Annotated in this window: 43 protein-coding genes and 4 pseudogenes; 21 read left to right on the top strand and 26 right to left on the bottom strand. The window is 72.0% G+C overall.

The window, feature by feature from the left end; genetic code table 11:
• Window positions 1-29: 29 nt before the first annotated feature.
• Window positions 30-863: an SDR family NAD(P)-dependent oxidoreductase gene (locus SMA5143A_RS16205; RefSeq protein ID WP_181361881.1), complete on the bottom strand. Its 834-nt coding sequence runs from the start codon at window positions 861-863 to the stop codon at window positions 30-32.
• 277 nt (window positions 864-1,140) lie between these two features.
• Between SMA5143A_RS16205 and SMA5143A_RS16210 the strand changes: the two genes are divergently transcribed.
• Together SMA5143A_RS16210 and SMA5143A_RS16215 are read left to right on the top strand one after the other, a co-directional pair.
• Window positions 1,141-1,560: an ATP-binding protein gene (locus tag SMA5143A_RS16210; protein ID WP_107463625.1), complete on the top strand. Its 420-nt coding sequence runs from the start codon at window positions 1,141-1,143 to the stop codon at window positions 1,558-1,560.
• On the top strand, window positions 1,557-2,108 hold the full coding sequence (locus SMA5143A_RS16215) for a DUF6624 domain-containing protein (RefSeq protein WP_107463626.1): 552 nt from the start codon (window positions 1,557-1,559) through the stop codon (window positions 2,106-2,108). Before SMA5143A_RS16210 ends, SMA5143A_RS16215 begins: the two co-directional genes overlap by 4 nt.
• 48 nt (window positions 2,109-2,156) lie before the next feature.
• On the opposite strand, the gene SMA5143A_RS16220 is transcribed toward SMA5143A_RS16215, so the two are convergent.
• Both SMA5143A_RS16220 and SMA5143A_RS16225 read right to left on the bottom strand, forming a co-directional pair.
• On the bottom strand, window positions 2,157-3,377 hold the full coding sequence (locus tag SMA5143A_RS16220) for an FAD-dependent monooxygenase (protein ID WP_107463627.1): 1,221 nt from the start codon (window positions 3,375-3,377) through the stop codon (window positions 2,157-2,159).
• The gene (locus SMA5143A_RS16225; RefSeq protein WP_107463628.1) at window positions 3,377-4,771 is read right to left on the bottom strand and encodes an MFS transporter; all 1,395 of its coding nucleotides are present in this window, start codon (window positions 4,769-4,771) and stop codon (window positions 3,377-3,379) included. The genes SMA5143A_RS16220 and SMA5143A_RS16225 overlap by 1 nt, the downstream gene beginning before the upstream one ends.
• 101 nt (window positions 4,772-4,872) lie before the next feature.
• Between SMA5143A_RS16225 and SMA5143A_RS16230 the strand changes: the two genes are divergently transcribed.
• The 3 genes from SMA5143A_RS16230 (at window position 4,873) to SMA5143A_RS16240 (ending at window position 6,641) form a co-directional block, all read left to right on the top strand.
• Complete coding sequence (locus SMA5143A_RS16230) at window positions 4,873-5,505, top strand: TetR/AcrR family transcriptional regulator (RefSeq protein WP_107463629.1); 633 nt, start codon at window positions 4,873-4,875, stop codon at window positions 5,503-5,505.
• 114 nt (window positions 5,506-5,619) lie between these two features.
• A complete protein-coding gene (locus SMA5143A_RS16235) occupies window positions 5,620-6,054 on the top strand; it encodes a VOC family protein (RefSeq protein ID WP_107463630.1) in 435 nt (144 codons plus the stop codon).
• Between the two features lie 53 nt (window positions 6,055-6,107).
• Window positions 6,108-6,641, top strand: coding sequence for a GNAT family N-acetyltransferase (locus SMA5143A_RS16240; RefSeq protein ID WP_107463631.1), 534 nt, complete (start codon window positions 6,108-6,110; stop codon window positions 6,639-6,641).
• Between the two features lie 51 nt (window positions 6,642-6,692).
• Here SMA5143A_RS16240 and mraY read toward each other — a convergent pair whose 3' ends face one another.
• Entirely contained in the window at window positions 6,693-7,760 is a 1,068-nt protein-coding gene (mraY, locus tag SMA5143A_RS16245; RefSeq protein ID WP_107463632.1) for a phospho-N-acetylmuramoyl-pentapeptide-transferase, read from the bottom strand.
• A gap of 312 nt (window positions 7,761-8,072) precedes the next feature.
• On the opposite strand from mraY, the gene SMA5143A_RS16250 reads away from it, so the two are divergent.
• The gene (locus SMA5143A_RS16250) at window positions 8,073-8,573 is read left to right on the top strand and encodes a hypothetical protein (RefSeq protein WP_107463633.1); all 501 of its coding nucleotides are present in this window, start codon (window positions 8,073-8,075) and stop codon (window positions 8,571-8,573) included.
• Between the two features lie 131 nt (window positions 8,574-8,704).
• On the opposite strand, the gene SMA5143A_RS16255 is transcribed toward SMA5143A_RS16250, so the two are convergent.
• From SMA5143A_RS16255 to SMA5143A_RS16265, 3 genes are all read right to left on the bottom strand, one after another.
• On the bottom strand, window positions 8,705-9,673 hold the full coding sequence (locus SMA5143A_RS16255; protein WP_107463634.1) for an aldo/keto reductase: 969 nt from the start codon (window positions 9,671-9,673) through the stop codon (window positions 8,705-8,707).
• Between the two features lie 52 nt (window positions 9,674-9,725).
• Entirely contained in the window at window positions 9,726-11,042 is a 1,317-nt protein-coding gene (locus SMA5143A_RS16260; protein ID WP_181361886.1) for an MFS transporter, read from the bottom strand.
• Window positions 11,043-11,196: 154 nt separating this feature from the next.
• Window positions 11,197-11,802, bottom strand: coding sequence for a LysE/ArgO family amino acid transporter (locus tag SMA5143A_RS16265; RefSeq protein WP_375136495.1), 606 nt, complete (start codon window positions 11,800-11,802; stop codon window positions 11,197-11,199).
• 78 nt (window positions 11,803-11,880) lie between these two features.
• Here SMA5143A_RS16265 and SMA5143A_RS16270 point away from each other — a divergent pair, with 78 nt between their 5' ends.
• Window positions 11,881-12,792, top strand: a complete 912-nt coding sequence (locus tag SMA5143A_RS16270) for a LysR family transcriptional regulator ArgP (protein WP_107463637.1) — start codon at window positions 11,881-11,883, stop codon at window positions 12,790-12,792.
• A gap of 42 nt (window positions 12,793-12,834) precedes the next feature.
• Here SMA5143A_RS16270 and SMA5143A_RS16275 read toward each other — a convergent pair whose 3' ends face one another.
• On the bottom strand, window positions 12,835-13,506 hold the full coding sequence (locus SMA5143A_RS16275; RefSeq protein ID WP_107463638.1) for an NUDIX domain-containing protein: 672 nt from the start codon (window positions 13,504-13,506) through the stop codon (window positions 12,835-12,837).
• 101 nt (window positions 13,507-13,607) lie between these two features.
• On the opposite strand from SMA5143A_RS16275, the gene SMA5143A_RS16280 reads away from it, so the two are divergent.
• Window positions 13,608-14,282 carry an AIM24 family protein gene (locus SMA5143A_RS16280; RefSeq protein WP_107463639.1) on the top strand — a complete coding sequence of 225 codons (675 nt, stop codon included), beginning with the start codon at window positions 13,608-13,610 and terminating at the stop codon, window positions 14,280-14,282.
• Between the two features lie 81 nt (window positions 14,283-14,363).
• Complete coding sequence (locus SMA5143A_RS16285) at window positions 14,364-14,990, top strand: alpha-ketoglutarate-dependent dioxygenase AlkB (RefSeq protein WP_107463640.1); 627 nt, start codon at window positions 14,364-14,366, stop codon at window positions 14,988-14,990.
• Window positions 14,991-15,130: 140 nt separating this feature from the next.
• Here the strand turns inward: SMA5143A_RS16285 and SMA5143A_RS16290 are convergent, their stop codons facing one another.
• On the bottom strand, window positions 15,131-16,342 hold the full coding sequence (locus SMA5143A_RS16290; RefSeq protein ID WP_181361882.1) for an FAD-dependent monooxygenase: 1,212 nt from the start codon (window positions 16,340-16,342) through the stop codon (window positions 15,131-15,133).
• Between the two features lie 338 nt (window positions 16,343-16,680).
• On the opposite strand from SMA5143A_RS16290, the gene melC1 reads away from it, so the two are divergent.
• Entirely contained in the window at window positions 16,681-17,049 is a 369-nt protein-coding gene (gene melC1 / locus SMA5143A_RS16295) for an apotyrosinase chaperone MelC1 (protein ID WP_107463642.1), read from the top strand.
• A 52-nt stretch (window positions 17,050-17,101) separates the two neighbouring features.
• Window positions 17,102-17,929, top strand: coding sequence for a tyrosinase MelC2 (gene melC2 / locus SMA5143A_RS16300; protein WP_107463643.1), 828 nt, complete (start codon window positions 17,102-17,104; stop codon window positions 17,927-17,929).
• Window positions 17,930-17,933: 4 nt separating this feature from the next.
• Here the strand turns inward: melC2 and SMA5143A_RS16305 are convergent, their stop codons facing one another.
• Window positions 17,934-18,656, bottom strand: a complete 723-nt coding sequence (locus SMA5143A_RS16305; RefSeq protein ID WP_107463644.1) for a ribonuclease H family protein — start codon at window positions 18,654-18,656, stop codon at window positions 17,934-17,936.
• A gap of 64 nt (window positions 18,657-18,720) precedes the next feature.
• The gene (locus tag SMA5143A_RS16310) at window positions 18,721-19,527 is read right to left on the bottom strand and encodes a VOC family protein (protein ID WP_107463645.1); all 807 of its coding nucleotides are present in this window, start codon (window positions 19,525-19,527) and stop codon (window positions 18,721-18,723) included.
• 206 nt (window positions 19,528-19,733) lie between these two features.
• On the opposite strand from SMA5143A_RS16310, the gene SMA5143A_RS16315 reads away from it, so the two are divergent.
• From SMA5143A_RS16315 to SMA5143A_RS16325, 3 genes are all read left to right on the top strand, one after another.
• Window positions 19,734-20,171: a hypothetical protein gene (locus tag SMA5143A_RS16315; RefSeq protein WP_107463646.1), complete on the top strand. Its 438-nt coding sequence runs from the start codon at window positions 19,734-19,736 to the stop codon at window positions 20,169-20,171.
• Between the two features lie 188 nt (window positions 20,172-20,359).
• Window positions 20,360-21,034, top strand: a complete 675-nt coding sequence (locus tag SMA5143A_RS16320; RefSeq protein ID WP_107463647.1) for a DUF3105 domain-containing protein — start codon at window positions 20,360-20,362, stop codon at window positions 21,032-21,034.
• Between the two features lie 121 nt (window positions 21,035-21,155).
• Window positions 21,156-22,076 (top strand): hypothetical protein, encoded by a 921-nt coding sequence (locus tag SMA5143A_RS16325; protein ID WP_107463648.1) that lies wholly within the window; start codon window positions 21,156-21,158, stop codon window positions 22,074-22,076.
• Between the two features lie 62 nt (window positions 22,077-22,138).
• Here the strand turns inward: SMA5143A_RS16325 and SMA5143A_RS16330 are convergent, their stop codons facing one another.
• Both SMA5143A_RS16330 and SMA5143A_RS16335 read right to left on the bottom strand, forming a co-directional pair.
• A complete protein-coding gene (locus SMA5143A_RS16330) occupies window positions 22,139-23,143 on the bottom strand; it encodes a TerC family protein (protein ID WP_107463649.1) in 1,005 nt (334 codons plus the stop codon).
• Between the two features lie 166 nt (window positions 23,144-23,309).
• Window positions 23,310-23,792 carry a VOC family protein gene (locus SMA5143A_RS16335; protein ID WP_107463650.1) on the bottom strand — a complete coding sequence of 161 codons (483 nt, stop codon included), beginning with the start codon at window positions 23,790-23,792 and terminating at the stop codon, window positions 23,310-23,312.
• A gap of 221 nt (window positions 23,793-24,013) precedes the next feature.
• Here SMA5143A_RS16335 and SMA5143A_RS16340 point away from each other — a divergent pair, with 221 nt between their 5' ends.
• A complete protein-coding gene (locus tag SMA5143A_RS16340; RefSeq protein WP_107463651.1) occupies window positions 24,014-24,670 on the top strand; it encodes an ATP-dependent Clp protease proteolytic subunit in 657 nt (218 codons plus the stop codon).
• Window positions 24,670-25,266 carry a ClpP family protease gene (locus tag SMA5143A_RS16345; RefSeq protein ID WP_107463652.1) on the top strand — a complete coding sequence of 199 codons (597 nt, stop codon included), beginning with the start codon at window positions 24,670-24,672 and terminating at the stop codon, window positions 25,264-25,266. Before SMA5143A_RS16340 ends, SMA5143A_RS16345 begins: the two co-directional genes overlap by 1 nt.
• A 71-nt stretch (window positions 25,267-25,337) precedes the next feature.
• Here SMA5143A_RS16345 and SMA5143A_RS16350 read toward each other — a convergent pair whose 3' ends face one another.
• On the bottom strand, window positions 25,338-25,838 hold the full coding sequence (locus tag SMA5143A_RS16350) for a helix-turn-helix domain-containing protein (RefSeq protein WP_107463653.1): 501 nt from the start codon (window positions 25,836-25,838) through the stop codon (window positions 25,338-25,340).
• A 249-nt stretch (window positions 25,839-26,087) separates the two neighbouring features.
• On the opposite strand from SMA5143A_RS16350, the gene SMA5143A_RS16355 reads away from it, so the two are divergent.
• Window positions 26,088-27,557 (top strand): FG-GAP-like repeat-containing protein, encoded by a 1,470-nt coding sequence (locus SMA5143A_RS16355; protein ID WP_107463654.1) that lies wholly within the window; start codon window positions 26,088-26,090, stop codon window positions 27,555-27,557.
• A gap of 60 nt (window positions 27,558-27,617) precedes the next feature.
• Here the strand turns inward: SMA5143A_RS16355 and SMA5143A_RS16360 are convergent, their stop codons facing one another.
• The gene (locus tag SMA5143A_RS16360) at window positions 27,618-28,976 is read right to left on the bottom strand and encodes a DUF6777 domain-containing protein (RefSeq protein WP_181361883.1); all 1,359 of its coding nucleotides are present in this window, start codon (window positions 28,974-28,976) and stop codon (window positions 27,618-27,620) included.
• 161 nt (window positions 28,977-29,137) lie between these two features.
• On the opposite strand from SMA5143A_RS16360, the gene SMA5143A_RS16365 reads away from it, so the two are divergent.
• Complete coding sequence (locus tag SMA5143A_RS16365; RefSeq protein WP_107463655.1) at window positions 29,138-30,412, top strand: streptophobe family protein; 1,275 nt, start codon at window positions 29,138-29,140, stop codon at window positions 30,410-30,412.
• A gap of 65 nt (window positions 30,413-30,477) precedes the next feature.
• Here the strand turns inward: SMA5143A_RS16365 and SMA5143A_RS16370 are convergent, their stop codons facing one another.
• The 5 genes and pseudogenes from SMA5143A_RS16370 to SMA5143A_RS45000 form a co-directional block, all read right to left on the bottom strand.
• Window positions 30,478-31,773: an MFS transporter gene (locus SMA5143A_RS16370; RefSeq protein WP_107463656.1), complete on the bottom strand. Its 1,296-nt coding sequence runs from the start codon at window positions 31,771-31,773 to the stop codon at window positions 30,478-30,480.
• Entirely contained in the window at window positions 31,770-32,906 is a 1,137-nt protein-coding gene (locus tag SMA5143A_RS16375) for a PLP-dependent cysteine synthase family protein (protein ID WP_181361884.1), read from the bottom strand. Before SMA5143A_RS16375 ends, SMA5143A_RS16370 begins: the two co-directional genes overlap by 4 nt.
• Window positions 32,907-33,045: 139 nt before the next feature.
• On the bottom strand, window positions 33,046-33,492 hold the full coding sequence (locus SMA5143A_RS16380; RefSeq protein ID WP_146193912.1) for a hypothetical protein: 447 nt from the start codon (window positions 33,490-33,492) through the stop codon (window positions 33,046-33,048).
• 352 nt (window positions 33,493-33,844) lie between these two features.
• Window positions 33,845-34,330 carry a hypothetical protein gene (locus SMA5143A_RS43020; protein WP_181361885.1) on the bottom strand — a complete coding sequence of 162 codons (486 nt, stop codon included), beginning with the start codon at window positions 34,328-34,330 and terminating at the stop codon, window positions 33,845-33,847.
• Window positions 34,331-34,649: 319 nt separating this feature from the next.
• A pseudogene (locus SMA5143A_RS45000) lies at window positions 34,650-34,970 on the bottom strand (MFS transporter); the annotation flags it as partial.
• Between the two features lie 96 nt (window positions 34,971-35,066).
• Between SMA5143A_RS45000 and SMA5143A_RS16395 the strand changes: the two are divergent.
• Window positions 35,067-35,234 (top strand): annotated as a pseudogene (locus SMA5143A_RS16395) (MarR family transcriptional regulator); the annotation flags it as partial.
• A 54-nt stretch (window positions 35,235-35,288) separates the two neighbouring features.
• Complete coding sequence (locus SMA5143A_RS16400; protein WP_107463659.1) at window positions 35,289-35,738, top strand: RpiB/LacA/LacB family sugar-phosphate isomerase; 450 nt, start codon at window positions 35,289-35,291, stop codon at window positions 35,736-35,738.
• Here the strand turns inward: SMA5143A_RS16400 and SMA5143A_RS16405 are convergent.
• From SMA5143A_RS16405 to mgrA, 5 genes and pseudogenes are all read right to left on the bottom strand, one after another.
• Complete coding sequence (locus SMA5143A_RS16405) at window positions 35,725-36,714, bottom strand: serine/threonine-protein kinase (RefSeq protein WP_107463660.1); 990 nt, start codon at window positions 36,712-36,714, stop codon at window positions 35,725-35,727. The two genes, SMA5143A_RS16400 and SMA5143A_RS16405, sit on opposite strands and share 14 nt — an antisense overlap.
• 214 nt (window positions 36,715-36,928) lie before the next feature.
• Window positions 36,929-37,564: pseudogene (locus tag SMA5143A_RS16410) on the bottom strand (hypothetical protein); the annotation flags it as partial.
• 5 nt (window positions 37,565-37,569) lie between these two features.
• Window positions 37,570-39,894 carry an FHA domain-containing protein gene (locus SMA5143A_RS16415; protein ID WP_107463661.1) on the bottom strand — a complete coding sequence of 775 codons (2,325 nt, stop codon included), beginning with the start codon at window positions 39,892-39,894 and terminating at the stop codon, window positions 37,570-37,572.
• Between the two features lie 129 nt (window positions 39,895-40,023).
• Complete coding sequence (locus tag SMA5143A_RS16420) at window positions 40,024-40,434, bottom strand: hypothetical protein (protein WP_099970133.1); 411 nt, start codon at window positions 40,432-40,434, stop codon at window positions 40,024-40,026.
• A 584-nt stretch (window positions 40,435-41,018) separates the two neighbouring features.
• Window positions 41,019-42,017: an L-glyceraldehyde 3-phosphate reductase gene (gene mgrA / locus SMA5143A_RS16425; protein WP_107463662.1), complete on the bottom strand. Its 999-nt coding sequence runs from the start codon at window positions 42,015-42,017 to the stop codon at window positions 41,019-41,021.
• Between the two features lie 127 nt (window positions 42,018-42,144).
• Here mgrA and SMA5143A_RS16430 point away from each other — a divergent pair, with 127 nt between their 5' ends.
• Entirely contained in the window at window positions 42,145-43,038 is an 894-nt protein-coding gene (locus SMA5143A_RS16430) for a LysR family transcriptional regulator (protein ID WP_107463663.1), read from the top strand.
• Window positions 43,039-43,095: 57 nt separating this feature from the next.
• Here SMA5143A_RS16430 and SMA5143A_RS16435 read toward each other — a convergent pair.
• Window positions 43,096-43,836, bottom strand: a pseudogene (locus SMA5143A_RS16435) (transcriptional regulator); the annotation flags it as partial.

Below are 43,836 nucleotides of genomic sequence, written 5' to 3' on the forward strand. Positions count from 1 at the left end.
GGCAGACGACGCTACTTTCGCAACGCGCCCTAGTAGCCGTCCGGTGAGGGCGCGTTCTGGGCGCGGTCCACGGGCAGGTGGGCGCCGGAGACACCGCTCGCCCAGTCCGACAGCAGGAAGATGACCGTACGGGCCACCTCGTGCGGGGTGACGGGCCTGCCGCCCGGCAGCTCCGCGCCCACGAACCGGTCGTACGCTCCCGGGTCCTCCCTGCGCAGCCGGTCCCAGCGGCGGCCGGGGATCAGCATGGAACCCGGTGACACCGCGTTGACCCGGATGGCGTCGGGGCCCAGCTCACGGGCGAGGGAGGCGGCCAGATGGATCTGGGCGCTCTTGGCCGCCCCGTACTGCGCGGGCCGTCCCGGTTTCCAGCCGGAGATCGAGCTGATGAGCACGACCGAGCCGCCGCCCGCGGCCCTCAGATGCGGCAGCGCGGCACGTACGAGGCGTACCGTGTGCCCGACGTTCAGGTCCCAGGTCGCCGCCCAGTCGGCGGCGCCCGCCTCCTCGAAACCGCCGCCATGCGAACCGCCGACGCAGGCCACGACGCCATCGAGGGTGCCGAAACGTTTCGCCGAGGCGGTGACGAAGTCCTCCAGTCTGCCCGGCTCGGTCACGTCCAGGTCCTCGGTGAGCAGACGGACCCGTTCCTCGCCCGGCAGGGACGCGTCCAGCGCCGCCAGGCCCGCCTTCCCCCGTGCGCAGGTCGCCACCCGGGCACCCTCGGCCAGCAGCAGCCGTACGATGCCCTCCCCCAGGCCGCGGCTGCCGCCGGTGACCACGACCCGCTTGCCCCGCATGCCGGGCCACCCCGCACGGACGGACCGCTCCGCGTGGCACGGTCCCTCGTCGACGTTCCTCATGGTGGCGAAGATATACAGCCCGCGTCACTACCCGCCCGCACCTGCACAACCCTTCCACCACCTGGTGTTTCGTGTGTCCGGTGCTGTTGTCTTCGACAACAGCACCGGCGGTCCGCCAGCGGCCGCCCCGAGCATCGAGGAGGACCCCGATGACGGCCGTCCGTGTCCGCGCACCCCGCCGACGGACCCCTGCCGCACCGGCACACGACCCCGGCTGGAGCGTCCGTGACGTCCCGTCCGGCGGGGCTCCCGCAGGGGCGGACGCGGTGATGCTGCCTTGATCTCGCTCAAGAGGTCCCGGCTCGTCCGTCTCGCGGTGCCCGCGCGCCCCTCGTGCGCCGCCGGGGTGCGGCGTACGGTGGCCGCGCATCTCGCACGCTGGGACCTGTCCTCGATCGCCGACGACGCCGTGCTCGCCACGGACGAACTGTTCGCGAACGCGGTCCGGCACGCGAGCGCCGGGCCCGCCGACACCATCGCCGTCACCCTCGAATACTCCGATCGCGCGTTACGGGTGACGCTCGCCGACCCCTCGCCCGCACAGCCCCGGCCCAGAGCGGTGGACGGCACCGCCGAGTCGGGGCGCGGGCTCGCCATCGTCGCCGCGCTGGCCGACGACTGGGGCACCGATCCACCGGACGCGGACGACGTGGGCAAGCGCGTGTGGTTCTCGCTCGCCGTGCGGGAGCCGACATGAGAGACGCAACGGCCAGGAAAGGCACCCCCCTCGTCGCCGTCCCCCCGCAGCGGGTCCTGGCCGCCGAGTTGGTCCGCAGGGCCGAGGACGAGCGGCGACTGGCGAACGAGGCCCGGTCCGCCCCGACCGTCCGGGCCCCTACCCGTATCACCGAGTGCCGGGCCGGGAACGCGGACGCCCTCCACGCGATCGTCGCCCGCCATGGCTGGCCCACCGCCGCCCTCGTCGGCGAGCCGGCCTCGACGGCCGCCCTGATGATCCTGCTGCACTCCCCCGACCTGGGCTTCCAGCTCACCTGCCGTGACCTGATCGCCGAAGCCGTCGCGGACGGCCGCTGCCCGGCCGTGCACCACGCCTATATCGCCGACCACTGCGCGGTCGAGCTGAGCCAGCCGCAGTTCTACGGCACCCGCATCGATCCCGGCACGCTGTTCCCGTACCCGATCCGCCACCCGGAGACGGTCGACGAACGCCGCCGCGACGTGGGGCTCGGCCCTCTGGCGGACCATCTGCGGGCGGTGCGGTTGGGGGCGAGCGGGGCGGGGTAGCGCAGTCCTGCGGATCGGCCGGTGTCCGTCCGCGCCCCTATCGGACGTTCACGTCACGCTCGTCCTCGCGGGCAGGGTGAGGGCCGAGTGGGCGGGTCGCCCTCCCCCGGAGGGTTCCGCGGCGAGTGCGCGCAGCATGTCGTTGCGCCGTGCCAACGCCTCGGCCGTGGTCGGGAAGAGGGTGGCGTCGCCCTCGCCGATCTGGTTCTGGTTGACGGCCACGAAGTCTCGGGTGGTCTGTTCGTAAGCGGTGAAGCTCGCGGCGTGGTCCCGGCCGGACAGGGAAGCGGCGAGCATGTACGCGCCGACCAGTGCGAGGCTGGTGCCCTGCCCGGTGAGGAACGAGGGCGCGTACGCGGCGTCGCCCACCAGCGCGACCCTGCCGCTGGTCCAGCTGGGCATACGGATCTGGCCGACCCCGTCGAAGTACAGGTCGTCCGCGGCGCGCAGGGCGGTGAGGAGGTCCGGGACCCGCCATCCCGCGTCGGCGAAGACCCGGGCGACCAGGTCCCGTTGGGCCCGCGCGTCCCGGAACAGGTCGAAGGGCGGTTCCGGGCGGGCGAAGGCCAGCAGGGCGTGCACCTCGCGGGCGTCGCCCGCGGCGTAGAGCGCGGCCGCCCGGCCCGGGGTGTTCCACAGTACGGTCTCGTGGGAGAGCCCGAAGGTGTCGCGCAGGGTGAACCCGGCGAAGCAGTACCCGAGGTAGTGGTGGAACCGTTCCTCGGGGCCGAACAGGAGCGCGCGGGTACGGGAGTGCAGACCGTCCGCGCCGAACACCAAGTCGAAGGTACGCCCGCTGCCGCGGCGGAAGGTGACGTCGACCCCGTCGCCGGTCTGGACGAGGGTGTCGATGGCGTCCTCGTACAGGAACTCCACGTCGTCCCGGACCACCGCGTGGAGCACGTCGGTCAGGTCGCCGCGCGGCACCTCCAGATCCCGTCCCGCGACCCCTCCGGTGAGCGTGTGCGGGTCGACGCAGGCCACCTCGCTGCCGTCCCCGTCGAGGAAGGTCAGGCGGCGCAGGTCGACGTGCGCGTCCCGCAGCCGCGGCAGGACTCCCATCCTCCGGACGACCTCGACGGCGGTGCCGCGTACGTCGACGGGGTAGCCGCCGCGACGGGGTGTGGCCGCCTTCTCGACCAAGGTGACATGTGAGCCCTGGCGGCTCAGCCAGTACGCGAGGGTGAGCCCGGCGACGCCGGCCCCGGAGACGAGGACGTGGCGGGGCGGCGTGGAGCGGGTCCTTCGCAACCGATCGGCGGGGGGCATCACTTGACTCCTTCGTTCATGGTGCGGGTGAGCAGGAGGGACAGCGCGGTCACGGCGCCCGCGACGACGAAGCCGGTGGCGAAGGCCGATTCGGCGGGGACGTGCGACCCGGCGGGGGTCCCGGCCGTGAGGAGCGCACCGCTGAGCTGCACACCGACGGCGAAGCCGATCACCCGGGTCACGAGGACCAGGCCGGTGGCGATGCCGGTGTCGCCGTGTTCGACGGAGGTGGCGGTGCCGGTCACCAGCGCCGTGACGCACAGGCCGTTGGCCAGCGCGATCAACGCCTTGCCGAGGACGAGGTGCCAGATCGCGGTGTGCACGGCCGCCAGGGTGATCAGGGCGGCGGCCATCAGGACGATCCCGGTGGTGACCACGGGGCGGGTGCCGAAACGCCGCGTCCCGATCCCGCCGAGCGGCCCGGCGAGGGACGCGGCCAGGGCGCCGGGCAGCAGGAAGAACCCGGTCTCGGTGGCGCCGGCCCCGAAGCCGTACGCGTCGGCGGGCACCGCGAACAACTGTGGGACCAGGTAGACGGCGGCCGACGTACCGACGCAGATCACGAACGTCAGCACGCACGACTTCCACACCTCGGGCCGTGCCAGCATGCGCAGGTCGACCATCGGTGCGGCCGCACGACGCTCGACGGCCGTCCATCCGGTCGCGAGGGCGGCCAGCACCACGACGAGGGCGCCGACCATGAGGGGTTGGGAGCCGATGTCGGGTGCCGTCGCGAGGACGAGCATGAGCGTGACCAGAGTCCCGCTGAGGAGGACCAGGCCGGGCCAGTCGATGGGGGCGCCGCCCGAACGAGCCGGCGGATCACGCGGTATGAGCCCGTTCACCAGGACCGTGGCGCCGATGACCGCGATCGTCGGCAGCGCGAACATCCAGTGGCGCGACAGCCCTTCCGCGACGGGACCGGCCGACAGCGTTCCGGCCATCCCGCCCGCGACGAACAGTCCGCTGACCGTCCCCATGGCCACCTTCGACCCGCCCGCGGGGAGATGGTCGCGCACCAGGATGAACGACAGGGGCAGCGCGCCCACCATCGCGCCTTGCAGCACCTGACCGAGCAGCAGCACCGGCAGGTTGGGGGCGAGGGCGGACACCAGGCCACCGACGGACACCACCGCCATCAGCCGGACCAGGACCCGTTTACCGCCGTGGCGGTCACCCCACGTGCCGGCGACCGGGGTGACGAGCGCGCCGGTGATCAGCAGCACGATGCTGAGCAAGGCCCCCTCGGCGGGGCTCATCGCGAGTTCGCGTTGCAGGAGCGGGAGCGTCGGCGTCACCACCGACTCCAGGGCACCGGCGGCGACCGCCAGTGCGCCGAGGGCACCCACAGCGGCCCTCCCGATACGGGCCGGGGGAGCGAGAGTCGCGGTCATGGACGTCCTTTCCGTCGAAGCCGGGCGGCGAGGGAACGGTCGTACGTGTGCAGCTCACAACTACACTACACCGTGCAGTGTAGAACCGTTAGGATGTGGTCATGCCGACCACGAAGACCCTGCGTGAGGGGTCCACGCCCAAGCGGGCGGCCATCCTCACGGCCGCCCGGGAACTGTTCCTCGCCGACGGCTTCGACCGGTCGAGCGTCGACGCCGTCGCCGCCCGGGCCGGGGTCTCCAAGCGGACGGTGTACGACTACTTCGGCGACAAGCGGACGCTGCTCCAGGCGGTCGTCGACGCCGTCGGCCAGTCGCTGATCACCACGATCCGCGGCACCCTCGACGAGACCCTCACCGACCGCACCGGGGACGCCGACCTCGAGGACGCCCTGGTCGCGTTCTCGATGCGCATCGCGACCGATATGCTCGGCTCGGCGGAGTACGCGACGCTGCAACGCCTGGTCCGGGCGGAGTCCGGCCATCTGCCGCACCCCGGCTACAACTCCATGGCCGACACTCCCGACGAGGCGCTCGCCGAGCGGTTCGCCGCCTTCGGCGCGGCCGGGCTGCTCGACGTCCCCGATCCCCGCCTCGCGGCCGACCAGTTCATCGCGCTGACCTTCGGTGTCGCGCTGGACCGGCTCGGTTCCGCGAACGCGGCGCAGGACGACCGCGTCCGGCCGCTGGTGGTGGAGGGGGTCCGGACGTTCCTGCGGGCCTACCGCCCCAGGTAGACGGAGGTCCGGCGTGGCCGAGCGGTGGGCTGCGGCGTCGGCGCGCGCCCCTTCCGGTCGCATCCCCGCCGAATTCCCTTCGCGCGTCCGCGCGGCAGGCGTTATGGTGCGCCGATGTCCTCGATCAAGAAGTTCCAAGTCACCTTCGACTGCGCCGATCCCGAGCGTCTCGCCCGCTTCTGGTGCGAGGTGCTGGGGTACGTCGTACCGCCGCCGCCGGAGGGATTCGCGACCTGGGACGCGTACGATCGCTCGCTGCCGCCCGAGCGACAGGGCGAGGGGTTCGCGTGCGGCGATCCCACGGGTGTGGGCCCCCGTCTGTACTTCCAGCGCGTCCCCGAGGGCAAGGTCGTCAAGAACCGGGTGCATCTGGACGTGCGGATCGGCACCGGGCTCGTGGGCGACGAACGCCTGGCCGCCCTGGAAGCCGAGTGCACGCGGCTGGTCGCGCTCGGCGCGGTCCGCGAGCGTCTGCTGCGGGCCGACGGGGTCTACGAGTCGTGCATCGTCATGCGGGACATCGAGGGCAACGAGTTCTGTCTCGACTGAGCCCCGCCGAAAATCGCTCGCTGCACGGCCCGGGATCCCCTTAGGTTGGCCCGATGTCCGAACTGCTAACCGAACGACTCCTGTTGCGCGCGTGGCGGGAGTCCGATCTCGCCCCCTGGGCGGCCATGAACGCCGATCCCGAGGTGCGCGCGCACTTTCCGCAGCTGCTCACGAGAGGGCAGAGCGACGCGTCCGTCGCCCGGTTCCAGGCCGATCTCGACCGGCGGGGCTGGGGATGGTGGGCCGTGGAGGTGCGCGCCACCGGGGAGTTCATCGGGTTCACCGGGCTGGATCCGGTGGAGGACGGCATGCCGTTCACCGGCGTGGAGGCGGGCTGGCGCCTCACGCGTACTGCGTGGGGGCACGGCTATGCCACGGAGGCGGCCCGTGCCGCTGTGGACTTCGGCTTCCGGCGTCTCGACCTCGACGAGATCCTCGCGGTGACGGTGGCGACCAACCTTCGCTCGCAAGCGGTGATGCGCCGCATCGGCATGACCCATGACCCGGCCGACGACTTCGACGACCCGAGCGTGCCGGAGGGCCCGCTGCGCAGGGGCGTGGTCTACCGGCTGGGGCGGGCAGCGTAACCGCCGGGCAGTCGACGCAACTCGCCGCACCCCGGCCGATCAGCCGGTCGATCAGCCGGCCGCCCAGCCCGTGTAGAAGAGGCCGAGGCCGACGATCACGCAGATGCCCTGGATGGTCCAGAAGCGGACGACCACCAGGACCTCGGACCAGCCCTTGAGTTCGAAGTGGTGTTGCAGCGGGGCCATCCGGAAGACCCGTCGGCCGGTCAGCTTGAACGAACCGACCTGGATGATCACGGACAGGGTGATCAGGACGAAGAGTCCGCCGAGCACCACGAGCAGCAGCTCGGTGCGGGAGCAGATGGCGAGGCCCGCGAGCGCGCCGCCGAGGGCGAGCGACCCAGTGTCACCCATGAAGATCTTGGCCGGTGAGGTGTTCCACCACAGGAACCCGAAGCAGGCGCCCATCAGCGCGGCGGCGACGACGGCCAGGTCGAGCGGATCGCGGACCTCTATGCAGGAGGCTGGGTTGGTGAGTTCCATGGCGTTGGCGCAGGAGTTCTGGAACTGCCACAGACCGATGAAGGTGTAGCCGCCGAAGACCATGACGGACGCGCCGGTCGCCAGTCCGTCCAGTCCGTCGGTGAGGTTCACGCCGTTCGACATGGCGAGGATCATGAACAGTGCCCAGACGACGAACAGGACCGGCCCGATGGTCCAGCCGAAGTCCGTGACGAAGGACAGCTTGAGCGAGGCGGGCGTCTGGCCCCGCTCGTCCGCGAACCGGATGGCCAGCACGGCGAAGACGATGCCGACGATCAACTGACCGGCCATCTTCGCCCCGGCCCGCAGCCCCAGGGAACGCCGCTTTACGATCTTGATGTAGTCGTCAAGGAAGCCGACGACGCCCATGCCCGCCATCAGGAACAGCACCAGGACACCGGGGTAGGTGGGGCTCTCTCCCGTGAGGATCTTGGTCAGGGCGTAGGCGACCATGGTGGCCAGGATGAAGGCGATGCCGCCCATGGTCGGGGTGCCGCGCTTGCTGGCGTGCTCGCGGGGGCCGTCGTCGCGGATGTACTGGCCGTATCCCTTGCGGGCCAGCAGCTTGATCAGCAGGGGTGTGCCGATGAGCGTCAGGAACAGGCCTATGGCCCCGGCGTACAGGATCTGGTTCATGGGTCGGCGGTCTCCCCCTCGGCCTCACTCTGGTCGGCGACGGCCTCGTCGGACTCGCGGGCTGTCACGGACGACACCCTATGTCGACGCTCGATCTTGGCCCGACGGCGGGTAGTTGACCACGAGGGCCTGGCCCTCGCAGGCCGTCGCCACGGGCGGCGCCGAGGGTCGACGACCGCAGACCGGGTCGGCCGACGGACCGTTGTGACCCGCCGTCCGCCTGCGCGTCCCACGGCGACGCGCGTGATCCGCCGTCAGCGCACGGCGGAATCGGCTTGGGGCGCCGGTCGTGAAGCTGAGAGACTGCACGCCATGGCCTCGCTCACTCCCGCACGCGCCCTGCTGATGCTGACCACCGGGCTGACCTGTCTGCTCATGGCGGGCGGCGCCCTCATCGGCGCACTGCTCGGCGGTGGCCTCGTCGCGCTGGGCGCGGCGGTGTGCGCGGGTCTCGTGGGCATGGTGGGGGCGCTCATCGTGCGGCGGCGGACAATGGCGCACTTCGCCATGGCACAGCGTCAGGCGGGGCAGCGGGGATACGCCGAGGGGATCGCGCACGGGGTGCTCATCCATGTGACCGCGTACGAGGCCGCGGTCTTCCCCCGAACCGGGCCGTTCGGGGTCACCGCCGAGGAGCGTGAGGCCCGGCGCACGATCGCCTACCGGATGGCCGCCCTGGACGAGGTGCCGCAGCGGGTGCGGCTGGCCGCTGCGGACGCCCTCGCCCTGCTGGACAAGACCGACCGGGAAGGCGCCGAGGAGGCGCTGACCCGGCTCGCCACGACCGTGCGCCAGGAGTACACCCGCCCCTGACCCGCGCTCGGGGCGGGCGCCCGCACACCGGTCCCCGACATGCGCGCGCCGCCCCCGGCGTCCGCGCACCGGTCCCGGCCCGTCCGGCGCGCGGACCCCGCACCTGCGTCTCGCCCAGGGGTGGGTGGGGCTCAGTGGCCGCTGATCGCGCGGGGCGTGTAGGGCCGCTCCAGTTCCTCGATCTCCTTCTCGGTGAGGATGATGTCGAGGGCGGACACCGCGTCGTCGAGGTGGTGGGGCTTGGTGGCGCCGACGACGGGGGCCGTGACGGTGGGCCGGCTCAGCAGCCAGGCGAGGGCGATTCGGGCACGGGGGACGCCGCGCTCGCCGGCGATGCGGGTGACCGCGTCGACGATCTCACGGTCACCCTCCTGGTAGAGGGTCCGGCCGAAGTCGTCGGCCTCGGTGCGTTCGGTGACGGTGCCCCAGTCGCGGGTGAGACGGCCGCGGGCGAGCGGGCTCCAGGGCAGCGTGGCCACGCTCTGGTCCTCGCACAGCGGCAGCATCTCCCGCTCCTCCTCGCGGTAGAGGAGGTTGTAGTGGTTCTGCATCGACACGAACCGGGTCCAGCCGTTCGTCCGGGCCGTGTACTGCATCTTCGAGAACTGCCACGCGTACATGGAACTCGCGCCGATGTAGCGGGCCTTGCCCGCCTTCACCACGTCGTGCAGGGCCTCCATCGTCTCCTCGACCGGGGTGTTCGGGTCGAAGCGGTGGATCTGGTAGAGGTCCACGTAGTCGGTGCCGAGGCGGCTCAGGCTGTTGTCGATCTCCGTCATGATCGCCTTGCGGGACAGGCCCCAGGCGTTGGGGCCCTGGTGCATGGCGCCGTTGACCTTGGTGGCGATCACGATCTCGTCGCGCCGCGCGAACTCGGCGAGGGCGGTGCCGACGATCTCCTCGCTGGTGCCGTCGGAGTAGATGTTCGCCGTGTCGAAGAAGTTCAGCCCGGCGTCCAGCGCCCGGCGGATCAGCGGGCGGGACGCCTCCTCGTCCAGCGTCCACTCGTGCGTGCCTCGATCGGGGAGCCCGAAACTCATGCATCCCACGCAGATCCGGGACACGTCCAGACCCGTCGAACCGAGCTTCACGTACTCCATCGTCCGTACTCCTGCCTGTGGGGTGTGCGCCTGAGGGGCAGCGTACGCAGGATCAGGGTCGCTCCTCCCCCGATATTCGGTAGCGCCGCAGGGCCGGGGTGACCGTCGCGAGGAGCAGGACGGCGGCGACGACCAGCAGGCCGCCGCCCGCCACGGCCGTACGGGCGCCGAAGGCCGAACCGGCGGTGCCGTGCAGGACGTCGGCGAGGCGGGGGCCGCCGGCCACGACCACGGTGAAGACGCCCTGCATGCGGCCGCGCATCTCGTCGGTGGCGGCGGACAGCAGGATGGCGCCGCGGAACACCATGGACACCATGTCCGCGACACCGGCGGCGACGAGGAACGCCACGGCGACCCACAGGCTGGTGCTCAGCCCGAACCCGGTGATGGCCGCGCCCCAGGCCAGGACGGCGAGGATGACCATCAGACCGTGCCGGGAGGAACGGGAGAAGGTGCCGGAGGTCAGCCCGCCGAGGACGGCCCCGATCGGGATGGCGGCGAACAGCAGACCGAGGGCCAGACCTTCGCCGTAGGGGGCGTAGGTGGTGTCGGCGAGCTGCGGGAACAGGGCGCGGGGCATACCGAGGACCATCGCGATGATGTCGGCGAGGAACGACAGCAGCAGCACCTTGTGCAGGGCGATGTAGCGGAAACCGGCGGCGACCTCACGCCAGCCGGCGCGCCGCGTGGTGGAGGAGTCCAGGGGCGGCAGTGCGGGCAGCTTGTAAACCGCCCACAGGGTGACGCACAGGGCGAGGGCGTCGATCAGATACAGCTCGGCCAGGCCGATCACCGGGATGAGGGCGCCGGCGAGCAGCGGGCCCGCCACCAGACCGAGTTGCATCACGGTCGAGCCGAGGGCGCCCGCGGCGGCCAGTTCACCGGCGGGGACGAGACGGGCGATGGAGGCGTTGCGGGCGGGTGAGTTGAGGCCGAAGAACGCCTGCTGGACGGCGAGGAGCACCATCAGCACCCACACCGACGCGAGGCCGGTGACGGCCTGGACCCAGAACAGCACCGACGTGACGGCGATCCCGGTGTTGGTGACCAGGAGCAGGGTGCGGCGGTCCACGCTGTCGGCGACGGCGCCGCCCCACAGCGCGAAGATCACCATGGGGAGGAGTCCGGCGAGGCTCGCGTAGCCGACCCAGGCCGAGGAGCCGGTGATGTCGTAGATCTGCTTGGGCACGGCGACGGCGGTCAGCTGGCTGCCGACGGCCGTGACGACGGTGGAGGACCACAGACGCCGGTAGGCGGGGCGGCGCAGCGGGCGGGTGTCCATCGCGAAGCGGCGCCAGCCGCCGCGGGGCGCGGCCCCGGAGTCGCCCTCCGGGGCGGTGTCGTCGCCGGTGCTCTTGGTGGTGTCCACGCGCATCCCGTTGCTCGATACATCTTTTGATACGGGGCACCACTATCGCGGAGATCACCACCGTCGGGACAGCCGGTTTCGCCGCCGTCTCACATGCTGTCGTCGCGGCCCCGCCCGCCGGTCCCGCCCGCGCCGGTGCGCTCCGCTCCCCCGCTCACGCCCCGACGATCAGCATGCCGCCGAGGACGAGCATGGTGACGGCGACCAGGCCGTCGAGGGCGCGCCATGCCTCGGGGCGGGACAGGTAGCGGCTGAGCAGGCGGGCGCCGAACCCGAGGGCGGCGAACCAGCACAGGCTCGCCAGGGCCGCGCCGATGCCGAAGGTCCAGCGCAGGGGGCCGCGGTCGGCGGCGATGGAGCCGACCAGGAAGACGGTGTCGAGGTAGACGTGCGGGTTCAGCCAGGTCAGCGCCAGACAGGTGAGGACGGCCCGGCGTACCGAGCCGGCCGTTCCGCTGCCGGCCCGCAGCGCCTCCCCGGCGGGCCTGAGGGCGCGTCGTGCGGCGAGGACGCCGTACACGAGGAGGAAACCGCCGCCGACGAGGGCGACCACGGTGAGGACGGCCGGCCAGGCGACGACCACGGCGCCGACCCCGGCGACGCCGAGCGCGATCAGCGCCGCGTCGGACAGGGCACAGATCGCCACGACCGGGAGCACCGCGTCCCGGTGCAGCCCTTGGCGCAGGACGAAGGCGTTCTGGGCGCCGATGGCGACGATGAGGGAGAGGCCGGTGCCGAAGCCGGCGCTGAGGGCGGTCATTTCGCTGATCACGGGGTCGACGCTAGGAAACCCCGAGCCATTCGTACAGCTAAAGATTCTTACCTATCATTAGCATCCATGATGTCCCAGCTTCCGCTCGATCTCGTCCGGACCCTGCTGGCCGTGGTGGACGAGGGCACGTTCGACGCCGCGGCGGGCGCGCTGCATGTGACGCCGTCGGCGGTCAGCCAGCGGGTCAAGGCCCTGGAGCAGCGGGTGGGCCGGGTCCTGCTGATCCGGGAGAAGCCGGTGCGGCCCACCGAGTCGGGCGAGGTGATCGTGCGGTTCGCCCGCCAGCTGTCCCGGCTGGAGCACGACGCGCACACCGCGCTCGGCATGACGGGCGCCGGGGAGGCGACCCGGGTGTCGATCGCGGTGAACGCGGACTCGCTGGCCACCTGGTTCCTGCCCGCCCTGACCCGGGTGCCGGAGGAGCTGCGGCCCTGTTACGAGTTGCTGCGCGAGGACGAGCAGCACACGGCCCGGCTGCTGCGCGAGGGGCTGGTGATGGCCGCGGTCACCTCGGCGCCGGACGCCGTGGCCGGCTGTTCCGTGCGGGCCCTCGGGCGGATGCGGTATCTGCCCGTCGCGGCTCCTGCCTTCGCCCGGCGGTGGTTCGGCGTCGGATCCCAGGTGCCGCTGGAGGAGGCGATCGTCGACGCGCCGGTGGTGTTCTTCGACCGGCGGGACGAGTTCCAGGACGCCTTCGTACGGCGGCTGACCGGGGGCCGCCCGGCCTCGGCGCGACGGCACTACGTGCCGACGTCGGAGGGTTTCGTCGACGCGGTGGTCGGCGGGATGGGCTGGGGCATGGTGCCCGCCACCCAGGCGGAGCCGCTGCTCGCGGCGGGACGACTGGTCGGCCTCGCCCCCGAGCGGGCCATGGACGCCCCGCTGTTCTGGCAGCAGTGGAAGCTGGACTCCCCGGCGCTGACCGCGGTCGCCGAGGCGGTCGCCGCCGAGGCCGCCGAGGCGCTGGAGGGCGCCTGACGGCCACGGCGCCCATGTACGAGGCCAGCGCGTCGAGGGGGATCACGTCCTGAACGGGCCCTCCAGCGCCGCCCATTGCAGCAGCATGATGGTCTTGGCGTCGGCGATCTCCCCGCTGCGGATCATCTCCAGGGCGCGCCGGAAGGGCAGTTCGACGAGTTCGATGTCCTCGCCCTCCTCGTCGAGGCCGCCGCCCTCGTGGGTGCGGGTCGAGGGGCTGTACGGGGCGGCGAAGAAGCCGATCCGCTCGGTGACGGAGCCGGGGCTCATATAGACGTCGAAGACGTGCTGGATGTCGCCGATCGTGTGCCCCGTCTCCTCGACGACCTCACGGCGCACGGCGACCTCGGGATGCTCGTCCTCCTCGTCGAGCAGACCGCCCGGCGTCTCCACGAGCATGCCGTCGGTGTGGCCGTTGACGTACACGGGATAGCGGAACTGGCGGGTGAGGAGGACGGTTTCGCGTGCGGTGTCGTAGAGCAGGACGGTGGCGCCGTTGCCCCGGTCGTGCGTCTCGCGTTCCTGGGTGCTCCAGGTGCCGTCGGCGTGCTGGAACTCGAAGGTGGTGGTGCGCTCCACGTACCAGTGGCAGGACAGCAGTTTCACGTCCCGCACCCTGACCCGCGGGTTGCCGGTGAGGTCGAGGCCCGTGTGGTCGAGTCCGGTGCGGCCCCGCCGGTCGGGGATGTCGACGCCGACGTTCTTGTTGGTCATGCCCGCTTTTACCATTCCGCTCCGGACGGTGCCAGGCGCCTCAATCCCCCTGCTCCGCGCGTCGCTTGGCGGAATCCGGGGCTCCGGGCCAGCATGCCGGTATGAAGAGCGATCTTTTCTCCAACGAGCACATGGTCCAGCCGGCGCACGCGCCGGGGATGAGTGTGCAGAACGCCAAGTCCATCAAGTACGCCGTCAACGGTGAGATGCTCGCGCGGCAGGGCGCGATGATCGCCTTCCGGGGGAACCTGCAGTTCGAACGCAAGGGTCAGGGCGTGGGCGGCATGCTCAAGCGCGCGGTGACCGGGGAGGGGCTGCCGCTGATGGCGGTGCGGGGTCAGGGTGAGGCCTGGTTCGCGCACGAGGCGCAGAACTGCTTCATCGTCGACATCGAGCCGGGCGATGTGTTCACCGTCAACGGGCGCAACGTGCTGTGTTTCGACGCCACGCTGTCGTACGAGATCAAGACGGTGAAGGGCGCCGGCATGACCGGGGGCGGGCTGTTCAACAGCGTGTTCACCGGCCAGGGCAAGCTCGGGCTCGTCTGCGACGGCAACCCGCTCGTCATCCCGGTCTCGCCGCAGCTCCCGGTGTTCGTCGACACGGACGCGGTGGTCGGCTGGACGGCCCACCTGCACACGTCGCTGCACCGGTCCCAGTCGTTCGGCTCGATGATCCGCGGTGGCTCCGGGGAGGCCGTGCAGCTGAAGCTGGAGGGCGAGGGATTCGTGGTCGTGCGGCCCAGCGAGGTGACGGCGCAGACCCAGCAGCACTGAGCGGAGTCGGGGAGAGAGCCGGGCCACCAGGCATCCGCCGGTGATCGAACAGAGTTTCTATTGCCGAGGTAGGCTGCTGGTATGGCCATGCACCTCCAGGGCTCCCTCTTCGACCAGTCCGACGACCTTCGCCTCGGCCCTCTCGAAGGGCTGAGCCGGCGCGAGCTGGGCGCCGGGGCCTGGGTCGACCTGCTGCCCGGCTGGCTCACCGGGGCCGACGCGCTGTTCACCCGGCTCGCCGAGGAGGTGCCCTGGCGGGCCGAGCGGCGGCAGATGTACGAGCAGGTCGTCGACGTACCCCGGCTGCTCTCCTTCTACGGCGTCGACGACCCGCTGCCGCACCCCGTCCTGGAGGAGGCCAGGGACACGCTCTCGGCGCACTACGCCGAGGAGCTGGGCGAGCCGTTCGCCACGGCGGGGCTGTGCTACTACCGCGACGGCCGGGACAGCGTGGCCTGGCACGGCGACCGGATCGGGCGGGGCGCCCGCGAGGACACGATGGTGGCCATCCTGTCCGTGGGCGACCCCCGCGATCTGGCGCTGCGGCCGCACGGCGGCGGGGAGGCGCTGCGCTTCCCGCTGGGGCACGGCGACCTGATCGTGATGGGCGGTTCCTGTCAGCGCACCTGGGACCACGCGATCCCGAAGTCGACCCGGGCGGTGGGGCCGCGCATCAGCGTCCAGTTCCGGCCGCGGGGCGTTCACTAGTGCTGTGACCGGAAAGGTTCGCCGGCTCGCGACGCCGCGAGCTTCCTGGCAAACCTTTCCGGTCACAGCACTAGCCCAGACGCCACGCGGCCCGTCGGCGCCCTGGAGAGAGACGCCCCTGTGCGACCTCGCCGGGATGGCTACTTGCGGGTCGCGAGCGCGCGGGACTGGGAGGTTCGTGCCAGCTTCGGGCCCAGCCAGCGCTTGAGGCGGCGCAACGCCTCCAGCCGGCCGGCGGCGCGGTCGAGACGGTAGTAGAGCTGCGGCGGAACGTACGGCAGCAGCGGGGAGTGCCGCTGACCGAGCAGGGCGAACATCTGCTCCGGGGGGAGGTGGATGTAGCGCGGGAGGTTCTCGTACCACTGGGCGCTGTAGCGGGCCGCGCTCTGGAGCCGGAGGAGGTCGGCCTTGCGCCGGCGCTCGTACGCGGCGAGCGCGGCCTCCTTGTCCGGCCGCTCCCCGAGTTCCCGCGCCAGGCGGATGGCGTCCTCCAGAGCGAGGGTGGTGCCGGCGCCGATGGAGTAGTGGGTGGTGTGGGCGGCGTCGCCGAGCAGGACGATGTCGCCGTGGCGCCAGGTGCGGTTGGTCAGGGTGCGGAAGGTGAGCCACTGGGCGGCGCCGTCGCCCTTCTCCCGGCCGATCAGCGGATGCCCGTCGAGGATGTCGGCGAAGATCTTCTCCAACTGGGCCAGGCCGTCCGCCTCATTCATGGCGTCCATGCCGAGACCGGCGAGCGTCCGGGGGGAGCACTCGATGACGCAGGTGCTCTGCTCGCCGCTGAACGGGTAGCCGTAGGCCCAGATCCAGCCGTGGTCGGTCTCCTGGAACGAGAACGTGAACGAGTCGAAGACCTTGGTGGTGCCGAGCCAGATGTAGACGTTGCGGCCGAGGGCGATGTCACTGCCGAACCGGTCGGCGTACCGCTCGCGCACCGCGCTGTTGACGCCGTCGCCCGCCACCACGAGGTCGGCGTCGGGCAGGTCGTCGGCGGTGACCTCGTGCTCGTACTCCACGCGCACCCCCAGGGACCGGGCGCGTTCGGCGAGCAGTTCGAGCAGTCGGTGCCGGCCGATGCCGAAGCCCTCGTCGCCGGGCTGGACCGTCGTGCGGTCGCGGACGTGGGCCACTCCGCTGGTCCAGCTGACGGAGTTCTCGCTGATGGCGAGTGCCGTCTCGGGGTCTCCTTCACGGAGCTTGTCCAGTAGCTCGGACCAGTAGGTCACGCCCCAGCCGTAGGTGGACCCGGCGGAGTTCCGTTCGTGGACGGTGATGTCGTGGGACGGGTCCTGACGCTTCATCAGGATCGAGAAGTACAGGCCTGCGGGTCCTCCGCCGACGCACGCGATCTTCACGCACACTCCCATTTCGCCACACAAAGCGATCAATTGACCACGAAGAGTAGCAGTGCGGGGACCGTCCGGGTTCGCGCCACTTTGCGCGGGTGACCCCGGCCACGACGATCACGCCCCCGCCGCAAGATCATCGGCGGCGAGCGCCCTCTCGGGCGGAATATCTCCCTCCGCACCCGTTCGGGAGCCCTTCACGGCAAGATCATCTTCGTTCAACCTTGTACGACATGTGCTTAATTGTCCGGATCGTAGCCAACCGACTTTCCATGATTTCTCCGATGATCCACTCGGTCGATAGGCATGACGGGTCAACGCAGTCCCCCTTCTCAGGAGGTATCCGCATGCCTGAAATCACCCGTCGTCGCGTCCTCGGGGCCGGAGCCGGAGCCGCCGTCGCGGCGGCTGTGACGGCCGGTGTCTCCGCGCCGGCCGCGATCGCCGACGACCACGGCCACCACGGCGGGCCCGAGTCCTTCGACGAGGTCTACCGGGGCCGCCGGATCCAGGGCAGGGCGACCGCGGGCGGCGGCCACCACCACGGCGCCGGCTACGCCGTGTTCGTCGACGGGGTCGAGCTGCACGTGATGCGGAACGCCGACGGCAGCTGGATCAGCGTCGTCAGCCACTACTCCCCCGTGCCGACCCCGCGCGCCGCCGCGCGCGCCGCGGTCGATGAACTCCAGGGCGCCCGTCTCGTCCCCTTCAACTGACCCCGCCCGCACCACCACGAGCACCACCAGCACCACGAGGAGCCGCGCACCCATGACCATACGCAAGAACCAGGCCGCCCTGACCGCCGACGAGAAGCGACGCCTCGTCGCCGCGCTGATCGAACTGAAGCGCTCCGGCCGCTACGACGCCTTCGTCACGACGCACAACGCGTTCATCCTCGGCGACACCGACAACGGCGAGCGGACGGGCCACCGCTCACCGTCCTTCCTGCCCTGGCACCGCAGATTCCTGCTCGAGTTCGAGCGGGCCCTGCAGTCCGTGGACCCGACGGTCGCCCTGCCCTACTGGGACTGGACGACGGACCGCACACCGCGTGCCTCGCTCTGGGCGCCGGACTTCCTCGGCGGCACCGGCCGCAGCCGTGACGGACAGGTGATGGACGGGCCGTTCGCCGCGTCCACCGGGAACTGGCCGATCAATGTGCGCATCGACGGACGCGCCTTTCTGCGCCGCGCCCTCGGGAGCGCGGTGCGGCAGCTGCCGACGCGGGCCGAGGTGGAGTCCGTCCTCGCGATGCCGACGTACGACATGGCGCCCTGGAACAGCGCGTCGGACGGGTTCCGCAACCATCTGGAGGGCTGGCGGGGCGTCAACCTCCACAACCGCGTGCACGTCTGGGTGGGCGGCCAGATGGGCACCGGGGTCTCCCCCAACGACCCGGTCTTCTGGATGCACCACGCCTACATCGACAAGCTGTGGGCGGAGTGGCAGCGCCGCCACCCGGGCTCGACGTACCTGCCGGCGGCCGGCACCCCGAACGTGGTGGATCTCGACGAGACCATGAAGCCCTGGAACGACACGACCCCGGCGGCGCTGCTCGACCACACCCCGCACTACACGTTCGACACGGTCGGCTGACCGGCTAGCCGGCTTCGGTCCGCTCCGTCGTACGGCACTCCGGGTGGCCCCAGCCCTGGTCGTTCTTGGCGATGGACTCGCCCGCGGCGTAGGAGCGGCCGCAGACGCAGCGGCCGGGGAACTTGGCCTTGATCGTGCGGGACGAGGGCGAGGAGGCCCCGGCCCTGCCGCCGGCCTTGCCGGGCCTCTTCTTCGCCGGGGCCCGGCGGGCGGGGACCGTGTCGGGTGCGGCCGGGGGCTCCGGGGAGCCCAGTTCGCTGCCCGCGGGCTCCTGGACGGTGGCCGCCTGGCTCGCCGCGCGGTCGGCGAAGTCGTTGAGGCGGTCGCCGTCGACCTGATGGGCGGGGACGTAGCGGAACTCGACCGTGCGGCCGGCGAGCAGTTCGTCGATACGGACGACGAGCTCCTGGTTGGCGACCGGCTTGCCGGCGGCGGTCCGCCAGCCGTTGCGCTTCCAGCCGGGCAGCCAGGTGTTGACCGCCTTCATCGCGTACTGGGAGTCCATCCGGATCTCGATCGGGACGTCCGGGTCGGTGGCGGCCAACAGCCGCTCCAACGCCGTCAGTTCGGCGATGTTGTTGGTGGCCCTGCCCAGCGGGCCGGCCTCCCAGCGGGAGGGGATCTCGTCGTCCTCCGCCACCACCCAGGCCCAGCCCGCTGGTCCGGGGTTTCCCTTGGACGCTCCGTCACAGGCGGCCACAACACGTTCCGGCATGGCGTCGATCATGCCATGCGCGGGGGTGCGGTCCCGTCCACGGGCCCCGCTCCCCCGCCCCTGCCGTGCGATCGGCTCAGTCCACGGCGCTCAGCTTCGGCATCTCGCCCTGGGTGTTGGTGACGTCGATCACCGAGAACGAGGCGCCCTGCGGGTCACTGAGCGCCGCGAAGCGGCCGAAGGGGGTGTCCATCGGGCCGAAGCGCAGGACGCCGCCCAGCTTGGTGGCCCTGGCGACCGCGTCGTCGCAGTCGGCGACGGTAAAGTAGACGTTGATGTACGACGGGACCTCGGGCGGGAAGTCGTCGGTCATCTTCATCCGGCCGATCAGCGGCTCCTCCCCCAGGTCGAAGACCCGGAAGTCCATACCGGGCTCGTCGGGGGCCTCCATCTGCCGGGCCCGGTAGCCGAAGACCGCCGGGAAGAAGGCGTCGGACTTCTCCACGTCACGGGTGAAGATCTCGGCCCAGGCGTAGGCGCCGGGCACACCCATCGCCTCGAAGCCCTCGTGGAGGCCCGCCTGCCAGACGCCGAAGACGACACCTTCCGGGGACCGGGCGAGGAGCATGGAGCCGAAGTCGCCGACCTGCATCGGGTCCATCAGCAGTTCGCCGCCGTGTTCACGGATCCTGGCGCCGGTGGCGTGCACGTCGGAGGAGGCGAAGTACAGGCACCAGGCGGACTGGCCCTCCTGGCCGGGCATCGGCGGGACGACCGCGGCCACCGCCTTGCCGCCCGCGTACGCCTGCGTGTAGTTGCCGTACTCGGAGGACGACTCGCCGAACGTCCAGCCCAGGACGTCGCCGTAGAAACTCTTGGCCCCCTCGATGTCGCCGAACATCGCGTCGGCCCAGCAGGGGACTCCCTCGGGACGTGCGGCCATGGCTGCCACTCTCCTCGGTTCGACAGGTGGTCTCCGCGGGTCTCACGCTAGCCAGGGGCCGCTCGGCTCGCGCGCCGAACGGGACAGACCGCATGAAATCGCTCCGCCGGCGAGCGAGAGCGCCGGGGCGGAACCACGGCTGTGGGTCTTCTGATAATTTCGGCGACGCTCGCACTCCTGTTCACTCGACTCATCAGGTGCGCCCCATGCCCGGCCGACCGTTCCGACGTACGGCGATGCCGTGCGCCCGCGACCGGTGGGCGTACGCCGTGGTCGTCGTCTCGCTGGCGCTGGCCGCGTTCGTGCTGTCCTGTGTGGGCCCGCCTCCCGGTGAGGGGGCGCGGAGGGCCGGTCCCCCCTTCACGGGGCCGGTGTTCTCCGGCGCGGCGACGGCGGGAGCGTCCGTCGTGGCGGCACGGGCCGACCAAGCGGAGCACGACCCGTGCGAAGAGGGACCCGGACACGACTGCCACTCGTCCGACCCACGGGCCGTTCTCGGCCACGCGCCGCTGCCGGGCGCCGACCACAGCACCGTGCCCTGGCAGCCCGCCGCCGAGCCCGCCGTGTCGGCGCTCGACCCGGCCCGGGCACCCGGCCGGGCCCGCCCGCCCGACCTCCACGTCCTGCAGTTGCTCCGGGTTTAGGGCCTGTCGTCCGGATCACGCCTGGGCCGCGGGGCTTGGCACGCACATCTGCGGCATCAAGGTGCCCCAGCCCGCAGCCGGCGTGATCCAAACGGCAGGCCCTGGGCCGCCGCACCGCACCCGAGACACCGAAGACGACTCGCAGCACCGCCTGCCCCGGGAGGGCACGGCGGGGAGAGGGACATCCCGTGGCCACATCCAAGGCGAAGGCCGGCAAGAACCCCAAGGGCAACAAGGAGAGCGGCAAGAGCAGGGAGGCGGCGCGCCGCGCCCGCGTCGAGGAGATACGCAAGGCCGAGCAGGCCCGTGAGCGGCGGATGCGTCTGCTCACGCTCGGCGTCACCACGGTGATCCTCGCCGGGCTCGTCGGCGGCGGCTGGTTCCTGATCGACGCCGCGCAGGACAAGGAAGAGGCGAAGGCCGCGCCGGTCGACGGCGTGAAGAGCTGGTCGAAGCTCACCCAGAACCACGTCACCGGGACCGTCGACTACAAGATGAGCCCGCCGGTGGGCGGTGACCACAACCAGGTGTGGGTGAACTGCGACAAGCAGGTATACACCAAGGCCGTGCCGAACGAGAACGCGGTGCACGGGCTGGAGCACGGCGCGGTGTGGGTGACGTACAACGACAAGGCGGCGAAGGCGGACGTCGAGTCGCTGTCCGACCTCGTGAAGAAGACGTCGTACACCTTCATGAGCCCGTACGAGGACCAGTCGTCGCCGATCGTGCTGAGCGCCTGGGAACACCAGCTGAAGGTGGACAAGGCGTCCGACCCGCGGGTGCAGAAGTTCCTCGACAAGTACGTGCAGGGCGAGCAGACGCCGGAGCCGGGGGCCGCGTGCTCGGGCGGTATGACGCCGTGAGGTGAGCGTGCGGGGGCGTCCGGGCGCGCCGGGCGCCCTCGTGGCCGGTGAAGGGCTTCCCCCCGGTGCCGGGCTGTGCTTGCCTGGTGAGCCGTTTCGGTGGCCGGGGCGGGAGTCGCGCATGCGCAAGCCGTGGATGGTGGCAGTGGCGGGGGCGGTGCTGTCCGCACTGCTGCTCGGCGGGTGCGGGGATCCGCAGGCGCCCCCGGACGAGGCGCCCTCGGCGCCCTCCGCCCCCGACGCGTCGCCGACCACACGGCAGCGGGCGGCCACCGCCTCCCCGGGCGCGCCCGCCGAGAAGCCCGCGCCCGAGGTGCTGTACCTCGGGGACTCGATCGCCACGGAGAACCAGAAGGTCCTCGGCGGCCTGCTGAAGGACGAACTGGACGCCCGGTACACGGCCGTCCCCTACTCCGGTACCACGCTGTGCGACTACCTGGAGGGCACCGCCGACCGATCGCTCGTGCCGGCCGCCGACAAGGCGGCGGCGCTGGTGCGACGGCTGCGCCCGGACTACGTCGTGCTGCAGTTCTGGGGCAACGCGTGGGACTACACGCCGTGCATGGACGGCGTCACCTACGGCGGGGACCGCGCCGAGTACTTCTCCCGCTACGCGGCCGCGGCCGAGCGCCTCACCGACCAGATCGCGGGGGCGGGCGGCACGCGTCGGCCGACGATCGTGTGGGTGCTCCAGGGACCGGATCCGATGACCCCGGACCGGGTCCGCCGGGTGAACGCGCTGTACGAGAGGCAGGCCGGTGCCTCCGGTGACCTCGTCGCCGACGCGGGCAAGGCCGTGAGCCCGGCGTCCGGGCGCTACACATGGGCGCAGTACCTGCCGTGCACCGTGTACGAGCGCGCGCACGACGGCTACTGCACCCAGCCCGATCGGGACCGCACGGCCGTCCACCACGACAAGGACCTGCTGCACTTCTGCCTGGCCCCGACGACGTCGAAGCCGCGGCCGTGTCCGGTGCGCTCCCCCGGGGTCACACGGATGGCCCGCGAGATCACCCGGGCCATCGCCGAGGCACGGTCCTAGCGCGGGCGCCGGGCTGGTCCTGACCCGGGCGGGGTCCGTTGCTCGGACCTGACGGGTGCTGCTCAGACCTGCTGGGAGGCCGGCTCGGGGTCGGGGTCGGGGTCCTCGTCGGCGGGCAGGGCGTTCCGTTGGTTCCGCGTCGCCCACAGGCTCGTCGCGGTCGTCACGCCGAGGACCAGGACGATGAACCCGAGGGAGAAGGGGATCGAGATCTCGGGGACGTGGACGCCGGACTCGTGCAGCGCGTGCAGGACGAGTTTGACGCCGATGAAGCCGAGGATGATCGACAGACCGTAGGAGAGGTGGACCAGCTTCTTCAGGAGGCCGCCGATGAGGAAGTACAGCTGGCGCAGTCCCATCAGGGCGAAGGCGTTGGCCGTGAAGACGATGTACGGGTCCTGGGTGAGGCCGTAGATCGCGGGGATCGAGTCGAGGGCAAAGAGGACGTCGGTGGAGCCGATCGCCAGCATGACGACGAGCATCGGCGTCATCACGCGCCTGCCGTTCTCCTCCACCCACAGCCTGGTGCCGTGATAGCGGTCGGCCACACCGAATCGCTGCTCGACGGCCTTGAGCAGCTTGTTCTCCTCGTACTCCTCGTCATGGCTGTCCTTGCGGGCGTCCTGGACGAGCTTCCAGGCGGTCCAGACGAGGAAGGCGCCGAAGAGGTAGAAGACCCACGAGAAGCTGGAGATGATCGCCGCGCCGGCCGCGATGAACACGGCGCGGAGCACCAGCGCCATGAGGACGCCGATCATCAGGACGCGCTGCTGGTACTGCGAGGGCACCGCGAACTTCGCCATGATCAGGACGAAGACGAAGAGGTTGTCGACGCTCAGCGACTTCTCGGTGATGAACCCCGCGAAGAACTCCCCGGCGGGTTTCCCACCGCCGAAGGCCAGTAGACCGAGGCCGAACGCGACAGCCAGGGCGACCCAGACGGCCGACCAGATCCCGGCTTCCTTGATCGACACGTCGTGGGGTTTGCGGCCGATGAAGAAGTCGACGGCGACCAGCACGCACAGGGCCACGACGGTGAGCAACCAGGTGCTGAGGGAGACGTTCACTGTTCCTCCGGTGACGGATGGTGCACAGGAAAGCCTCATCGGGCCCCTTGATCGCCGCTACCCGGAGTAAGTAAAGAAACAGCGAAGATGTGGTGGGTGCCCCCACCCTGGTGCGCGCCCTTCCGGGAGGACCGCGCACCAGGGTGGGGGCACCCGGCGCCGGTCGCTACTCGCCCGCGTACGCCTTCTCCAGGGCGGCGATGTCCAGCTTGCCCATCGACATCATCGCCGCGTTCGCCCGGGACGCCCGCCGCGGGTCGGGGTCGCTGATCATCTCCATGAGCCGGGTGGGGATCACCTGCCAGGACACCCCGAACCTGTCCTTGAGCCACCCGCAGGGACCCGCCTCGCCGCCACCCTCGGTCAGCTTGCTCCAGTAGTGGTCGACCTCGTCCTGGTCCGCGCAGAAGATCTGGAAGGAGATGGCCTCGGTGAACTTGTACTGGGGGCCGCCGTTGAGGGCGAGGAACCGCTGGCCGTTGGCCACGAACTCGACGGCGAGGACGGCGCCGGCCGGGAGCGGCGCGCTCTCGGGGACGTGGGTCACCCGGCCCAGCCGTGAGTTCTTGAAGATCGAGACGTAGTGGGCGGCCGCTTCCTCGGCCTGGCCGTCGAACCACAGGCAGGTGGTGAAACCGTCGCTGGACATGTGTGCCTCCTCGGGCGGGATGTGTCGTCGTTCCTGTCGACCGATCCTGATGCGGAAACTCATCGGCGGCGCGGGCACGCATCGCACTCACGCCTCGAAACCGGTACGGCTCTGCTGTCGGCGAATCTGCCGCAGGCAGAGAAAGTCCAGGTGGGAGGCGGTCTCCGGGAAGAGTGGAGGCACGCGGCCACGGTGGCCGCGTGCACTCACCTGGAGGATGCATGGCTCCCCTGATCACCGGCTGGGCCCCGTCGCTCGCCCCACGTGCGGAGGAGGGCGACACCCCGCCCTCCCGCTTCGACGACCATCTCGCCGCGCAACTGCTCGGACAGCGGATCGTGTTCCTCGGCACCCAGGTCGACGAGGTCTCCGCCAACCGGGTCTGCGCGCAGTTGCTGCTGCTGTCGGCGGAGGACCCGCGAACCGACATCAGCCTCTACGTCAACAGTCCCGGCGGTTCGGTGACGGCGGGGCTCGCCATCTACGACACGATGCGGCTGATCCCGAACGACGTGTCGACCCTCGTCATGGGCTTCGCGGCGAGCATGGGCCAGTTCCTGTTGACCGTGGGCACGCGCGGCAAGCGGTTCGCGCTGCCCAACGCGCGGATCATGATGCACCAGCCGTCGGCGGGCATCGGGGGCACCGCCGCCGACATCGAGATCCAGGCGGAGAACCTGGAGTTCACCAAGCGGGCCATCGAGCGGATCACCGCGGAGCACACCGGCCAGACCCCGGAGACGATCGCCAGGGACGGCGACCGGGACCGCTGGTTCACGGCCGAGCAGGCGAGGGAGTACGGGATGGTCGACCGGGTCGTCGCGTCGCTCGACGACGTCCGCCCGGCCTCGTCCCGACGACGGATGGGACTGCAGTGATGGGGACGTACACGATTCCGAACGTGGTGGAGCGGACCCCGCAGGGCGAGCGGTCGTACGACGTGTACAGCCGGCTGCTGTCCGAGCGGATCATCTTCCTGGGCACGGAGATCGACGACGGGGTGGCGAACGTCGTCATCGCGCAGCTGCTGCATCTGGAGTCGTCGGCGCCGGAGAGCGAGATCGCGATCTACATCAACTCGCCGGGTGGATCGTTCACTTCGCTGATGGCGATCTACGACACGATGTCGTTCGTTCGGGCGCCGATCTCGACGGTCTGCGTGGGGCAGGCGGCGTCCACGGCCGCGGTGCTGCTCGCGGGCGGGGATCCGGGGCGGCGGTATGTGCTGGAGCACGCGCGCGTGCTGCTGGGGCAGCCGGCCAGCGGGGGCAGCCGTGGAACGGTGTCGGACCTCGCCCTCCAGGCCAAGGAGATGGCGCGGATCCGGGCCCAGGTCGAGGAGGTGCTGGCCCGCCACACCCACCATGACGTGGCGGACCTGCGGGCCGACATGGACCGCGACAAGGTGTTCACGGCGGCGGAGGCGGTGGCGTACGGGCTGGCCGACGAGGTGCTGCGTCGACGGGTGGTGTGAGGGGCGGCCGGAAGGCTGCCCGTCGGCGTGAGTCCCCGCGCCCTCCGAGGAGCGCGGGGCGCGGGGGCGCTTCAGGCCACCAGGCAGAGGCCGTTGTGCGGGGAGCCGGTGGTCGTCGCGCTGCGTGTCGAGGACGTGGAGGTACGGCGGGTCACCGACGTGGGTGTACGGCGCCTCAGGGACGCGGTCGTACGGCGCGTCAGTTCGTCGCCCACGAGGGACAACAGGTCGCCGAGGTTCAGGCCGAGGGCCTGGGCGGCGGCCGCGAGGACCTCGGAGGACGCCTCCTTGCGGCCGCGCTCCACCTCCGAGAGGTACGGCATGGAGATCCGTGCCGCGTCGGCCACGTCCTTCAGGGTGCGTTCCTGGGCGCGCCGCTCGCGCCGGAGCACGTCGCCGACGAGGTCCCGCCAGAGGGGTTCCCGCACGGGCGGGGTGCCGGGGGCGGGGCTCGGTGCCGGGGCGGGGCCGGGGGCCGGGCGGGTCCGCTGCTGTTGGGGCGGGCGGGCCGTGGGGGCCGTCGCCGGGCGCAGCGGGATGACGCGGGCTTCGTTCGACGCGTGTTGGCTCACCCGTTCAGCCTAGGAGTCCTGAACGGGACGGGAAGGGCGCGGAGTTCCGCCCTCAGGGAAATCAGGGTGGGTGCCCGGCGAGATCCCGGTGTTCCGGCGGTCGGCCCTCGACGCCCCGTCCCGGACGAGTCCGTCGGCGCCGTACAACCCTCGCGTCCCACGAGGTGTCAAACAGGGCGCCGGACAAGGAACGGGCCCTTTCCGGACACCCCCGCGCTGCCCGGCCGTTTCTTCTCCAGGGAGCCGCACATGCGCAAGAACCGTTCGGCCGCTCTCGCGGCGGCGACATTCCTTCTCGTCTCGGGCGCCGCGATCGTCGCCGCTCCGTCGGCGTACGCCGGGGTGCCGGGCAGTACGCGGGCCAGTGACCGCAACAGCGACTTCAACGGTGACGGGTACGAGGACGTGCTGGTCGGCGCGCCGGGTGCGACCGTCAGTGGCAAGAGCGGGGCCGGGCTGGTGACCGTGCAGTACGGCTCGGCCAAGGGTATCGGCACGAGCGGTGCGGCCGTGTTCAGCCAGTCGACGGCGGGGGTCGCGGGCGCCGCCGAGGCGGGCGACGGCTTCGGCAGGGCGGTCGCGACCGGTGACCTCGACGGCGACGGGTACGACGACGCGATCGTCGGCATTCCCGGCGAGGACCTCGACGCCGTGAAGGACGCGGGCGGTGTGGCCGTCCTGTGGGGGTCGAAGTCGGGGCTCAGCGGTGCCGCGAGCAGCTGGCTGGAGACCGAGGAGCCCACCGCCGGTGAGCGGTTCGGCCTGGGCCTGGCCGCGGCCCGGTTCACGGCCGAGACCGACGGCGACCTCCTCGCCGTCCTGGACGGGTACGACGTGGAACTCTTCGCGTACGACGCCTCGAAGGCGAGCTCCCTGCGCCGGGAGTCCACGCAGCGGATCGCCGCGCAGGCCGAGCCCCGCCGTATCCAGCCCAAGTCCCTGACCACCGGCGACTACGACAAGAACGGCTTCGCCGACCTCGTCGTGTCGGGCCTGAGCGTGGGTGACGAACCGGGGTACGGCTGGTCCGCCTATCTGTCGGGGAACGCCGACGGGCTGAAGTACGAGCGTGACCTGCGCGGCGGACCGGTGGCGGCTTCCGGCGACCTCAACAAGGACGGTTACGACGACCTGGTCACCGGCGAACCGCACTCCCCGGACGACGCGTACGGCGAGACGATGGCCGGCGGCCTGGTCGGCGTGCGGCTCGGCGGTCCGGACGGGCCCGCGGAGGAGCCGGACTGGTGGGTGCAGGACTCCCCCGGTGTGCCCGGTGTGGCGGAGCCCGGTGACGGCTGGGGCTCGGATCTGTCGGTGGCGGACACCGACGGCGACGGCTACGCGGATGTGGCGATCGGCGCGGCGGGCGAGGACATCGGCAGCGTCCAGGACGCGGGCGCCGTATGGGTGCTGCGCGGCTCGGCGTCCGGGCTGACCTCGTCCGGCGCGAAGTCGTGGGACCAGAACTCGGCCGACGTGCCGGGGGCCCCCGAGAAGGGCGACAAGTGGGGCGCCCAGGTCCGGCTGACCGACCCGAACCGCGACGGCCGCTTCGGGCTGCTGGCCGCCGCGCCCGGCGAGAACACCGGCGACGGCCACATCTGGGTGTTCTCCGCGGGCACGGGCGGCGTCACGGCCTCCGGGTCATGGACGTACAACGCCGGTTCCCTCGGGGCGCCGCACGTGGACGCGCAGTTCGGGGCCGCGATCGACGAGTGAGCGTGAGGGGCGGCGGCCCCGGCCCGGGCCTCCCGCACGGTCGCGGGAGGCCCGGGCCGGTCAGGTGCCGTTCGACTGGCCGTTCGACTGGGGTGCGCTGGAGAGGGGCGCGGACTCGCTCGTCGTGCCGCCGTCCGGTGGGGTGTCGTCCGTCTCGGGGGTCCGCGGCTGGGGCTGCGGGGGTGCGGAGGTCGAACTCTTCGGCGCCGACGGGGCCGAGGAGGACGGGCTCGCCGAGGACGACGACGGGCAGGGGCTGGCGGTCCCGTCCCGCTTGGCGCCGGTCGACGTGGACGGGCACGGTTCGGGTGACTTGGTCGGCGGTGTCTCGGAGAACGAGGTCGACGCCGAGGGGGATGGCTGGTCGACCGGCGGGTTGGACTTCTTGTCCTTGTCGCCGGTGTCGCCGGACTGGCGGCTGAACCAGTGGTCGCGGTCGGGGTCGTACAGGATGAACACGTTGATGACCACGGTCGAGCTCTCGACGACCACGACGTTCTGCGGCCGGTACGAGGGCCAGGTGTCGCCCTTGGGCTCGGGGGTGGTCTTCAGCGCGACCGGTGGGCGCAGCGGGTTGCCGCAGGCGCAGCGCACGCGGGGCACGCCCCGGTCGTCGACGAGGACGGCGGTACCGGCCTGGAGGACGGCCTGGTAGGCGGTGGCCGCGCCGTCGCGGTAGCCGTGGTTGGTGACGCGGGTGTCCATGCGCAGCTGCACCGGGGTGAGCGAGCGCAGATAGCCGGGCACGCCGGACGCCTGGACGCCGGCGACGGCCGCGAACGCCTCGTTCTTGGCGGGTACCGCCTGGAGGTAGTCGATCTGCTTCTCGACGTCGCAGCTGGCGGTGTTGCGGGTGCCGCCGTAGAGGCCGGGGGCCGAACCGTCCACGGCACGCGTCACGTTGCCGGGCTCCGACGGGGTCGGTGAGGGCGAGGGGCTCTGTGGGACGGAGCTGTCGGTCGCCGTCGACTTGGTGAACGGGTCGGGGCCCGACTTTCCCGCGGCCTGGAGGAAGACCTCTCCGTCGCCGTTGCCGCCGGACCCGCCGGTGCGGGTGAGGACGACGGCCAGGACCACCGCGACGACGGCCGCGGTGGCGATGAGCGCGATACGGGGAGCGGACCGCCACCAGGGGTGCCCCGGCTGGCCGGGCCCCGGCACCGAGTCACCGGAACCTCCGTCCGGGCCGCCGGGACCACCCGGTCCCCCTGGGCCTCCCGGACCGCCGCCGGTTCCGCCCTGACCGCCGCCGGTTCCGCCGGTTCCGCCGGGGCCCGAGGTGCCGCCGGGGTGTTCCGGTGGCGCCTGGCCGCCGGGCCACGTCGGGCCGGTGGAGGGCGGGCCGGGCTGCGACGGCCCGGACAGGGGGCCGGAGGGGGGCCCGGTCGGGCGGCCGGAGGAGGGTTGTTCGGCGCTCACGGGTCTTCTCCCGCCGTCAGGAATCCGCGGCTTTCTCACTTTTACGCCGCTTTGTTGCACGACAGGCCCATTGTGTGCTCTGGTTCGGCTTCGCCCGCAAGCCGAGCGGTCACCGTCCGTCCGGCGCGCGGAGTGACCTCGCCGTGCTTAGCGTGGCAAGGGTGAGTCCTCAGACCCTGCGTTCTCCGCGGACGGTGCCCGAGCGGGCGACCGCCCGGCACGGCTGGCTCCAGGCCCTCGGCACGGTCCTCGCCGGGCTGGTCGTGATGGTGGTGGTGGCCGCGCTCGGTCTGTGGGCGGCGGGTGCGACGGACCTGCCGGACGACGCGTTCCCTCGGGTGGTCGCGGCCACTGTCGTGACGGCGGTCGGCGGCACCGTCGAGCTCTCCGGCGGCGCCGGGGCCATCGCCGAGACGCAGGCCGGACTGACCGTGATCCCGCTGTCGGTGACCCTCGCGGGGGCGCTGGTGATCGCCGCCGGGTTCCTGCGGCCGCTGCGGCACCGCGCGGTCGCGGGGGCGACCGAACTCGCCGGCTGGGCCGGACGGATCGCCGTGCTGTGGCTCGCGGCGCTCATCGGTGTCTCGCTCGGCGCACGGCAGACGTTCGACATCCCGCTCGGCGACCTGGGGGACTTCCTCGGCACGTCGGCCGACGTGGGCTTCGAGACGGACATCACCTCCACCGTCTTCTTCGGCCTGCTCTGGCTCACCGGGATCCTCGTGCTGGCGCTGCTGGTGTCCCGTGCGGCCCCGCTCCCACCACGGCTGCTGCGGTTCCAGGAGTCGGTCCGCCCGGCGGCGTACGCCATGGTGGTGCTGCTGCTGGCGTACGTGGCACTCGGCGTCGTCATCGGGATCGTGGTCGCCGCGACACGGGGGCATGCCGCCGAGACGGCCGCGGTCATCCTCCTGGGTCTGCCGAACATCGTGTGGCTGACGTTCACGATCGGGCTGGGCGCCACCTGGGACGGGCAGGTCGAGGGACCGTTCGGGCTGCCGATGCCGCAGGTGCTGGACCAGGTGCTGCGCGGCCCCGACGTCTCCGAGCTGAACCTCGGCTCCCTCGCCGAGTACGACGAACGGGTGTGGTGGCTGGTGGTGGTCGACGCCGTGCTGCTGCTGGTCGCCGCGTTCGTGATGGCGGCCCGCTCCCCCGCGCGGGTCCGGCTGTGGCAGCACGCGGTGCACATGGCGATCGCCCTCGTCCTCACCGTCCTGATGATCTGTCTCGTCGCCAGGATCTCCGCCCACTACGGGCTGTCGGTCATCGGCATCGGCGACCTCGGCGGGGACCTGGGCGGGGAGGTGTATCTGCGGCCACGGCCGTGGTCCGCGCTGGGACTCGCCGCGCTGTGGGGGCTGGTGACGGGCTTCGCGGGCGGGCTGCTGGCGAAGGGCGTCCGGCGGCGGGGAGCGGTCGACGAACTCGCGTGAGGCGGACGGGGAAGGGGCGGGCGCCATGGGGGCGCCCGCCCCTCGTCGTCAGCAGAGGGTGTCGGTCAGACCGTCACCGGCTTGGGCTGCGCCGGTGCGGCCAGGCGGCCCGTGCGGTGCAGGCCGTGCACGGCGGCCGCGCAGGCGAGGCCGAGCGCGCACAGCGAGATCCATGGCAGCGCGGGCAGGCCCGCCTCGCGGGCCGCGTCCAGGGCGGCACCGGTGAGGAGGTTGCCGACCGTGATGCCGATTCCGCAGACCGTGTTGTACAGCCCGTAGTGCGTGGCGACGAGCCGGTCCCCGGAGAGGCGGACGATGGTGTCCATCTCGAAGGGGTACGCGATCATCGTGCCGACGGCCAGGAGCAGCGCGGCCAGCGCGGGCGGCACTGCCGCCGCCAGCCACCGTCCGGTACCGGCCGCCGGTACCGGCAGTACGGCGGTCAACAACAGGGGCAGGAAGGCGACAGCCATGACCGCCAGACCCCGGATCAGGGCCTGGCCCGGTTCGTAGCGGGCCTTGCACCAGGCGGTGACCCGGGTCTGGCCGATGATCGTGCTGAGCCCGGAGACCGCGAAGAGCACCGCCACCGCGGCCGTGCCGAACTCGCCGTCCCCACCGATCCGCCGTACCTCCAGGGGCAGGGCCAGATAGACCTGGAAGGTGAGGACGTACGAGCCGACCATGGCCACGGAGAACAGCAGGAAGGCCCGGTTGGCGAGGATGCCGCGCCACTGGGTGAGCACGCCCTCCCGCGGGGCGCCGTGCTGTCCCCCACCGTCCTCGCGGCCGCGTGCGGGCAGGGCGCGGATCTGAACGACGGAGAGCACGGCGAAGACACCGGCCGCCGTCAGACAGGTGACGCGGAAGTCGACGCCGGTGAGGACCATGCCCACCAGCGGGCCCAGCAGGATGCCGGCCTGGTAGAAGACGTTGAACAGGGCGAACGCCTCGACCCTGCGCTCCCCTGCCTCCGCCGCGAGGTAGGCCCGGACGGCCGGGTTGAAGAGCGCTCCCGCGAGCCCCGTCGCCGCCGACGCGGCCAGCAGCGCGGGCAGCGAGTCGACGAAGCCGAGCGCGGCGAAACCGATGGTGCGCAGGACGCATCCGGCGACGATCAGGGGCTTGTAGCCGAGGCGGTCGGCGAGGGTGCCACCGACCACGAACATGCCCTGCTGGCTGAAGTTCCGTACGCCCAGCACGAGTCCGACGACCCAGCCGGCGAGGCCGAGCGTGCCGGACAGATGGGCGGCCAGGTAGGGCATCAGCATGTAGAAGCCGAGGTTGATGGTGAACTGGTTGACCATCAGCAGTTGGACGGCGCGGTCGTGGGAGCGGACCTGGGAGAGGGTGCCCTTCACTCGGCGGCCCCCTCACGGGTCGTGGAGGGCAGGGTGAGGGGGTCGACGACGTCGGCGCAACGGGTCCAGCGGTCGACCTCCTTCTCGTCCGCGCGGCCGATGACGTCGGGCTCCAGCGGCGGCGGCCCGGCGAGGAGGCCGTGCCGGGCGCAGTACTCGTCGTCGTACACGGTGTCGAGGTAGCGCTGCGGTCCGTCGGGGAAGACCGCCACGATCCGGGTGTCGGCGGCCTCGGTGCGGGCCAGCCAGCCGGCGACGAGCGCCACGGCGCCGACGCTCCAGCCGCCGGTCGCGTAGTGCGAGGCGGCGAGCCGGCGGCAGGTGTGCACGGCCTCGTGCGGGGCGACCCAGTGGACCTCGTCGAAGGTGGCGTAGGCGACGTTGCGGGGGTAGATGCTGGAGCCGAGTCCACGCATCAGCCGGGGGCGGGCGGGCTGGCCGAAGATGGTCGAGCCGATGGTGTCGACGCCGACGACGCGGATGTCCGGGTACAGCTGGCGCAGCACCCGGCCGATGCCCGCGGAGTGCCCGCCGGTGCCGACGCTGCACACGAGGACGTCGATGTGCCCCAGCTCGGTGGCGAGTTCGAGGGCGAGGGGGGTGTACGCGGTGGTGTTGTCGGGGTTGTTGTACTGGTCGGGGCACCAGGATCCCGGGTGGCGCCGGAGCAGTTCGGTGACCCGGTCGCGGCGGGCCTGCTGCCAGCCGCCGGTGGGGTGGGGGTCGGTGACGATGTCGACCTCGGCGCCGTGGACGCCGAGCAGGCGGGTCATGGACGGTTCGAGTCCCGGGTCGGTGACCAGGGTGACGGGGTGGTCGTGGACCATTCCCGCGAGCGCCAGTCCGAGGCCGAGGGTGCCGCTGGTGGATTCGATGATCCGCGCGCCGGGGAGCAACTCGCCACGGGCACGGGCCCGTTCGACCATGTAGAGGCCGGGCCGGTCCTTGATGCCGCCGGGGTTGAAGCCCTCCAGCTTCGCCCAGAAGCCGTGCCCCGCCGGGGTCAGCGGTTCGGACACGCGCAGGAGGGGCGTGTTGCCGACGAGCGCGGGCAGCGCCGAACCGCCGGACGCGGTGCGGGGGTCGGTGGGGACACGGGGCGTGCCGGTGGTCGTCTTGGTGATCGACTTCATGTCGTTCGCTCTCGCTGGACGATGAGACGGATGGGAGGTCGTCTCGCGCCGGGCCACGGCCGGGCGGACGGATGCGGCCGGTCCGCCGTTCGTGGGTTCGGCGCGGCAGCCGGTGCGGGGCCGGCTGCGGGCGAGAGGTCTAGATGCGCCACCTGGAGGTACGGACGAGGGCCGTCCTGCCGGTACGGGCGCGTCGGCGTCGGTGCGGGCGACGGCGCCCCCGCCACGGCGGGCGTACGGCGGTCGCGGCGCCGGTGAGCAGGGGGGCCGGGTCGGTCGCGGGCGGCTGGTCGGACGACTGCGGGGCGGGCGCGCGCAGGACGCCACCGGGTACGCACTCCTCGGCCGTGTGGTGGTCGTGGGGCCCGTGCGGTGTCTCGTGGCCGGAGGAGGACTGCACCGCCGTCAGGACGGTGGAGGGCCGCGTCGGCGTCCGGTGGGGCTCGTCGACCGGCCCGTGCGCGAAGGCACACAGGACGATCGTGATCAGCAGGCAGCCGCGGACGAGAGCGGCGAGCAGCCTGGGCCAGGGCGAGTCGGCCCGCGCTTGGCGTACGTACGCGGGCATGCGGGTGCGTAGGGGCACTGGGGGTCCTCCGGGCGTCCGTCGGCTCGGCGGTGCGTGACCTCTGGTCAGGGCACACGGGAGCGAGCGGCGGACGTGGATGCGGGTGCGTGGGGGTGAGTCGGTCGGGCTGGAGGGAGCCTGGGGCCTCTAGGGTCTGTCGTTTGGATCATGCAGACTTCGGGCTACGGACACCAATGGCTGCCGGTGAGCGGGGCTTGGTGCGTGCAGCTGCAAGGCGGAGGAGGGAGTCGACGCGATGGGGGTCCCCCCGCGCGAGGTTGTTCGAGCGTGGGGGAGTTGGCAACCGACGACAACGCCGCAGATGTGCGTGCCAAGTCCCGCGGCCCAGGCGTGATCCAAACGACAGGCCCTAGATCTGCCGGACGACCAGCGATCTCACGGTGACGCACGAAGGGTCGGACGGTCGCGCCGCCCCGATGCGGCGGGCACTCGGCGCGTGTTCCGCAGCCGTCGCTTCGCCGACCGACGCCGCGCCGCGGGGCTGGGCGAGGGCGGGCCCCTGGTTCGGCTGTGCGGAGGCGCAGTGTTCGGCCGGGTGGCCCGCGCCGTGGTCACCGCGTTCGTCGTGGGCGGCGCCGGGTGCGACGGCCGCTCGGACGACCAGGTGTGCGCCGGGGGCGGCCGTCGTCGCGTCGGTGGCGGCGGGTGGGTGCGCGGACGGTGGGGTGGTCGTGGCGACCGAGCTGGTCACCAGGTGTGCGCCGGCGCTTTCGGCGATGGCGCCGTGCAGGAGGACGACGGCGAACAGCACCACGGCGAGGCCGAGCAGACGCGGCAGCGGGCCCGCTGGGACGCGGGCCCGACGCGGGCGTCGGGTGGACCAGGCCGTGATCATGCCGCGATGCTAACCCGTCGCGGAGGCCGGTCGTCCGGTTCCGCCGGGCGAGAGCGTCAACTCGCCAGGCGAATGACCGGTTTGCTGCGGCGGGCGACGGTTCGGGGTGGCGCGCAGGACGTCGGCCGAGGGGACGAGCACCCGCGCCGGCGCGACGACGATGCCCCGAGCACCCCGCTCCGGGCCAGGACGGGACGCCCACGGCGCCGACGTCTCCGCGCCCGGAACGACTGCGCGGCGCTGTCGACTCACGCGACCGGAACGGCCACGCAACACCGCCGGCCACGCGACACCGCCGGCCACGCGACACCCCCGGCCACGCGGCCGCAGCGGGTGCCTCGGTGCCGGTCGGCTGTCGGTCCGCCCCGGTTCCCGGGTCGACGGTCCGCGCCGCCGGAATGAGGGCGGCGACCGCCGCGGCGACGAGTGCCGCGCCACCGCCGATGGTCAGGCCGGTGCGGAAGCCCGCCTCCGAGGGCAGGGAGAAGTCGCCGAGCGTGGTGGTCATCCGGGCGAGGACCACACCCATCACCGCGGCGGCGGTGGACGTGCCGAGCGCACGCATCAGGGTGTTGAAGCTGTTGGCGGAGGCGGTCTCGGACAGCGGCACCGTGCTCATGATCAGCGCGGGCATCGAGGACAGGGCGCACACCACCGAGCCCGCCACCAGCGGGACACAGCACACCAGCAGCATTCGCCGCTTGCCGTGGAGGTCGCCCAGGCGCCCGCCGACCGGGAGGAGGGCGAGCGCCGCCTCGACGAGGAGCGCGAGGGCAATGTCAGCACCCTCGCGCTGGTCCTGTCCGACTGGTCCGACGAGGACATCGCCGGGTTCGCCGACTACCTCCAGCGCTTCAACACCAGCATCGAACGACTGGCCGGGAAGCCGTGGCCGCGCCCGTAGTGGAGGTCGGCGCGACGGGCGCGTCACCGCGCGCACGCGGGTAGTCTCCGGGGCATGCGGATCTCGGTCTCCTCGGACATGGACGAACCCGTGGCCCGCCTCCTCGTCGAGGAGTTGCGCGGTCGGGGCCACGACGTGCTGCCGCACGGGGCGCTGCGCCCGGGGGACGACCCCCAGTGGGCGGCGTGCTCGGAGGCGGCGGCGCGGGAGGTGGCTTCCGGTGCGGCGGACCAGGCCGTCGTGTGCTGCTGGACCGGCACCGGCGCGTCGATCGCCGCGAACAAGGTGCCGGGTGTGCGGGCCGCCCTGTGCACGGACGCCTACACGGCGGACGGCGCGCGGCGCTGGAACGACGCCAATGTGCTGGCGATCGGTCTGCGGCTGACCTCAGCCCCGCTGCTGAGGGAGATCCTCGACGCCTGGTTCGCCGCCGAGGCCAGCCAGGACACCGAGGACCGGGAGAACGTCGCCAGGGTCGAACGGCTCGACCTCAGGGCTGGATGAACACCGGCCTCGCCCAGGCGGGCGGCTCCGGCAGCGGTTCGGGTGCGCCGCTCGTGGACGTCCGCGCGGAGCGGGTCGGCGGATGCCCGGTCGACGTGCCGTGCCGCGTACCGGCGACCCTGAGCGCGGCCACGAAGGACAGGCACGAGTCGTAGCGGTCGTCGGGGCTCTTGGCCAGCGCCCTCGCCAGCACGTCGTCGACGGGCGCCGGCAGATCGGGGCGGTGCTCGGTCAGCGGCGGCGGCTGGTCGTACTGGTGGGCCCAGAGCAGCGCCATGTCGTCGTCGCGCTGGAAGGGCGGGCGCCCGGCGAGGGTCTCGTGGACCACGCAGGCGAGGCTGTAGACGTCGCAGCGGCCGTCGACGGGCTTGCCGGAGATCTGCTCGGGCGCCACGTAGTCGAGCGTCCCCACGAACTGGCCGACGGTGGTGAACCCGGTCAGCGACAGCGACTTCTTCGTCAGACCGAAGTCGGTGAGGTAGACGTGCTCGGGATGGTCGCTGTCCGTGCCCTGCGAGACGAGGATGTTGCCGGGTTTGACGTCCCGGTGCACCAGACCGTGGTCGTGCGCGGCGTCCAGCGCGGAGGCCACCTGGCCGGTGATCCGGGTGGCGGTCGTCAGCGACAACGGGCCCTCCCGGTCCAGGAGGTTGCGCAGGTCCCGGCCTGCCACGTACCGCATGGCGATGTACAGGACGCCCTCGGTCTCCCCCGCCTCGAAGACCGGCACGATGTGCGGGTGGTCGATCGCGGCGGCGACCCGTGACTCATGGGTGAAGCGGCGGCGGAAGGTGTCGTTGCGGGCCAGCTCGGGGGCGAGGAGCTTCAGCGCGACGGTCCGGTCCAGCCGCAGGTCCCTGGCCCGGTAGACGACGGCCATACCGCCGCGGCCGATCTCGTGTTCGATGCGGTAGCCGGCGATCTGCTGCCCGACCAGGTCGGACGGCCGACCCGCGTACGGTCGCGTCTCACTCATCGGGCGTCACCGGGCGCACGAGACGGGTGGGTTGGTGGTCGCTCGGCCCCTGCCGACGGGGGTGGGGTTCCTCCGAACGCTTCCGCGCCCCGGGCTCGGTGTCCATCGCCTCCTGCTCCACCGGCGCGGTGTCCGCCCGCTCGTGCCGCACGGGCGCGGTGTCCGCCCGCCCGTGTTCTTCCGGGGCGGGCTCCTCCGGCCCGAGCTCCCCCACCACGCGGGTCGGTTCCCGGCTCCTTGTCGGCTCCGGGGCCGGGGCGGGCGCCCGTGCCTCAGCCGGCGACGGTGCCGCACCCGGATCCGGGGCGGCGACCCGGGACGGGGCCGGGGCGGGAGCGGCGGCCGCCGGTGGGCCCGGGTCCTCCTGGGGTTCCCCGGCGACGGCGAACGTGCTCAGCCGGGTGCCGTCGCAGTACACCCACCGCTCGTGCGCGGCGTCGAACAGCCACAGCGAGTCGCCGTCGACGACGACACCGATCCGCAGGCCCTTCATCCGGTCGCGGAAGGCCCCTCCGTCGAGCCGTCCGGCCGCGAGGGCCTCCGCCTCGGTGCGGTAGCGCGCGAGGGCCTCCTCCGCCCGGGCCAGCAGGGGGCGGGGGTCGGCCGTGCGGGCGGGTCCGGTACCGGCGGCCGGCGGGGCCTGGGGCACGGCGACGAGGAGGCGGCCATCGACCCAGGCGGACCAGCCGTTGGCGCACAGGACCTGCCCCCAGTCGCCGAGCCGGTCCAGGAGCTGGACCGGGAGCAGCGCGTCGAGGGGCACGGTGGGGCGTGCGGGGTCGGGGGCCTCCCAGGCGGGCAGTCCGCCCGGCGGGACGACGTGCGTGGGGAGGAAACCGGGGGTCGTCATCGCGGCTACTTCCGCATCACCGCGGGTTCGCGGCGGCGCAGCAGACGGGCGACGAGGTAACCGCAGACCAGGGACAGCACGACGAGCATCCCCAGGTCGAGCAGCCACACACCGGCGGAGTGCTCGAACAGCGGGTCGGACGTGTCGGGGACGATCCGTTCGAGGTCGATGGTGCCGGCCATGGCGGCGAACGCCCACCGCGAGGGCACCAGCCAGGCCAGCTGTTCGAGGACGATCGTGCCCTTCACGTCCAGCAGCGCTCCGCAGAACACCACCTGGATGATCGCGAGGAGCACCAGCAGCGGCATGGTGACCTCTTCCTTGCGGACGAGCGCGGAGACGACCAGGCCGAGCATCATCGCGGTGAAGGCGAGCAGGGCCACGGCCAGGGTGATCTCGACGAGCGGCGGCAGCAGGACGCCTTCGCCGCCGGGGGCGTTGAGGTCGACGCCGAGGAGGGCGACCAGGGTGAGGACGACGGCCTGGAGCACCGTGATCGTGCCGAGGACGACGACCTTGGACATCAGATACGCGGATCTGGACAGGCCGACGGCGCGTTCTCGCTGGTAGATGACGCGTTCCTTGACCAGTTCCCGTACGGCGTTGGCCGCGCCGGTCAGGACGCCGCCGACGCACAGGATGAGCAGCGCGTTCATGGCGGTCTCGCGGTCCAGTTCGCTGCCCGCGAGGGCTCGGGCCATGGCGCCCATGACGAACGGCAGCGCGATCATGATGGCGAGGAAGGTGCGGTCGGCGCTGAGCGCGGCGGTGTACCGGCGCACCAGTGTGCCGAGCTGGGCGCCCCAGCTCTGCGGCTTGGGCGGCGGCGCCACGTCGACGGGCGGCGCCTCCGGCAGATACGGGCGGCTCATGGACGCGGTGACGTACTGGCGGTGGAACGGCGAGTCGCGGTACTCCCCCGCCCAGTCCCGGTCCTGGTCCCGTTCGAACGCCTCGAAGGCCTCGGGCCACTGTTCGAAGCCGAAGAAGGCGAGGGTGTCGTCCGGTGGCCCGTAGTAGGCGACCTTGCCGCCGGGCGCGAGGACGAGGAGACGGTCGCAGACGTCGAGGCTGAGGACGCTGTGGGTGACGACGATGACGGTGCGGCCGTCGTCGGCGAGGCCGCGCAGCATGTGCATCACGGAGCGGTCCATGCCGGGGTCGAGGCCGGAGGTGGGCTCGTCGAGGAAGAGCAGGGAGGGCTTCGTCAGCAGTTCCAGGGCGACGCTGACGCGCTTGCGCTGACCGCCGGAGAGGCTGTGGATCGGCTGGTCGGCGCGCTGTTCGAGGCCCAGTTCGTGGATGACCTCGTCGACGCGGGCCTGTCGCTCGGCCTTCGCGGTGTCCTGGGGGAAGCGCAGTTCGGCGGCGTAGGCGAGGGCTCTGCGGACGGTCAGCTGGGCGTGCAGGATGTCGTCCTGCGGGACGAGGCCGATGCGCTGGCGCAGCTCCGCGTAGTCGCGGTAGAGGTCACGGCCGTCGTACAGGACGGTGCCGCTGTCGGCGGGGCGTTGTCCGGTGAGGGCGTTGAGGAGGGTGGACTTCCCGGCGCCGCTCGGGCCGACGACGGCGAGGAGGCATTTCTCGCCGACCGGAAAGGCCACCTTGTCGAGCAGTGTCCTGCGGCCGCGGTCGACGGCGACGGTCAGCTCCTGCACGTCGAGGGAGACCTCACCCGTGTCGATGTACTCCTGCAGCTCGTCCCCGACCAGGCAGAACGCGGAGTGGCCGATACCGACGATGTCACCGGGAGTGACCGGCGCGCTGTCGACGGGACGGCCGTTGAGGTAGGTGCCGTTGTGGCTGCCGAGGTCGGCGATCTCGTAGGTGCCGTCCGGGCGGGCCCGCAGTTCGGCGTGCCGGCGGGAGACCCCGAGGTCGTCGATGACCAGGTCGTTGTCGGCGGCGCGGCCGATGCGGACGGTCCGTGCCGGCAGGGGGCGGACACTGGTCGGCTGCCGGAAGGTGCCGGTGGAGGCGGGCTGGAAGACGCCGGAGGGGTGGACGGGGGCCAGTCCGGTGAGAACGGCCCGTGGCCCGTCCTCGACGCTGCCGAAGCGGATGACGGTGCCGGGACCGACGTCCCATTCGCGGACCCGGTGGCCGTCGGCGTAGGTGCCGTTGGTGCTGTTCTCGTCCTCGATGGTCCAGTGGTCGGCGTGTGCCCTGAGCACGGCGTGGTGCCACGAGACCCGGTCGTCGTCGAGCACGATCTCGCTGAGCGGGTCGCGTCCGACGTGGTACTGGTGGCTCGGGGTCATCACCGTCGAGCCCGACTCGGTCTCCAGCACGAGTGCGGGCGCAGTCGCTGCGATCGACCGCTCTGCCATGCCGAAAATTCTACCGATTCACCCCCATATGCGCGCCCGATGGAGCGACGGCGGAGGCACTCGGTGGGCCGGGGGGCCGCGCGGCGCAGGGGTGTTCGAGGGGCCGCGTCCGGGCCGTGCGGGGAGAGGTCAGGCGGCGGGGGCGGCGATCCGCTGGGCGATCCGCTGCATACGGACGGCGTCGACGGACTCGGCGAGCAGCTCGTACTCGGTGGTGTCGTCGTTGGTGGCGATGCGGACCAGGTTCCCGGCGGCCAACTCCTCGGCGACCAGTTCCTGTTGGACACCGTCGGCGGACCAGGCGCGCAGCATGCTCGGCACGTCGGGGACGGTGTCGGCCACGGGGACCACGGAGTTGGGCGGGAAGGTCGGGTTCTCGGGGCGCGGGTCGAGGCGTTCGGCGATCCATAACGCGCGGTCGCGCATCCACCAGAGCGCCAGCGCCAGGGTGGGGGCACGGTAGGTCCCCAGAGGCACTCCGACGCGCTGTCCGCCGCACATCCCGTACGCGGTGACATGGCACAGGAATTCGTCGTGCACCCTCAGCTCCCCCGATCGCACCGCCGTCGACCGCCGCCCGGCCCCGCTCGCCGTACGGACCCGTTCCCGCCTCACAGACTTGCTGGTCGTGCGCGCCAGGCGAGCGAATGTCACGCACGGTGACGCCATGGACGCGCACGGAGGCCCGCTTTGTTCATGACTCAATCGCCTGTCACTCGAGTATCGCCACTCCTGACGCTCTGTCACCATGCCAATTCAGCCAGTCTCCTGGCATATGCGAGCGCGCGAATGGCCGAAACGATACGACGAGCCCTTCGACCGGGACTCCCTCGGCGGCGGCCGGCGGGATCCCGCATGACCTCCGAGGTGCTCGACGCCCTCCCGGGGCAGGACCGGGCATCGTGACGGTGCCGGATCACGGAAGGGGCCGAGGCGGCTCCGGATCCGGTCCCCGTCCCATACGTACGCCCTCGACGCAGCGTTCAACGGCGTCGACACCTGGAACCTGCCCCTGAGGGGCGCGGCGGCCAGGGTCTGTCGTTTGGATCATGCGGACTTCGGACTACGGGCACCAATGGCTGCCGGTGAGCCCCGCGGCACAGGCGTGATCCAAACGACAGGCCCTAGATCTTGCCCTCGATGATCGCGTCGATGCGGGCCAGTTCGTCGGTCTCGAAGTCGAGGTTGCGGATGGCGCCGACGCTGTCCTCGATCTGGCGCGCGCTGCTCGCGCCGACCAGCGCGGAGGTCACCCGGCCGCCGCGCAGCACCCAGGCGAGGGCGAGCTGGGTCAGCGACTGACCGCGCGACTTGGCGACCTCGTCCAGGGCGCGCAGCCGGCCCACCAGGTCCTCGGTGACGGCGTCGGAGTTCAGGAACGGGCTGTCGCTCGCGGCCCGCGAGTCCTCCGGGATGCCGTCGAGGTAGCGGCCGGTCAGCAGCCCCTGCTCCAGCGGGGAGAAGACGATGGAACCCACCTGGAGCTCGTCGAGGGCGTCGAGCAGGCCCTCGCTCTCGGGACGCCGGTCGAGCATCGAGTAGCGCGGCTGGTGGATGAGCAGCGGGGTGCCCAGCTCGCCCAGGATGCGGGCGGCCTCACGGGTCTGCTCGGCCGAGTAGTTGGAGACGCCCACGTACAGCGCCTTGCCCTGCTGCACCGCCGAGTGCAGGGCGCCCATCGTCTCCTCCAGCGGAGTGTCCGGGTCGGGACGGTGGGAGTAGAAGATGTCGACGTAGTCGACGCCCATGCGCTTCAGGCTCTGGTCGAGCGAGGACAGCAGGTACTTGCGGGAGCCCCACTCTCCGTACGGACCGGGCCACATCAGATAGCCCGCCTTGGTGGAGATGATCAGCTCGTCGCGGTACGGGGCGAAGTCGGCCTTGAGCGCCTCGCCGAACGCGGACTCGGCGGCACCGGGCGGCGGACCGTAGTTGTTGGCCAGGTCGAAGTGGGTGACGCCCAGGTCGAAGGCGCGGCGCAGGATCTCGCGCTGGGTCTCGACGGGCCGGTCGGGGCCGAAGTTGTGCCACAGGCCGAGTGACAGCGCCGGCAGTTTCAGACCGCTGCGTCCGGTGCGCCGGTAGGGCATGTCCGCGTAACGGTCGTGGTGTGCGGTGTACAACGCGACTCCAGAGGGGTTGGCACGGTGAGTCCGGGTTCCCGGTGAACCGCTGCCCACTCTTTCGCGACCTGGGGGCATTGGTCCAACAGAAGAATGCGATGGGATTCAGCGCTTACGCTTCTCAGTCATGGAACTCCGTCATCTGCAGCATTTCGTCGCGGTCGCCGAGGAGGAACACTTCACCCGGGCGGCCGAACGGCTGCTGGTCTCGCAGTCCGGCCTGTCGGCGTCCATCCGCTCGCTGGAACGGGAGCTCCAGACGCCGCTGTTCGTACGGACGACGCGCCGGGTGACGCTCACCCCGGCCGGCCGGGCGCTGCTGACGGAGGCGGAGCGGATCCTGGCGCAGGTGCGGTCGGCGCACGAGGCGGTGGCCGCGGTGCAGGGTGTCCTGCGCGGCATGCTGGCGCTCGGGTCGGAGCAGTGCATCGCCGGGGTGCATGTGGCGGGGCTGCTCGCCGCGTTCCGCCGGCGGCACCCGGATGTGGAGATCTGTCTGCGGCAGGCCGGCTCCGGCGCCCTCGCGGACGAGGTGGCGAGCGGGCGGCTCGACCTGGCCTTCGCGGTGCGGACCGCGCAGGAGGACACCGACCAACTGCGGGTCGTCCCGCTGACGGGTGAGCCGATGACCGTCCTGTGCCATCCCAGCCACCGTCTCGCGGCCGCCGGCGCGGCCGTGACACCCGAGGAGCTCGGCGGTGAGGTCTTCGTCGACTTCCACCCCGACTGGGGGCCGCGCCGCACCACCGACGCCGTCTTCGCCGCCGCGGGCGTCCGCAGGGCCGTGCCCCTGGAGGTCAACGACGTGCACAGCCTCCTCGACCTCGTCGACGAGAACCTCGGCATCGCCGTCGTACCGCGCCACTTCCGGCACAAGCGCGCGTCGCTCACCGCCGTCCCCGTGAAGGGCACCGGCGACACCGTGTACGAGACGGTCGCCCTGCTGCCGCCCCCGCAGGCCATGAGCCCGGCGGCACGGGCCCTGCTGGGGCTGCTGGAACCGCAGATCGACACGTTCTGAGCCGACCGGCCGACCGGCCGACCGGCGGACCAGCCGGTCGGTCGTCCAGTCAGCTGGTCATCCCTCCGCCATGGGCGCCCACTGGTGCTTCCAGGTGGCGTACATGTAGTGCGGCAGCCCCTTGATGCCGGTCGTGCGGAACGGGCGGCCGTGGTCGTCGATCCGGACCGTGCCGGTACGGCCCTCGGAGGACCACTCCAGCTCCAGGTACCAGCGGCAGTCGCACGTCTGGGTCTCCGCGCTGACCAGGAGCACTTCCGGGTCCTCGGCCGACACCTTGTACGGCATGCGCACGGCCGGGATCGGGGTTCCCATGTCGCTGCCGTCGACCGGGCGGGCGAGGGGCCGGCCCTTGTCCAGGTCGACGTCGAAGTAGCGGGGACTGATCCCTCCCCCGCAGCCCTGGTCCATGGCGTAGACGTTGCCCTCGGCGGGAGCGCCGCGGCCGACGACGCGCACGCGCAGTGCCCTGAGCACGACCGCCTTCGACGACCGCCCCTGCACCGAGATCTCCACGAGCGTCTTCCGGCCGTGCACCGCCTGCTGCGTCGCGGCCCAGGCACCCGCGTCCTGCGGCGGCGGGGGCGGCGGAACCTGCCTCGGCGGCCTCGCGATGACGTAGTCGTGGCTGCAGCCGATCTCCCAGACCTGGGAGTCGGCGGTCCAGGTGAGCGGCACCTCGGCCGCCGCGGGTGGTCTGCGCCCGGCGGGCTTGCTCCCACCGGACCCGGGGGTGGGCGAGGCCGACGACGGTTCGGTGGTGGGCTCGGCCGAGGAGGAGGAGAAGGGGGAGGGGGT

The organism is Streptomyces sp. MA5143a, assembly GCF_900290235.1.
In the GTDB taxonomy this organism is placed as follows: Bacteria; Actinomycetota; Actinomycetes; order Streptomycetales; family Streptomycetaceae; genus Streptomyces.

Excerpts from the sequence above, each read along its gene's own strand:
- SMA5143A_RS16430 (WP_107463663.1), top strand. The coding sequence starts at position 42,145 with ATGGAACTCCGTCATCTGCAGCATTTCGTCGCGGTCGCCGAGGAGGAA.
- SMA5143A_RS16315 (WP_107463646.1), top strand. The coding sequence starts at position 19,734 with ATGCCCGGCCGACCGTTCCGACGTACGGCGATGCCGTGCGCCCGCGAC.
- SMA5143A_RS16225 (WP_107463628.1), bottom strand. The coding sequence starts at position 4,771 with ATGACCGCGACTCTCGCTCCCCCGGCCCGTATCGGGAGGGCCGCTGTG.
- SMA5143A_RS43020 (WP_181361885.1), bottom strand. The coding sequence starts at position 34,330 with ATGATCACGGCCTGGTCCACCCGACGCCCGCGTCGGGCCCGCGTCCCA.
- SMA5143A_RS16255 (WP_107463634.1), bottom strand. The coding sequence starts at position 9,673 with ATGGAGTACGTGAAGCTCGGTTCGACGGGTCTGGACGTGTCCCGGATC.
- SMA5143A_RS16285 (WP_107463640.1), top strand. The coding sequence starts at position 14,364 with ATGGCCATGCACCTCCAGGGCTCCCTCTTCGACCAGTCCGACGACCTT.
- SMA5143A_RS16325 (WP_107463648.1), top strand. The coding sequence starts at position 21,156 with ATGCGCAAGCCGTGGATGGTGGCAGTGGCGGGGGCGGTGCTGTCCGCA.
- melC1 (WP_107463642.1), top strand. The coding sequence starts at position 16,681 with ATGCCTGAAATCACCCGTCGTCGCGTCCTCGGGGCCGGAGCCGGAGCC.
- SMA5143A_RS16280 (WP_107463639.1), top strand. The coding sequence starts at position 13,608 with ATGAAGAGCGATCTTTTCTCCAACGAGCACATGGTCCAGCCGGCGCAC.
- SMA5143A_RS16305 (WP_107463644.1), bottom strand. The coding sequence starts at position 18,656 with ATGATCGACGCCATGCCGGAACGTGTTGTGGCCGCCTGTGACGGAGCG.
- SMA5143A_RS16205 (WP_181361881.1), bottom strand. The coding sequence starts at position 863 with ATGAGGAACGTCGACGAGGGACCGTGCCACGCGGAGCGGTCCGTCCGT.
- SMA5143A_RS16345 (WP_107463652.1), top strand. The coding sequence starts at position 24,670 with ATGGGGACGTACACGATTCCGAACGTGGTGGAGCGGACCCCGCAGGGC.
- SMA5143A_RS16235 (WP_107463630.1), top strand. The coding sequence starts at position 5,620 with ATGTCCTCGATCAAGAAGTTCCAAGTCACCTTCGACTGCGCCGATCCC.
- SMA5143A_RS16275 (WP_107463638.1), bottom strand. The coding sequence starts at position 13,506 with ATGACCAACAAGAACGTCGGCGTCGACATCCCCGACCGGCGGGGCCGC.
- SMA5143A_RS16415 (WP_107463661.1), bottom strand. The coding sequence starts at position 39,894 with ATGGCAGAGCGGTCGATCGCAGCGACTGCGCCCGCACTCGTGCTGGAG.
- SMA5143A_RS16240 (WP_107463631.1), top strand. The coding sequence starts at position 6,108 with ATGTCCGAACTGCTAACCGAACGACTCCTGTTGCGCGCGTGGCGGGAG.
- SMA5143A_RS16375 (WP_181361884.1), bottom strand. The coding sequence starts at position 32,906 with ATGAAGTCGATCACCAAGACGACCACCGGCACGCCCCGTGTCCCCACC.
- SMA5143A_RS16250 (WP_107463633.1), top strand. The coding sequence starts at position 8,073 with ATGGCCTCGCTCACTCCCGCACGCGCCCTGCTGATGCTGACCACCGGG.
- SMA5143A_RS16265 (WP_375136495.1), bottom strand. The coding sequence starts at position 11,802 with ATGACCGCCCTCAGCGCCGGCTTCGGCACCGGCCTCTCCCTCATCGTC.
- melC2 (WP_107463643.1), top strand. The coding sequence starts at position 17,102 with ATGACCATACGCAAGAACCAGGCCGCCCTGACCGCCGACGAGAAGCGA.
- mraY (WP_107463632.1), bottom strand. The coding sequence starts at position 7,760 with ATGAACCAGATCCTGTACGCCGGGGCCATAGGCCTGTTCCTGACGCTC.
- SMA5143A_RS16400 (WP_107463659.1), top strand. The coding sequence starts at position 35,289 with ATGCGGATCTCGGTCTCCTCGGACATGGACGAACCCGTGGCCCGCCTC.
- SMA5143A_RS16310 (WP_107463645.1), bottom strand. The coding sequence starts at position 19,527 with ATGGCCGCACGTCCCGAGGGAGTCCCCTGCTGGGCCGACGCGATGTTC.
- SMA5143A_RS16340 (WP_107463651.1), top strand. The coding sequence starts at position 24,014 with ATGGCTCCCCTGATCACCGGCTGGGCCCCGTCGCTCGCCCCACGTGCG.
- SMA5143A_RS16215 (WP_107463626.1), top strand. The coding sequence starts at position 1,557 with ATGAGAGACGCAACGGCCAGGAAAGGCACCCCCCTCGTCGCCGTCCCC.
- SMA5143A_RS16355 (WP_107463654.1), top strand. The coding sequence starts at position 26,088 with ATGCGCAAGAACCGTTCGGCCGCTCTCGCGGCGGCGACATTCCTTCTC.
- SMA5143A_RS16405 (WP_107463660.1), bottom strand. The coding sequence starts at position 36,714 with ATGAGTGAGACGCGACCGTACGCGGGTCGGCCGTCCGACCTGGTCGGG.
- SMA5143A_RS16230 (WP_107463629.1), top strand. The coding sequence starts at position 4,873 with ATGCCGACCACGAAGACCCTGCGTGAGGGGTCCACGCCCAAGCGGGCG.
- SMA5143A_RS16335 (WP_107463650.1), bottom strand. The coding sequence starts at position 23,792 with ATGTCCAGCGACGGTTTCACCACCTGCCTGTGGTTCGACGGCCAGGCC.
- SMA5143A_RS16270 (WP_107463637.1), top strand. The coding sequence starts at position 11,881 with ATGATGTCCCAGCTTCCGCTCGATCTCGTCCGGACCCTGCTGGCCGTG.
- SMA5143A_RS16220 (WP_107463627.1), bottom strand. The coding sequence starts at position 3,377 with ATGCCCCCCGCCGATCGGTTGCGAAGGACCCGCTCCACGCCGCCCCGC.